The sequence below is a fragment of the Citrifermentans bremense genome (genome assembly GCF_014218275.1).
GTDB lineage: Bacteria > Desulfobacterota > Desulfuromonadia > Geobacterales > Geobacteraceae > Geomonas > Geomonas pelophila.
This window is the reverse complement of sequence record NZ_AP023213.1, coordinates 2,686,611-2,744,281: the sequence shown is the minus strand read 5'-3', so window position 1 is coordinate 2,744,281 and position 57,671 is coordinate 2,686,611. Positions and strand designations below refer to the sequence as shown.

At 60.7% G+C, this 57,671-nt stretch carries 45 protein-coding genes, 1 tRNA gene, 1 pseudogene and 3 riboswitches (2 of these 50 cut by a window edge); of the genes and pseudogenes, 27 read left to right on the top strand and 20 right to left on the bottom strand.

Translation table 11 applies throughout. The features are described 5' to 3' along the window. A protein-coding gene (locus GEOBRER4_RS20090; protein WP_226377773.1) for an Ig-like domain-containing protein crosses the window boundary here: on the top strand, nt 1-1,229 show its 3' portion. Its footprint begins 265 nt before the window's first position; the window shows 1,229 of its 1,494 coding nt (coding positions 266-1,494); the start codon falls outside the window, past its left edge; the stop codon is at nt 1,227-1,229. 802 nt (nt 1,230-2,031) lie between these two features. After that, a riboswitch (cyclic di-GMP riboswitch) is annotated at nt 2,032-2,107 on the top strand. 9 nt (nt 2,108-2,116) lie between these two features. After that, on the top strand, nt 2,117-5,122 hold the full coding sequence (locus GEOBRER4_RS12055) for an Ig-like domain-containing protein (protein WP_318842557.1): 3,006 nt from the start codon (nt 2,117-2,119) through the stop codon (nt 5,120-5,122). A 200-nt stretch (nt 5,123-5,322) separates the two neighbouring features. On the opposite strand, the gene GEOBRER4_RS12050 is transcribed toward GEOBRER4_RS12055, so the two are convergent. Then, nucleotides 5,323-5,976: a choice-of-anchor C family PEP-CTERM protein gene (locus tag GEOBRER4_RS12050; protein WP_185242496.1), complete on the bottom strand. Its 654-nt coding sequence runs from the start codon at nt 5,974-5,976 to the stop codon at nt 5,323-5,325. A 764-nt stretch (nt 5,977-6,740) separates the two neighbouring features. Here GEOBRER4_RS12050 and GEOBRER4_RS12045 point away from each other — a divergent pair. Genes GEOBRER4_RS12045 through GEOBRER4_RS12030 form a run of 4 tightly spaced genes read left to right on the top strand, consistent with a single transcriptional unit; the run spans nt 6,741 to nt 11,284 of the window. Then, nucleotides 6,741-8,366, top strand: coding sequence for an AMP-binding protein (locus GEOBRER4_RS12045; RefSeq protein WP_226377772.1), 1,626 nt, complete (start codon nt 6,741-6,743; stop codon nt 8,364-8,366). A gap of 1 nt (nt 8,367) precedes the next feature. Continuing rightward, a complete protein-coding gene (locus GEOBRER4_RS12040; RefSeq protein WP_185242495.1) occupies nt 8,368-8,601 on the top strand; it encodes an acyl carrier protein in 234 nt (77 codons plus the stop codon). 38 nt (nt 8,602-8,639) lie between these two features. Then, nucleotides 8,640-9,791: an SGNH/GDSL hydrolase family protein gene (locus GEOBRER4_RS12035; RefSeq protein WP_185242494.1), complete on the top strand. Its 1,152-nt coding sequence runs from the start codon at nt 8,640-8,642 to the stop codon at nt 9,789-9,791. Further along, complete coding sequence (locus GEOBRER4_RS12030; RefSeq protein ID WP_185242493.1) at nt 9,788-11,284, top strand: MBOAT family O-acyltransferase; 1,497 nt, start codon at nt 9,788-9,790, stop codon at nt 11,282-11,284. Before GEOBRER4_RS12035 ends, GEOBRER4_RS12030 begins: the two co-directional genes overlap by 4 nt. A 9-nt stretch (nt 11,285-11,293) precedes the next feature. On the opposite strand, the gene GEOBRER4_RS12025 is transcribed toward GEOBRER4_RS12030, so the two are convergent. Then, on the bottom strand, nt 11,294-12,496 hold the full coding sequence (locus GEOBRER4_RS12025; protein ID WP_185242492.1) for a VanZ family protein: 1,203 nt from the start codon (nt 12,494-12,496) through the stop codon (nt 11,294-11,296). Between the two features lie 29 nt (nt 12,497-12,525). Next, nucleotides 12,526-13,242 carry a Crp/Fnr family transcriptional regulator gene (locus GEOBRER4_RS12020; RefSeq protein WP_185242491.1) on the bottom strand — a complete coding sequence of 239 codons (717 nt, stop codon included), beginning with the start codon at nt 13,240-13,242 and terminating at the stop codon, nt 12,526-12,528. 302 nt (nt 13,243-13,544) lie between these two features. Between GEOBRER4_RS12020 and xrtA the strand changes: the two genes are divergently transcribed. The 11 genes from xrtA to GEOBRER4_RS20440 all read left to right on the top strand — a co-directional run bounded on the left by xrtA (nt 13,545) and on the right by GEOBRER4_RS20440 (nt 24,993). After that, nucleotides 13,545-14,390 carry an exosortase A gene (gene xrtA / locus GEOBRER4_RS12015; protein WP_185242490.1) on the top strand — a complete coding sequence of 282 codons (846 nt, stop codon included), beginning with the start codon at nt 13,545-13,547 and terminating at the stop codon, nt 14,388-14,390. Beyond that, nucleotides 14,387-15,013 carry an exosortase C-terminal domain/associated protein EpsI gene (locus GEOBRER4_RS12010; protein WP_185242489.1) on the top strand — a complete coding sequence of 209 codons (627 nt, stop codon included), beginning with the start codon at nt 14,387-14,389 and terminating at the stop codon, nt 15,011-15,013. The genes xrtA and GEOBRER4_RS12010 overlap by 4 nt, the downstream gene beginning before the upstream one ends. 108 nt (nt 15,014-15,121) lie before the next feature. Further along, complete coding sequence (locus GEOBRER4_RS12005; RefSeq protein WP_185242488.1) at nt 15,122-16,408, top strand: nucleotide sugar dehydrogenase; 1,287 nt, start codon at nt 15,122-15,124, stop codon at nt 16,406-16,408. Between the two features lie 22 nt (nt 16,409-16,430). Further along, nucleotides 16,431-18,503 carry an XrtA/PEP-CTERM system histidine kinase PrsK gene (prsK, locus tag GEOBRER4_RS12000; protein ID WP_185242487.1) on the top strand — a complete coding sequence of 691 codons (2,073 nt, stop codon included), beginning with the start codon at nt 16,431-16,433 and terminating at the stop codon, nt 18,501-18,503. Nucleotides 18,504-18,513: 10 nt separating this feature from the next. Further along, a complete protein-coding gene (gene prsR, locus GEOBRER4_RS11995; RefSeq protein ID WP_185242486.1) occupies nt 18,514-19,878 on the top strand; it encodes a PEP-CTERM-box response regulator transcription factor in 1,365 nt (454 codons plus the stop codon). A gap of 19 nt (nt 19,879-19,897) precedes the next feature. Beyond that, entirely contained in the window at nt 19,898-21,040 is a 1,143-nt protein-coding gene (locus tag GEOBRER4_RS20085; RefSeq protein WP_226377771.1) for a hypothetical protein, read from the top strand. 144 nt (nt 21,041-21,184) lie between these two features. After that, nucleotides 21,185-21,331, top strand: coding sequence for a PEP-CTERM sorting domain-containing protein (locus GEOBRER4_RS11980; protein WP_226377770.1), 147 nt, complete (start codon nt 21,185-21,187; stop codon nt 21,329-21,331). Between the two features lie 171 nt (nt 21,332-21,502). Beyond that, nucleotides 21,503-22,609: a metabolite traffic protein EboE gene (eboE, locus tag GEOBRER4_RS11975; RefSeq protein ID WP_185242485.1), complete on the top strand. Its 1,107-nt coding sequence runs from the start codon at nt 21,503-21,505 to the stop codon at nt 22,607-22,609. Further along, on the top strand, nt 22,587-22,799 hold the full coding sequence (locus tag GEOBRER4_RS20385) for an alkaline phosphatase family protein (protein ID WP_404813840.1): 213 nt from the start codon (nt 22,587-22,589) through the stop codon (nt 22,797-22,799). The genes eboE and GEOBRER4_RS20385 overlap by 23 nt, the downstream gene beginning before the upstream one ends. 57 nt (nt 22,800-22,856) lie before the next feature. Next, the gene (locus GEOBRER4_RS11970; protein WP_185242484.1) at nt 22,857-23,648 is read left to right on the top strand and encodes a sulfite exporter TauE/SafE family protein; all 792 of its coding nucleotides are present in this window, start codon (nt 22,857-22,859) and stop codon (nt 23,646-23,648) included. Nucleotides 23,649-23,673: 25 nt separating this feature from the next. Beyond that, nucleotides 23,674-24,993 carry a tetratricopeptide repeat protein gene (locus GEOBRER4_RS20440; protein WP_185242483.1) on the top strand — a complete coding sequence of 440 codons (1,320 nt, stop codon included), beginning with the start codon at nt 23,674-23,676 and terminating at the stop codon, nt 24,991-24,993. Between the two features lie 126 nt (nt 24,994-25,119). Here GEOBRER4_RS20440 and GEOBRER4_RS11960 read toward each other — a convergent pair whose 3' ends face one another. From GEOBRER4_RS11960 to GEOBRER4_RS11955, 3 genes and pseudogenes are all read right to left on the bottom strand, one after another. After that, nucleotides 25,120-27,336 carry a methyl-accepting chemotaxis protein gene (locus tag GEOBRER4_RS11960; protein WP_449727635.1) on the bottom strand — a complete coding sequence of 739 codons (2,217 nt, stop codon included), beginning with the start codon at nt 27,334-27,336 and terminating at the stop codon, nt 25,120-25,122. A gap of 543 nt (nt 27,337-27,879) precedes the next feature. Further along, nucleotides 27,880-28,050 (bottom strand): annotated as a pseudogene (locus GEOBRER4_RS20435) (hypothetical protein); the annotation flags it as partial. A gap of 516 nt (nt 28,051-28,566) precedes the next feature. Beyond that, nucleotides 28,567-29,229, bottom strand: a complete 663-nt coding sequence (locus GEOBRER4_RS11955; protein WP_185242481.1) for a sugar O-acetyltransferase — start codon at nt 29,227-29,229, stop codon at nt 28,567-28,569. A 265-nt stretch (nt 29,230-29,494) separates the two neighbouring features. On the opposite strand from GEOBRER4_RS11955, the gene GEOBRER4_RS11950 reads away from it, so the two are divergent. Further along, entirely contained in the window at nt 29,495-31,759 is a 2,265-nt protein-coding gene (locus tag GEOBRER4_RS11950) for an alpha-amylase family glycosyl hydrolase (protein WP_185242480.1), read from the top strand. A 54-nt stretch (nt 31,760-31,813) separates the two neighbouring features. On the opposite strand, the gene GEOBRER4_RS11945 is transcribed toward GEOBRER4_RS11950, so the two are convergent. From GEOBRER4_RS11945 to GEOBRER4_RS11930, 4 genes are all read right to left on the bottom strand, one after another. Further along, nucleotides 31,814-32,347, bottom strand: coding sequence for a C-GCAxxG-C-C family protein (locus GEOBRER4_RS11945; protein WP_185242479.1), 534 nt, complete (start codon nt 32,345-32,347; stop codon nt 31,814-31,816). 207 nt (nt 32,348-32,554) lie between these two features. Further along, nucleotides 32,555-32,629: transfer RNA gene (locus GEOBRER4_RS11940), tRNA-Cys, on the bottom strand. Nucleotides 32,630-32,689: 60 nt separating this feature from the next. After that, nucleotides 32,690-33,283, bottom strand: a complete 594-nt coding sequence (pgsA, locus tag GEOBRER4_RS11935; RefSeq protein WP_185242478.1) for a CDP-diacylglycerol--glycerol-3-phosphate 3-phosphatidyltransferase — start codon at nt 33,281-33,283, stop codon at nt 32,690-32,692. Nucleotides 33,284-33,299: 16 nt separating this feature from the next. After that, entirely contained in the window at nt 33,300-33,914 is a 615-nt protein-coding gene (locus tag GEOBRER4_RS11930; protein WP_085812398.1) for a lytic transglycosylase domain-containing protein, read from the bottom strand. Between the two features lie 188 nt (nt 33,915-34,102). On the opposite strand from GEOBRER4_RS11930, the gene nadB reads away from it, so the two are divergent. From nadB to GEOBRER4_RS11895, 7 genes are all read left to right on the top strand, one after another. After that, entirely contained in the window at nt 34,103-35,704 is a 1,602-nt protein-coding gene (gene nadB / locus GEOBRER4_RS11925; RefSeq protein WP_185242477.1) for an L-aspartate oxidase, read from the top strand. A gap of 7 nt (nt 35,705-35,711) precedes the next feature. Continuing rightward, a complete protein-coding gene (locus GEOBRER4_RS11920; RefSeq protein WP_185242476.1) occupies nt 35,712-35,987 on the top strand; it encodes a chorismate mutase in 276 nt (91 codons plus the stop codon). A 21-nt stretch (nt 35,988-36,008) separates the two neighbouring features. Further along, entirely contained in the window at nt 36,009-36,218 is a 210-nt protein-coding gene (locus tag GEOBRER4_RS11915; protein WP_185242475.1) for a hypothetical protein, read from the top strand. Further along, complete coding sequence (glnD, locus tag GEOBRER4_RS11910) at nt 36,218-38,902, top strand: [protein-PII] uridylyltransferase (RefSeq protein WP_185242474.1); 2,685 nt, start codon at nt 36,218-36,220, stop codon at nt 38,900-38,902. The genes GEOBRER4_RS11915 and glnD overlap by 1 nt, the downstream gene beginning before the upstream one ends. After that, nucleotides 38,902-39,780 (top strand): site-specific tyrosine recombinase XerD, encoded by an 879-nt coding sequence (gene xerD, locus GEOBRER4_RS11905; protein WP_185242473.1) that lies wholly within the window; start codon nt 38,902-38,904, stop codon nt 39,778-39,780. Before glnD ends, xerD begins: the two co-directional genes overlap by 1 nt. Nucleotides 39,781-39,889: 109 nt before the next feature. After that, nucleotides 39,890-41,089: a cofactor-independent phosphoglycerate mutase gene (locus tag GEOBRER4_RS11900; RefSeq protein ID WP_185242472.1), complete on the top strand. Its 1,200-nt coding sequence runs from the start codon at nt 39,890-39,892 to the stop codon at nt 41,087-41,089. A gap of 191 nt (nt 41,090-41,280) precedes the next feature. Then, the gene (locus tag GEOBRER4_RS11895; RefSeq protein ID WP_085812404.1) at nt 41,281-42,585 is read left to right on the top strand and encodes an aminotransferase class I/II-fold pyridoxal phosphate-dependent enzyme; all 1,305 of its coding nucleotides are present in this window, start codon (nt 41,281-41,283) and stop codon (nt 42,583-42,585) included. A gap of 249 nt (nt 42,586-42,834) precedes the next feature. Here the strand turns inward: GEOBRER4_RS11895 and GEOBRER4_RS11890 are convergent, their stop codons facing one another. The 4 genes from GEOBRER4_RS11890 to GEOBRER4_RS11875 all read right to left on the bottom strand — a co-directional run bounded on the left by GEOBRER4_RS11890 (nt 42,835) and on the right by GEOBRER4_RS11875 (nt 49,939). Next, nucleotides 42,835-44,916: a fibronectin type III domain-containing protein gene (locus GEOBRER4_RS11890; protein WP_185242471.1), complete on the bottom strand. Its 2,082-nt coding sequence runs from the start codon at nt 44,914-44,916 to the stop codon at nt 42,835-42,837. A gap of 87 nt (nt 44,917-45,003) precedes the next feature. Beyond that, nucleotides 45,004-45,079: riboswitch (cyclic di-GMP riboswitch) on the bottom strand. A 109-nt stretch (nt 45,080-45,188) separates the two neighbouring features. After that, nucleotides 45,189-45,265: riboswitch (cyclic di-GMP riboswitch) on the bottom strand. 299 nt (nt 45,266-45,564) lie between these two features. Next, nucleotides 45,565-46,242 carry a signal peptidase I gene (gene lepB, locus GEOBRER4_RS11885; protein WP_185242470.1) on the bottom strand — a complete coding sequence of 226 codons (678 nt, stop codon included), beginning with the start codon at nt 46,240-46,242 and terminating at the stop codon, nt 45,565-45,567. A 53-nt stretch (nt 46,243-46,295) separates the two neighbouring features. Beyond that, a complete protein-coding gene (gene lepA / locus GEOBRER4_RS11880; RefSeq protein ID WP_185245322.1) occupies nt 46,296-48,095 on the bottom strand; it encodes a translation elongation factor 4 in 1,800 nt (599 codons plus the stop codon). 200 nt (nt 48,096-48,295) lie between these two features. Further along, complete coding sequence (locus tag GEOBRER4_RS11875) at nt 48,296-49,939, bottom strand: methyl-accepting chemotaxis protein (protein WP_185242469.1); 1,644 nt, start codon at nt 49,937-49,939, stop codon at nt 48,296-48,298. Between the two features lie 209 nt (nt 49,940-50,148). On the opposite strand from GEOBRER4_RS11875, the gene GEOBRER4_RS11870 reads away from it, so the two are divergent. Continuing rightward, nucleotides 50,149-51,258 carry an ornithine cyclodeaminase family domain gene (locus tag GEOBRER4_RS11870; protein WP_185242468.1) on the top strand — a complete coding sequence of 370 codons (1,110 nt, stop codon included), beginning with the start codon at nt 50,149-50,151 and terminating at the stop codon, nt 51,256-51,258. A gap of 21 nt (nt 51,259-51,279) precedes the next feature. Continuing rightward, complete coding sequence (gene rocF, locus GEOBRER4_RS11865; protein WP_185242467.1) at nt 51,280-52,170, top strand: arginase; 891 nt, start codon at nt 51,280-51,282, stop codon at nt 52,168-52,170. 7 nt (nt 52,171-52,177) lie between these two features. On the opposite strand, the gene GEOBRER4_RS11860 is transcribed toward rocF, so the two are convergent. From GEOBRER4_RS11860 to coaD, 6 genes are all read right to left on the bottom strand, one after another. Beyond that, a complete protein-coding gene (locus GEOBRER4_RS11860; RefSeq protein WP_185242466.1) occupies nt 52,178-52,564 on the bottom strand; it encodes a hypothetical protein in 387 nt (128 codons plus the stop codon). Nucleotides 52,565-53,091: 527 nt separating this feature from the next. Beyond that, entirely contained in the window at nt 53,092-53,634 is a 543-nt protein-coding gene (locus GEOBRER4_RS11855; protein ID WP_185242465.1) for a beta-class carbonic anhydrase, read from the bottom strand. A gap of 123 nt (nt 53,635-53,757) precedes the next feature. After that, complete coding sequence (locus tag GEOBRER4_RS11850; RefSeq protein ID WP_185242464.1) at nt 53,758-56,007, bottom strand: NADP-dependent malic enzyme; 2,250 nt, start codon at nt 56,005-56,007, stop codon at nt 53,758-53,760. A 69-nt stretch (nt 56,008-56,076) separates the two neighbouring features. Next, nucleotides 56,077-56,643 carry a helix-turn-helix domain-containing protein gene (locus GEOBRER4_RS11845; RefSeq protein ID WP_015837601.1) on the bottom strand — a complete coding sequence of 189 codons (567 nt, stop codon included), beginning with the start codon at nt 56,641-56,643 and terminating at the stop codon, nt 56,077-56,079. A gap of 386 nt (nt 56,644-57,029) precedes the next feature. Beyond that, nucleotides 57,030-57,224 carry a DUF1858 domain-containing protein gene (locus GEOBRER4_RS11840; protein ID WP_226377769.1) on the bottom strand — a complete coding sequence of 65 codons (195 nt, stop codon included), beginning with the start codon at nt 57,222-57,224 and terminating at the stop codon, nt 57,030-57,032. A 39-nt stretch (nt 57,225-57,263) separates the two neighbouring features. Then, nucleotides 57,264-57,671, bottom strand: partial view of a pantetheine-phosphate adenylyltransferase gene (gene coaD / locus GEOBRER4_RS11835; protein WP_085812415.1) — the 3' portion only. It continues 78 nt past the right edge of the window; 408 of the gene's 486 nt are visible here — the last part of the coding sequence; its start codon lies off the right edge, out of view — the gene reads right to left on this strand; it ends in the stop codon at nt 57,264-57,266.

Here is a 57,671-nt window from a genome sequence, read left to right as displayed (position 1 = left end):
GCTACGACAGCAACGACAACGAAGGGATGCTCTCGGTAACGGCAAGCGCGACCACCGTTTCGGGCACTACCACCACGACCACTGCAGATGCCGTCGCTCCGGTAGCTTCCATCTCTTCGCCGGCCACAGGCTCCACCGTGAGCGGCAACGTCACTATCAACGTCGCAGCCAGCGACAACGTCGCTGTCAGCAAGGTGGAGATGTACCTGAACGGCTCCATCTTCGGCGTGGTGGGCTCTGCACCCTACACCCTCACCTGGAATACGGCCAACAGCCCCAACGCCACCTACACTCTGACCGCGAAGGCCTATGACGCAGCCGGTAACGTCGGACAGGCGTCGAGCTCGGTGACCGTGAAAAACGCAGTCGCAGTCACCGACGCTACGGCCCCGGTGATCAGCTCCTTCTCCATGCCGGCTTCCGCCACTGCGCTGACCGTACCGGTCACCGCCTTTGCGGCGGCCGACGACGTCGGCGTCACCGGCTACCAGATCACCGAGAGCGGGACCGCTCCCGCGGCGGGCGCCACCACCTGGAAAACCAGCGCGCCGACCAGCTTCACTTTTGCAGCGACCGGTTCTCGCACCGCCTACGCCTGGAGCAAGGACGCCTCCGGCAAGGTATCGACAGCAAAAACTGCCCTGGTCAACATCACCACCGCCACCACCACCACCACGACTGGCGACACGACCGCCCCGGTGGTCTCCATCGCCAAGCCCGTGGCCGGTTCCACGGTCAGCGGGATAGCGACGATATCCGCCAACGCCACCGATAACGTCGGCGTGAAAAAAGTCGAGTACTACGTGAATGGGGTCCTGAGGATCACCTCCACAACCGCGCCCTGGACTATCACCTGGGGCACCACCAACTACCCCAACGGCCCCAACACCGTGATGGTGAAGGCCTATGATGCCGCCGGCAATGTCGGCCAATCCAGCGTCACTGTTAACGTCATGAATGACAAGACTGCCCCGACCATCAACGTGGCATCTCCGGTCAGCTACTACATGAACAGCGGCACGCTCTACCTGAAGGCATCGGCGGCAGATAACGTGGCAGTGACCAAACTGCAGGTATACGTGGACAACGTTCTCGTCCTTTCCACCAGCAGCTCTTCAATCAACACCAGCAAATACGTAACGATCGGGCGGCACGCGGTGACCTTCAAGGCGTACGACGCCGCCAACAACGTCACCGTGGTGAACAAGTCGGTTAACCGCTTGAAATAGCAAATATGTCTGGCAGCCAGCCGGAAAACAGCAGTAAAAAACAAGGGAGCTCATCGGGCTCCCTTGTTTTTTCCCAGTCTCTTTGCCAATAATGGGAAACTTTCTCTGCATTTTTACTGCCAAGGGATTGGGAGCCCTCATGTCGTGATTTCGCTGCTCAGCACTTTGACAGTTGTTCAGTAGCTCTAAATAAATTCTGTTCTTGTTTACATCAAGCAACATTGTGGGTGCGGACAAAGCAGAGGGCAAAAGAATCACAACTTGTGCCCTTTTGCCTATATCGATCAGCATTCGGAATTGACCCCCGCCGGTTGTCAATATCGCTCAAAGCAGCTAGTCGTCTGCTGTAGTTCTTGCCCCGATGATTTCGCAGCGATTCTCTCTATTCCAAACCAATCAAAGTATAGCCGCTCTGATCCGTTAACTGGATGCTGTTGAGATAGAGTGGAGGGGGGGATTTTTCATCATCTCAATACCTCGAACACGTTATGTCTGCTTTGTGCTCAGCCTTTGAACAACCTGTTCAATGGAGCACTTACAAGTTGTAAATGCAGGGAGCGCCTGAGAGGAGCTAAGGATTGAATGGATTGTGTGTTCACCTTTTACTCATCTAACGGTTATCCTTCTTCCTAGCTCAAACTGTAAAGTTCAATGATAACAATAGTTTGTGCAAGTATACTGGTTTGGCACTGGTGTTGCGATAACAAGGGCAATTGACTTGATGAAAAAAGTGGTTGAGGAGATTGCGATGCGCAACAAAATCCGAACTGGCTGAGTCTGTAGCACACTCAATTGAATAGATGAACGACAATACTAAACCATCCGCGAGGATGGGACGGAAAGCCCAAGGGTCTTACTGAGACAGCCGGGTCGCCGAAACAATTTTGATGGCATTGCCATTAAGAGACAGGCGACCCGGTTTTTTTGTGTCAAGTGAGACAAAGGAGAAAAAAATGCAAGGAATTAAGGTAATGCTGGCCGCAGTAGCTCTAGGAGCACTTTTGTCTGCAAACGCTTCGTCTGCAGCGGTTTTGTTCAGTGACAATTTCGATGGACACGCAGACTGGAGTCCGCGTCAATCCACGACGGGTGCGACCACGACCTGCGTGCAGGGAGCTGACTGCACAACGCCCGTCCCCACAGGCTTTTATGATTATCGAGTTGCTGCTACCGTGGCATGCAGCAATCTTGATGGCTTGCACAATACGCTCAACATCAATGGTGATTATCCTCGCGGTGGCAGCGGCAAAAGCTTTCGTTTCTGGAACGAGCCCTGCTACAGCAGCAGCGGCAGCTGGGGTTCCGACGGCTTGCTGGGAATCGCTTTTGCCCCTCAGCAAGAAGTATATGTCAGAGCTTGGGCCCTCTTCCCGAAGGACTGGAAGTGGAATACTACCTCCTCCCCAATGCAGAAGTTTATTCACCTTTCTCACTACGATGCTACTAATACTGCATCTGTTTGGGACTTTTTTAGCGGCACTCAAAACAAACCACGCTACGTAGGCGGTTATGCCAAATACGGATCGGGAACCTACAGGACGCAGTTGTATATGATGCCGTCTCCCCTGACGGCAACACGTGACAATTCAGCCTCTACTACGACGAACGATTACCTCGGGGCATCTCCCTTGGACTGGTACAATACCGGGGCTCCTGGCGATGGCGAATGGCATTCAATGGAATGGTATGTGAAACTGAATAGTGCTGGCGGCATTGCTGACGGCAAAGCACGTTTCTGGTTGGACGGACGTTTAGTACATGATCAGTCCAATGTTGTGTGGGTACCCGCAGGGGATAACCCGAGTTCATGGCAGTGGAATCACGTGTGGCTCGGAGGGAATAACGCTAATACTTATACCCCAGCTACAGAGCAGTGGTACGCAGTTGATGACTTAGTTGTCAGCACTACCTACAGTGGCCCGCCTGCCAATCCGGTCAACGTAACTGCTCAGGTCAATAGCGAAAATACTGCGCGGATTAGTTGGGCTGCAGGTGTTAACGGTGCGGATTACCAAGTGGACGGTTATAGGATTTACTATGGAACTGACGCCGCGAATCTGAACGAGTCAATAACCACCGATAATGTTAGGGTCGCAGATATCCCTGCTCTAAAATCCGGGCAGACCTACTACTTTGCTGTGACAGCGTGGAATAAGCTCGGTCAAGATAGCAACGAAAGCGAGAGCAAAAAATCCAATATTGCCTCAGTTTTGATTCCGACTGTACAAGCCGTCGTGGACACTACCCCCCCGGTGGCTTCCATTTCTTCACCCACAAGTGGTTCAAGCGTTAACGGTACCGTCACTGTAAATATAGGTGCCTCTGACAATTTGGCAGTCTCAAAAATCGAGCTTTATATTGACGGCGCGACCTACGGCATCATTGGCTCGGCTCCTTACGCTCTGACCTGGAACACAAAGGGCAGCGCGAATGGCTCTCACAGCCTTTTGGCTAGAGCCTACGACGCCGCAGGGAATGTCGGCCAGTCGGCCAATGTGACAGTCAATGTTTCCAACGATACCACAGCACCGTCGGTAGCTATTACCTCCCCGATATCCGGCTCTACTGCGAGCGGCACGGTGTCGGTATCAGCAAATGCAAGCGACAACGTGGCGGTCAGCAAGGTTGAATTCTATGTGAACGGAACCCTCAAGGCTACTTCCACGGGCGCGCCCTACAGTTACAACTGGAATACACTGACTCTCGCAAGTGGTTCATATACCCTCTCCGCGAAAGCTTATGACGCATCAGGCAATGTTGGTCAGTCCAGCGTCACGGTCATCGTCGCCAACGATACGATCGCCCCGTCGGTCTCCATCGCCTCTCCGGTGGCCGGTTCCACTATCGGCGGCACGGTACCGGTATCGGCAAGTGCCAGCGACAACGTGGCGGTAGAAAAAGTGGAGCTCTACCTGAACGGCGCCCTTGTAGCGACCTCCACCGCGGCTCCATATGGCTTCAACTGGAACACCACGAATGCAGCAAACGGCTCCTACACGCTCAGCGTTAAGGCTTACGACGCAGCAGGCAACGTCGGACAGTCGAGCGTCACGGTCAATGTCGCCAACGACGCGATCGCCCCTGTAGTCTCCATCGCCTCTCCGGTCGCAGGCTCAACCATCGGCGGCACGGTAACGGTATCGGCAAGCGCAAGCGACAACCTGGCGGTACAAAAAGTTGAGCTTTACCTGAACGGCGCCCTGGCGGCGACCTCGACCGCGGTCCCCTACAGCTTCAGCTGGAACACCGCGAACGCAGCCAACGGCTCCTACACGGTCAGCGCCAAGGCTTACGACGCAGCCGGCAACATCGGCCAGGCCTCAGCCACGGTCACCGTATTCAACGACACCGCCGCACCGTCGGTGGCCATCGCCTCCCCTGTGGTGGGCGCCACGCTGCAAGGTACCGTCAGCCTGAACGCCAGCGCCAGCGACAACGTAGCGGTGACCAAGGTCGAGTTCTACCTGGACGGCGTCCTGCAGGCCAGCTCCGCCACGGCCCCTTATGCCTACAACTGGAACACCTTGACCGCAGCCAACGGGACCCACATCGTGAGCGCCAAAGCCTACGACCAGGCTGGTAACGTCGGTCAGTCCGCCAGCGTAAGCGTCAACGTCCTGAACGACACCGTAGCCCCGGTGATCAGCGTCAGCGCCCCGACCAAGGACTACGTGACCTCCAGCAAGCTCACCATCTCCGCCTCGGCGAAGGACAACGTCGCAGTCGTCAAGATGGAGGCTTACGTGGACAACGCACTGGTTCTTTCCACCAGCAACTCCTCCTTCAGCGTCAACACCGGCGTCGCGAAGGGGGTCCACACCGTAACCATCAAGGCCTACGACGCCTCCAACAACGTCGCGGTCTTCACCAAGACGGTCAACCGGTTCTTCTAATTCCGCTTCACCGGAACGATAACCGAGGGGGTAGCTCACGGCTCCCCCTAGCAAAGAATCCCCGCGGCCTGCGGGGATTCTTTTTTTTCTCTCGCAAGCTTGTCCCAGTCCGCTGCCGTCATGAAGACACGAAAAAACCCCGGTTCCGAGAAACCGGGGTCTGTTAAGAAGCAAAGGCAAAGATCAGGTAGGTGTGTGCCCTAGGCTTTACGGCGCCGGAAGCAGATGGCGGCCAATCCTGCGCCAAGAAGCAAGACGGTTGAAGGTTCCGGTACGGGGTCGACCCTGACGTTATCGAGTGCCGCCCCCCAGGCCTCGTTGGGGTTCAACTCGTTGGTGATGTCGCCGAAGAAGAGCTCGGCGCTGTCGCTGGTCGCCACGAAGTCGAACCACTGCGTCACCCATCCCATGTTCTGGCGGGTGTTCCCTGCCTGCTCGAAGGTGAAGTCATGGGTGGTGAAAATATCCCCTGTCGAGATGCTGACCAGGGATTTGTTGTAGGGCCTGTCCGGGTTTCCGGCCATGTCGAACTGCACGCGGTAGGTCTGCCCCACCACCGTGTCGAAAGCGGTCCCCACGATCAAGCCGTGCTGGTAGTTGCCGGCGAGATCGATGCTCTTGGTCCCGTCGCTTGCCTGCCAATAGGTGTTGATCCAGTCGATCGAGCCATCGACCACAGTCCAGCCGTCGATGATGCTGGAACCAGGGCCAACCGTGACATATGGCGTCGTACCGGGATAAAGACCGTCCTCGAAGCTGCCGTTAGTGATCAAGTTCGCGTGGGCTGTGCCGACACTTGCCAAAAGCACGAAAGACACGGCTGCTGACTTGACTGCCTTCCTCAAAGTTTTCATAGCAGGCTCTCCTTTTTCTAGGATGGTAAGAACTCATCAATCTAGCAGTAATGGTGCCATTACTTTAAGTAGTTGTTTTTGCGTGCCTGGCTCTCGGGGTGCTGCTCTGTCTGTAAACTTTACCGACAGCTATGCACCGTTACTACTGGCAGCGCGATGCCTTTTTCCATTTCAAAAACCTGCACTTGCCCTATGAATAGAGATTTCTAGCATGATGTAAAAAATATCGACAATAATGCCGTGCCGGATAAGCTCTGGAAGCGGAGCCTGCCCTTGCGCCTTTTGTGGCACTGTGGGGATAAATCGCCTGCGCGAGCCAGCGGCAAGGGAGGAAACATATGGGTGTTTCTGGCGTTAGTGCGAGCGGTGCCGGCGAGACCATCATTCCCGGTTGTAGTTCACCCCGCCTGTTGGGTGCCACAAGAAACGGATCGCGCAAGTTGCGGTATCTCCGTGAGAAAGTATCATTCCCCCACATTAATTACTCCCTTGACAAACAAGTTTGATCTGGTGTACCAGTTAGGTTCTCCTTATGACCGTTTTTTAAACTACACCTGAATCGCAGGTTCCGATTGTCAGGCCATAGAGACTGCGGTGAAGGATTACGTTTCAGTGGTTTCTTTTTATCGTGGTTCTACTACTTTTCCCTTAGTAGATTCCAGAGCCATACTGCGCAGGCCTTAAGCTGTCCCTCCTTTGGCACCCGTTGTTAGCGTTAAGTCAACCTGGGTACAACTTTTCGTAATAAACTGAAAGGTGGCTTTATGATATTCGACTGTATAGAAAACGGGCAGTACAACATAGGGCACATCTGCAGCACGCTGCAGTGCTCCAGGGGATTGGCCGGCAAGACGGCGATGCGCTGGATCGACACCGCCGGGAACAGCCGGGACTACAGCTTCGCCGACCTGGACCGCGAAAGCAACAAGTTCGCCAATGTCCTCAAGAGGCTGGGGATCCAGCAAGGGGACGTCTTCTTCACCTTCCTCCCAAAGGCGCCGGAGCAGTTCTTCGCCTTCCTGGGGACCCTCAAGACCCAGGCAATCTGCGGGACCCTTTTCTCCAACTTCGGCGACGAGGCACTCATGGACCGCCTGGGGGATTCCCGGGCCAAGGGAGTGGTCACCAAGAAGAGCCTCTACAAGAAGATTGCCAGGGTTAGGCCGAGGCTTCCGGAGTTGCGCTTCGTGATACTGGTGGACGATGAGCCGTCTGCGGACGGGGTCTTTTCGTGGAATACGCTGATGGCACAGGCCCCGGATGAGTTCCTGTCTCCGCACACGCCTGCGGACGCCCCGTCCGTGCTGCACTACACCTCAGGCTCCACAGGAAAACCCAAGGGGGTGCTGCACCGGCACGGGAGCATCCTGAGCCAGACCATGACCGCCAGGGAAGTGCTGGGGCTCAAGCCTGAAGACACCTTCTGGTGCACGGCGGACCAGGGGTGGGTCACCGGCACCTCCTACGGCATCATCGGCCCCTGGAGCCTTGGCGTGACGCAACTCCACTACGGCGGCGCCTACGACGCCCAGAAATGGATGGAGCTTTTAGGCGAGGAGAAAATCACCGTCTGGTATTCGGCTCCCACGGCCTTGAGGATGCTGATGCGCGAGGACGAGCAGATCTTCAAAAGCGCCAACCTCTCAGCCCTGCGCCACATCTTCAGCGTCGGAGAACCTCTCAATCCGGAGGTGATCCACTGGGCCCGCCGCCTTCTGAACCGTGACATCTACGATACCTGGTTCCAGACCGAGACCGGCGCCATCATGATCAGCAACTGCCCCGGGGTAGAGGTCCGTCCTGGCTCCATGGGCAAACCGGTGCCCGGGATAGAGCCGGTGATCCTTTCCGACGATGGGGCCGAACTGCCGCCCGGAAAGCAGGGGAATCTCTGCCTCAAGCCCGGCTGGCCCTCAATGTTCGTGACCTACCTGAACAACGAGACGGTGTACCGGCAGAAGTTCAGGCACGGCTATTACCACACCGGCGACACTGCCAGGCGCGACGAGGACGGTCACTTCTGGTTCATGGGGAGAAGCGACGACGTAATCAACACCGCTGGGCACTTGGTAAGCCCCTTTGAGGTGGAGAGTGCGCTACTTGAGGTCGAGGAGGTGGCCGAGTCCGGGGTTATTGGGGCACCAGACGAGCTCCTCTTCGAAAAGGTGGTCGCCTACGTGCAACTGCACGAACGCTACAAACCGACGAGAGACCTGGAACTGAAGATCCGGCTGCACGTGTCGAACCGGGCCTCGAGCGTGGCCACGCCGCAGGAGATCGTCTTCTGCGACTCCATTCCCAAGAACAAGAGCGGCAAGATCATGCGCAGGGTCCTCAAGGCCCTCTACCTCGGGGATGACCCCGGAGACACTTCAACTTTGGAGATTTGAAATGACGACGATGGAGACGCTTAACGGGATTTTTCAGATGGTTTTTGATGACGACGACATCAGGATCGAGAGGAAAATGACTGCCAATGATATCGAGGGGTGGGATTCGCTGTCGCACGTGAACCTGATTACTGCGGTCGAGTCCAAGTTCAAGATCCGCTTCACCCAGAAGGAGCTTTTGACCTTGAAGAACGTAGGGGATCTGCTAGACCATATCGAGCGGAAGATTGCCTGATGGCGAGAGCCAATGGTGCACAGGTAGGATTTCCTCGATTGGTCATCCTGATGTCGAAGGCCGTCTTCTTCCTGATTCTCTTGACGTTTACCCTGGAGGTCTGTGCACGACTCGACGATTGGTTGCGGTATGACGCACCCCTTTTGCAGAAGTATTCCAGCGAGCGTCTGAGGGGACGGGATACAAGTGGCAAGTTCTCTTATAACCTTCCTCATGCCAGATTCGAGAAATGGCAGCACAACAGCCTCGGTTTCCGCAGTTCTGAACTCGAGGTGGAGAAGAGGCAGGGGATTACCCGCATAGTCTGCGTCGGTTCCTCGGAATCATACGGGCTCTATGAGAGCGCAGGGAAGGAGTGGCCCGCCCAGTTGCAGGCGCTGGTTCCTCCCTCGCGCTACCAGGTTGTCAACGCATCGGTGGTCGGCCTAAGCTTAACTTCCTTTCGCTCCTATCTGCAAAAACACGTCTTCCCGCTGCACCCGGACATCGTCGTCCTGGTGGTGAACCCTATCTTCTATGTCACCGGCCAGAGCAGGGCCGAGCTCAGTAAAAGCACTCCGGTGCAGGCTGCGGCAACGGCGCCGCGGGCGCCGTCAGTGAAGGAGAGGGCGCTCACCCAGCTGCGGATACTCCCAAAGCTGAAGCAGGTGGTCAAGCAGGCTGTCAGCACTGCATGGCCGGAAGCGTTCAAGGGGTACCAACTCAAAAGCACCCTGAAACAGGTGCAGGAACTGGAGCGTTCCCTTTCGGGAAGAAAACCGATGGAGGCGGTCCCGCCGGCGTACCTCAAGAGTTTCGAGGAGGAGCTCACCCGGACGGTCGAGTTGATACGATCGCATCAGGCGCGGGTAATACTCACCTCCTACCCGGCGCTCATCAGCCCTGACAACCTTTCCCTTTATCCAGAGATCTTTCTGGACAACAGGCGGTTTTGCATCGAGCTGTCCCAGGCCGGGCTGCTCGACACCTTTACCAGCTTCAATGCGGCCACCGAACGTATTTCGCGCGAACTCGGGGTCACCTTTGTCGACACGCATCTTGCCTTGCCGAAGTCGACGGAATTCTTCGGGGATAACGTCCACTACACCGACAAGGGAGCCAGGATCTTTGCCGAGCAGGTCCTGAGGGGGGTAGACCCCTCCATGCTTTACCCTGGACGCGACGCTGCGCGGCTGCCGGAGTCCCGATGAGCTTTGCCTCCCTCCCGTTCATACTGTTTTGCGCGGCCTGTGTCGCCGTTTTCTGCGTCACGCCCGCGAAGTGGCGCTGGCTCTTCCTGTTGGCCACAAGTTACAGCTTCTACGCCACCTTCAAGGTTCCATACCTACTGCTGGTCCTTTTGATGGTGACGCTCATCTGCTACGGCTGCGGGTTGCTGCTGCAGCAAACTGCAGACCCGAAGCGCAGGCTCCTCTTGCTCTGGGGGGGGATCGCCGGGAACCTTTCCCTGCTCCTCTGGATGAGGTACCTTCCCTTTGTCAGTGACAACCTCAACGGGGCGCTCGGGCTCTTCTCCCTCGATTGGCGTTTGCCGTCGGCGCCACAGCTTGTCGCCCTCGGGGTCTCCTACTACGTCTTCCAGGGGATCTCATACCTGGTCGACGTTTATCTGGAAGTCATCGAGCCGGAGCGGCACTTGGGTTACTACGCCCTGTCGCTTTGTTTTTTCCCGAAGCTTGTGCAGGGGCCGATCGAGCGAAGCGGCAACCTCCTTTGGCAACTGCACGAGTTGGGGAGGCCTTCTCTTGAGATGTTGCGATCCGGAGTGAACCTCTTCATCTGGGGCGCGCTCAAGAAGGTGGTGGTGGCCGATCGTCTGGCTGCCTACGTCGACCCGGTCTACGGCAACGTGCACGGCTATCACGGCCTCGCGCTGCTGTTCGCGACCTATCTCTTCGCCCTGCAGATCTACTTCGATTTCTCCGGATACACGGACATGGCGCTCGGGGTAGGGCGGCTTTTCGGTGTACGTCTCACCCAGAATTTCAATGCCCCATACCTGGCAACTTCCACCGCCGATTTCTGGAGGCGCTGGCACATTTCGTTTTCCAGCTGGATCCTGGATTACATTTTCAAGCCGCTGCAGTTTTCCCTGCGGGACTGGCCGCGCTGGGGCGTGCCGGTTGCGCTCCTGACAACCTTCCTAATCTCCGGGCTCTGGCACGGCCCCAGTTGGTGCTTCATCACCTGGGGCGGCATCCACGGTGTGTACCTGGCCGCCGGGGTTCTTTCAAAAAAAAGAAGAGGCGCTTGGAGCAAACGGTTCGGGATTGGAAAGAGCCCGTGGCTTACCTGGTGGCAACGGCTGGTGACCTTCAACATGGTCTGTTTCTCCTGGGTCTTCTTTCGCGCCACCACCATTGACGACGCCCTATATGTTGCCTATAGCGCAGTGGCAGATCTACCGCAAAGCCTTAGACCCGTGTTGCTTCCTCATCAGCTGCAACAGCTGTCTCTGGGGAAGCCAGCCGGGGAACTTCTCTTCACCCTGGTATTGACGGCTGTCGTCGGTTTCCTTGGCTACTGGGACCTGGAACGAAGGAAAAAGGATCCGGAAGCGGAGGAGCTTGGTTTTCTGCAGAGTCTTCCCTTGTGGGGGCAGGGGGGGGCGTACGGGGTCATCTTATATCTGATCACCATCTGCGGGGTCTCCGCCAAGGGGTTCATCTACCAGCAGTTTTAAAGCCTCAGCTCAGGCGCCCGCCCGGGGGGGCGCACCGCGCAGGTAGAAGGCCGGCGCGAGCCAACCGGCGAGCGCCAGGAGCGCCTGGGTCAGGTCGGGGGTGCGGCCCGGGATCTCTAGCTGCAGCCACTCCAGCGCTAACACGAAGGCAAAGACAGCTGCTGCTCCCGGCCAGGCTCCCCCCCGCGTTTCTCCCCCGACCGACGCGATTAAAATCCACAGGGCGGCGAAAGGCCACACCCCTTCCAGAATGCTCCCGAAACCGGTCAACTCGTGGGCCAGCTGCCCCTGAAAAGGTACCCAGCCAAACCCTCCCGCCAAGCCCCCCGCTCCAGGTTTCAGCTCGTAGAGCGCGAAGCCCGTGACAAGCAGCAGACACCCGATTAAACGTCTCGACTTCTCCCCTAAAAGCCCCGCCACGGCCAGAAGCGGAACAGCCGCAAAAAGCCCCGCCAGCGCCTCAAGGGAAAGCTGGCGGCCCAGGATGAAGATCTTGCCGCAGAGAACCAGCGCGGCGAAAAGGGAGAAAAGGGGGAGGGCAAGGGCGCGCCGCCTTAAGGTCTCCTGCGCCAGCACGCCTAGCGCGGCGAGATAGCAGAAGTAGGTGGCACCCTGCATCAGGTCCAGGCGCGACAGGTCGTTGGCCGTGTACCAAAGTGGCTTGAGCCCGTTCTTGATCCCTCCCCAGTCCAGCGAAGGGACGAATGGGGCCCACTGGGAGCAAAGCCAGAGAAGGAGCACGGCAAGGCCGAGATCCCCCTCTCTCCCGGGGGCGAGGAAACTTGCCCGCCAGCGAGAAAGCGCTCCTTGCGGCATGGCGGCGCGCTGCCAGATAAGGGCGAGGAGCGCGCCGGCGCAGGCCCCCAAGGTATTGGCGCCGAGGTCTACGGTGGAAGGGGTGCGGCCGGGAAGGGCAGTCTGGGTGAGCTCCATGGCGAAGCTGAGCGCGCTCCCGGTGACGAGCGCGCAGGCAAGCGCAATGACTGCGGGCCGTTTATCGACGCGGAACAGGCGGAAGAGCAGGTACCCCAGGGGGACGTAGGCGATGACGTTGACCAGGAGGTCGCTTTTCGAGACGTGGCCTGGAAGCTTGAGCGTGCACCAGGCGAAGAATCCGGAGCCGGGGAGACGCCAGCCGCTTAAGGGGAACAGGGAGGCGTAGGCGATCAAAAGGACGCAGATGAGAGTCGCAAGCAGCGCTTTCCGGTTCAAGTGCCCCCCCTTTTGGTCGTAGCGCTCCCCTAGTGCCTGGCGCGCTGCTGGTGGAAGGGGTGGTTCAGGAGGATGGCCTTGTTCTGGAGCACCGAGATCATGCCGGACTTCTCAAGGCTCCTCAGCACCCGGCTCATGGTCTCGCGCGTCACAGAGGCGTAGCTGGCCATCTGCTGGTGTGTCATCTTCACGTCGATGATGATGCCGCGGTCGTCCCGCACGCCGTAGAGCTCCCCCAGGCGGTCAAGGAGCGAGATGACGCGGTCCTGCGCGTTTTCTGCGTTGAAGGAGAGTATCCTGATCATCTCCCAGGAGTCCCTGAGCCTGCCGCAGAGCAGTTCGATCACCTTGCGGCGGATACCTTCGTTGCTCATCAGGTGCTGCTCGAAGTCGTCCTTGTGCAGGAGGCCTATCACAGACTCCTCGTGGGCGATGATGGTGGCGGGGGAGGTCTTGCCGTCCAGAAGCGACATCTCCCCGAAGAAGTCGTTCTTCTTGTGGATGGTGATGATCTGCTCCTTGCCGTCCTCGTTCATCTTGACCACGCGCACCTTCCCGGAATAGATCAGGTACATGTAGTTGCTGGTGTCCTCCTCGTATAGGACTATCTGTTCTTTCTCGTAGTTCTGCTTACGGAAAAGCCTTTCCACCTTTTCGATTTCGTCGGCCTTCAGGGTGGAGAAAAACGGGATGCTGCTGATGATGTGCGCCTCTGCTTTTTGTTTTTGCCCTGCTTGATGAGTCATCCGGGGCCTCCTCGTTTACATAAGATCTTTGTGCCGGCTTAGCAGAGTGAACCCGGATTTGCAACGGCACTTCATTGGCATGGATGGCGGTCACTTCCACACTTTGGCGGTCAGCGCTGCTGGGTTGCTGGCACTTTCCGGAGCGGCACTGACTGTTCCTGAAATTGCTCAGTGTGTAACGCCAGAATCCGGTTTAACATAATGAATTAATGCTTGTCAATTTGTCTGTCGCACTGTAAAGTGTAGCATCCCAAATCGACGCTGGCATTCGCCCACCTGCTGCGGATTCGAGGTTTTCTCCAATGACAGTCGCCGAGTCTTTGAAACACCACAGGATGCAGTTTCTTCTGGCGCTTATGATACTGACCGGCGTCTACTGGAGCATCCTGCCGGATATGGTGCAGCAGTGGTACGAGGACGCGAACTATTCCCACGGATTCGTCGTCCCCCTCATCGCCGGGTACTTCGCTTACGAAAGGCGCAAGGAGCTGGCAGAGGTGCTGGCCGAACCCTGGTGGCCGGGGCTTTTGCTGGTCGTAGCCGGGCTTTTGCAACTGGTGGTGGGTTGGCTTGGGAGCGAATTTTTCACCATGCGCAGTTCCATCGTGGTCACCCTTTGCGGGATGACCCTTTTTTTATTGGGGAAGAGGCTTTTCCGGCTTATGCTCTTGCCGCTTGCCTACCTCCTTTTCATGGTGCCGCTCCCCTACATCATCTACGACATGATCGCCTTTCCCCTGAAGCTCTTCGTTACGCGGGTCTCGATAGCGTCGCTGAAGCTCATGGGGGTGGTGGTGCTCAGGGAGGGGAACATCATCATGCTCCCCTTCACCACGCTCGAGGTCGCCGACGCCTGCAGCGGCATCAGGTCTCTCATCTCGCTGCTGGCGCTTTCCGTCGCCTACGCCTTCTTCCTGGAGATGGGGGCGCTGCGCCGGGGCCTTTTGATCCTCTCGGCGATTCCCATCGCCATCTCGGCCAACGCGCTGAGGGTCATCGGAACCGGGCTCCTCGCCCAGTACTGGGGCGCCAAGGCAGCGGAGGGCTTCTTCCACGAGTTCGCCGGGCTCGCCGTCTTCGTGGTCGCCATAGCCCTCATGATCAGGCTCGGTTCCCTGCTCTCCAAGGGTGAAGGGGGTGCGGAATGAAGGGACATTTCCTGGCGCTCTACCTGCTCCTTTTCGCGGCCGGGCTCTACCTCAACCTGCACAGCGACCTGAGCGTCCCGATGAACCGGCCGTTGCAGCAGTTCCCGACCACCGTGAACAGCTGGCGCATGACCGAGGAGGGGCGGCTTTCCGGCGACGTCCAGAACGTGCTCAAGGCGAGCGACGTCCTGATCCGCCAGTACCAGGGGGCGCAGGGTGAGAAGGTGCAGCTCTACATCGGCTACCACGGCGGCGGCAAGGGGGGAGGGGAGATCCACTCTCCCAAGCACTGCCTTCCCGGCAGCGGCTGGCTGGAGCACTCCAGTAACCGTTACACCATAAAGGCAGGCAAAGACGAGTTGAACCTGGTCCAGGCGGTGTATCAAAAGGGTGAAAGCAGCGAGCTCTTCCTCTACTGGTACCAGGTGCGCGGCAAGAGCCTCTCCGAGGAGTTCTCGCTCAAAGGGGAGCAGATCCTGAACTCCGTGTTGCACCGGCGCCGCGACGCCTCCTTCATCAGGGTCTCGATGCCGTTCCAGGGTGATGAGCGGCAGGCGCTGGCCGTGGGAGAGCGTTTCATCAAGGAGTTCCTGCCCGCGATAAGGAGTTTCCTCCCCAGCTGAGGCGCCCTTTTTGACGGCGCCGGGGCTTCCGTGGCGACCGCAGTGCACCCGGCAGCATGACGGATTGAATTTCAGGCGGCACCTCTTGCCGCGTTTCAGGAGGAAGTTTTGACGGTAGAGCGTATTGTCTCAGTGGTAGGGCTTGGGTACGTGGGGCTGCCGGTGGCGGTTGCTTTCGGCAAGGTGCGCCGCACCATAGGCTTCGACATCAACCGCACCAGGATCAAGGAGCTGCGCGAGGGGCACGACCGAACCGCGGAAGTCGCGGTGGGGGACCTGGCGCAGGCGGACATCCTCTTCACCGACCGGATCGAAGACCTGAGGCAGGCGAATTTCCACATCGTCGCGGTCCCCACCCCGATCGACGAGGCGAACCAGCCGGACCTAAGCCTCGTCTGCCTTGCCAGCGAAACCGTGGGGAAGGCGCTCAAGCCTGGAGACATCGTGGTCTACGAGTCGACCGTCTACCCGGGGGTCACCGAGGACGAGTGCATCCCCGTCCTGGAGCGGGTCTCCGGACTCAAGGGGGGGATCGACTTCAAGGTGGGCTACAGCCCGGAGCGGATCAACCCGGGCGACAAGGAGCACACCTTCACCAAGATCAAGAAGGTGGTCTCCGGCCAGGACCGGGAGACCCTGGAGGTGGTGGCGGAGGTCTATAGCTCGGTGGTGACGGCGGGGGTGTTCCGCGCCTCCTCCATCAAGGTGGCCGAGGCCGCCAAGGTGATCGAGAACACCCAGCGCGACCTGAACATCGCCCTCATGAACGAACTTGCGCTCATCTTCGACCGCCTGGAGATCGACACCGCCGAGGTGCTGGCGGCGGCGGGGAGCAAGTGGAACTTCCTCAGGTTCTCGCCAGGTCTCGTCGGCGGGCACTGCATCGGCGTCGACCCCTACTACCTGACCCACAAGGCCGAGAAGCTGGGCTACATCCCGCAGGTGATCCTCGCCGGTCGGCGCATCAACGACGGCATGGGGAAATTCGTGGCGCAGCGCGCCGTGAAGGAGATCATCAGGGCCGGTCATCCGGTGCTGGATGCCGTGGTCACGGTGCTCGGGATCACCTTCAAGGAAAACTGCCCCGACATCCGGAACTCCAAGGTCATCGACATCATCAAGGAGCTGAAGGATTACGGGATGCAGGTCCAGGTCTGCGACCCTCTGGCCGATCCGGAAGAAACGCTCCACGAGTACGGGGTCGAGCTTACCCCCCGGTCGCAGCTGAAGCCCGCGGTGGCCGTTGTAGCGGCCGTGGCGCATGCGGAATTCGCCTCGCTCACCGGGGCCGAACTCTTGGCGCTCATGGGGCCCAACCCGGTGCTGGTCGACGTGAAAAGCATGTTCGACCGCGAGCGGTTGAACGGCTCCGGCATCAAGGTCTGGTCCTTGTAACGGGCAAGCCCCAGGGGTGAAAATGGCGCTCTCGCTGTTAGCGGTCATCTTGCTTTTGTTTGCCATGCTGAGGATAGTCCGCCTCGAACGCAAGAGCGCCTGCCGCACTTTTTTAGCCCTCCCTTTCTGCGCCGCCGCGCTCCTGGAGTTCTTCGACCTGGCGGCTTTGCGCGGGTTGTTTCCCTACGTCGCCTGGAAGAGGCTGTCGCTTGGAGTCGAGGCGCTGTTCCCGGCGCTTTGGCTGCTGGTTAGCCTCACCTACGCGCGGGACCTGGCCGAGCGCGGCCTTTCACGCTCGACCCGCCTGATGCTCGCCAGCTCACTGGCGCTGGTTCTCGTCCCCGTCTTGATGCCGGAGGCGTCCCTTTACTACGCCCCCGACTTCCCGCTCGAGCAGATGCTCTTTCTCACCGACGCCGGTTACTACTTCTACGTCGTGATGCTGGTCCTTTTGGTGGTCGCGCTCACCAACTTCGAATCCACCCTGGTGAACGCCTCCTCCGAGGCGCTTTGGCGGGTGAAGCTCGACATCGTGGCGCTTGGCTCCATGCTCGCCGTCCTGGTCTTCTACTACACCAACGCGCTTTTGTACCGCTCGCTGAACATGGAGCTGGTTCCGCTGCGCTCGCTGGTTTTCATCCTCGCCTCGCTGATGATCGTCTACTCGCGCACCCACTGGAGGGGGACGGCGCGGGTGAAGGTCTCGCAGGCGGTCCTTTTGAAGTCGGTGGTCCTGACCGTGATCGCCGGGTACCTTCTGCTTCTGGGCTCGATAGGCGAGGCGATGAAGTACTTCGGTTCGCTCTTCCCCCGGGTGCTAGCCCTGTCGCTTGGGTTCATAGCCGGGATGCTCCTGCTCCTTTTGCTCCTCTCTGAGCGCGCCAAGAGGGAGCTCAAGGTCCTTCTGCACAAGCACTTCTACCAGAGCAAGTACGATTACCGGGCCCAGTGGCTGAGCCTCACCGAACGGCTCGCCAGCTTTCAAAGCGGTGAGGAGCTTTTGAACCTGGTGCTGTCGGCCTACTGCGACATCTTCGGGGTGAGGGGGGGAGCGCTCTATCTGCACCAGGAGGGGTGCGGCTGGTTCTGCGCCACGGGGATCCTTGAGCTCGAAGAGGTCAAGTCCACCATGGCCGACGACAATCCCCTGGTCGCCTACCTGCGCGACCGGCGCTGGGTCTTTTGCAGTCGGGACAACAACCCCGAGATCCTCGAGGCCAACCGGCAGTGGCTGCAGGAGCTGAAGGTGAGCTTCGTCATCCCGCTTTTCGAGGGGGGTAAGGTCACCGGCTTCATCGTCCTGGGGGAGCAGGTGGTTCCGGACGAGGAGTACCGCTACGAGGATTACGACCTGATGAAAGCGATCGCGCGCCAGGCCTCGGTCGCCATCCAGCACCAGCGCCTCTCCCAGCAGTTGACCCAGGCAAAAGCTATGGAGGCGGTGGGGAACCTCGCGACCTTCGTGGTGCACGACCTGAAAAACCTGGCGGCCACTGTGTCGCTGGTGGTGGAGAACGCACGCGAGCACCTGGACAACCCCGAGTTCCAAAAGGACATGCTCTCAAGCCTCGGCAACACCACGAAGAAGATGCACGCGCTCATCGGGCGCCTGCGAAACCTGGGCGAGAGCGAGCTTTTGCACATGCGCCAGGTCGACCTCCTGGCGCTCGCCCGGCACTCGGCGCGCCTGGTGCAGGGGAGGACGGTCACGGTGCTGGGGACCCCGGAGAAGGTTCTGGGGGACGAGGAGGAACTGCAGAAGGTGCTTTTGAACCTCCTTCTGAACGCGGTGGAGGCTTCCGAGCCCGGAACCCCGATCGTCGCCGAGGTGGGATGCGCGGAATCCCCCTTCCTCAAGGTATCGGACAGCGGCTGCGGCATGTCGCCGCTTTTCATTCGCAACGAGCTCTTTGCGCCTTTCAAGACCACGAAGCAGACGGGGCTCGGCATCGGGCTCTACCAGTGCCGGCAGATCGTCGCGGCGCACGGCGGCAGGATCGAGGTATGCAGCGCGCAGGGGGAGGGGACCGTGTTCACGGTCTGGTTCCCGTCCTCTGCGGCCGGGACTGGGCAACTCATCACCAAGCCAGCATGAGGGGGGGGCAGTGAAGAAACTGTTGATTGTCGACGACAACGACGATATCAGGCAGCAGTTGAAGTGGGGCCTGAACCAGGAATTCCAGGTGCTTCTGGCGGCTGACGGCAGGGAGGCGCTGCAGCAGTTCAAGACTGAGAGGCCAAACGTGGTGGTGCTCGACCTGGGGCTTCCCCCCTACGCCGACAGCTCGGTGGAGGGGTTCCGCTGCCTGGACGAGATGCTGGGGCTGAACCCGGCGGCGAAGATCATCATGCTCACCGGGAACAACGAGCGGGAGAACGCGCTGAAGGCGATGCGCATGGGGGCATTCGACTTCTACGCGAAGCCCCCGGTTCTAAACGAGCTTAAGGTGATCATCACCCGGGCCTTCCACCTGGCCAACATCGACGAGCAGAACCTGAGGCAGGTTTCGGCCGAGAGCGAGGACGGCGGACAGTGGGGGATGGTCGGCTCCTGCCCCGAGATGCAGGCCGTCTTCCACACCATCCGCAAGGTGGCCGCCTCCAATGCCCCCATCCTGATCACCGGCGAAAGCGGCACCGGCAAGGAGCTTGTGGCCGGCGCCATCCACGAGGCGAGCTCGCGGCACAGCGGGCCGCTGGTGGCGATCAACTGCGGCGCCATCCCCGAGAACCTCCTGGAGAGCGAGCTCTTCGGCCACGAGAAGGGGGCCTTCACCGGCGCCCACGCGGCGGTCAGGGGAAAGCTCCAGTACGCCCACAAGGGAACCCTCTTTCTCGACGAGATCGGGGAGCTCCCGGTGAACCTCCAGGTGAAGCTGTTGCGCTTTCTGCAGGAGGGGACCATCCAGCGGGTGGGCGGCAGGGAGGAAATCGCCATCGACGCCCGCACCACCTGCGCCACCAACGTCGACATCGCCAAGGCGATCGAGGAGGGGCGCTTCCGGGAGGACCTCTACTACCGCATCGGGGTGATCAACATCACGCTCCCACCCTTGCGCGAGCGGGGCGACGACATCCTCCTCATCGCCGAGAACTTCCTCAGGCTCTACTGCAAGGAGAACAAGAAGAAGGCGGTGCGCTTCTCCTCCGCGGCCACCGCTTTTCTCAAGCGCCACAACTGGCCGGGCAACGTCCGGGAGCTGAAGAACCGGGTGCAGCGGGCGGTGATCATGTGCGACGGCACGAGCATAGGCCCCCTGGACCTTGGCTGCGACGTGGAGCCTGCGGCGATGCCGATCCCCTCCAGCGACGGGCTGTCGCTCAAGATGGCGCGGGAGCGGATGGAGCGCGAGATGATACAGCAGGCGATCGAGCGCCAGCAGGGGAACATCATGAAGGCTGCCGAGGAGCTGGGGGTTAGCCGCCCGACGCTCTACGACCTGATGAAGAAGCTTTCCATCCACCCCTAGGGAAACGAAAGGGAAACGCATGGGCAGCGTCAATGGGAACCTCGCCGAGCGCGTGCAGCAGGGGGTTGCAGCGCTCGCTGCCGTGCCGCTCCCGGCCGTGCTTGCCCCCCTGAGGGGTCCCCTCCCGGCGCCGGCGGCGCCCCCTTTTATTCTCACCCTCCTTTACCTGACCCTCTGCGCCTTGAGCTTCATCGCCTGGCGCCGGCGCGGCAGGACCGGCTCAGTCGGCACCGGGGCTCTTCCTGCCGGTGCCACCCAGACGTTGCCGCTTCTTGAGGAGATCGCGGCGCGATTCGAGGCGGGTCAGTTTTCCCCCGAGGAGCTCTGTCCCGTCCTGGCCTCCCTGGCCCGGGTCCGGCTGGCGCAGCGCACCGGCCTTCCCGCCAGCCGCCTGACCAGCTCTCAACTGCTGGAGCAGGCGGAAGCGTCCGGGCTTCTAACCCCTTTGGAACTCGAGCAGGCGGCGGAGCTTTTCCAGCTCTGCGACCGGGTGAGGTCCGCGGCCCGGATCCCCGATGGGGAGCGCGCGCGGCGCTCGCTGGAACTTGCGTGGACCCTCTTTCCACCTCCGGGGGGGAGGCGTGAGGTACCACGACCCGCGGTTGGCCCAGCGGGAGCGCTTCCGGGTCCCGCCCGCACTGGCACTCCCGCTTTTGTCCGTCGGGCCTCTCCTTTGCTTCCGGGGGAGGCCGTGAACCGCCCCCTTTCCGCCGCCGTTCTTTTACTCCTGTTACTGTTCGGGCTCTACCCGGTGCTGCGCCATGACCTCTTCCACTTCGCCTGGCGGCAAGGGAGAGAGGCGCTCTCCCGCGGCGACCATGAGAGGGGAGTAGCTGCCTTCGATTGGGCCGAGAGGATGAGGGGGGGCGACCGCCTTCTCGCCTACGACGTCGGAGTCGCCCTCTACCTGGGGGGGGATTACGGGCATGCCCTGGCGCGCTTTTCCCTGGCGAGCGCCGCCAGCGATCCAGGCCTGAAGGAAGCTGCCCTGTACAACGCGGGGAACGCCGCATTCAAGGAGGCGGAAAGAAAAGGGGACGATGCCGCGGGCGCTGCGGCGCTGTTGTCCCTGGCGGCGACGAATTACCGCCAGGCGTTGGAGCTGAACCCGCGCGCCGTAGACGCGAAACGCAACATGGAACTGGTTCGTGCGCGACGGTGAACTCCCGGGAGTATGCCGGACGGCTGCTCGCCGAGGAGCGCTGATGCGAGCTACAACATGCTGGCCTTCATCCGACCTGTACCTCAAGCTCGCCGGCTTCTACCCTGAAATCGCGGAGCCCAGCCAGACCAGCACCTGCTCGAGTTGCCTGAGAGTGTCGTCTACCAGGTAAGCTATCTGGGGATTGAAGACCCAGGCACAAATCCCGTTCCCGAGCCGTCGACGTTCTTACTGTTCGGATCGGCACTGGCAACTTTCGGATTCTATGTCAGGAGGCGCCGCAATATATAAAGTACCTGCAGTTGCTGTTTGTTCATAACATGCTATTATTTGGTTGAATATCAATGGCGGGATTCATCTTCCCGCCTTTTTTTACTTCTTTGACAGTAAAGCATTTTTATTAAATACTGTTTAACTGATAGCGGTGCACTCTGCCTCTCCACTTAGCAAGGAGGGTTCGACGTGAAGTCAAGGATCACCTACTGCAGCAACATCCATCCAGCCGACTCCTGGGACGAGACCTTCAGGGCCTTGCGGGAACACGTGCCGAAGGTGAAACAGGCGGTCTCCTCCGATGCGCGCTTTCCCATAGGGCTGTGCCTGTCCGCCCGCGCCGCGAGAGAACTCCTGGCCGCTGGGCGGGCTTCATTCGCAAGCTGGCTGCGCGAGGAGGGGTGCTATGTCCCCACCATCAACGGCTTTGTCTACGGCGCCTTCCACGGCGAGGCGGTGAAGCAGAAGGTCTACCTGCCTGATTGGCACAGCCGTGAGCGTGCCGAGTACACGAACCTTCTTGCCGACCTCCTGGCCGATTGGCTTCCTGCCGGGACGGCCGGCTCCATCTCCACGGTCCCGATAGGCTTCAAGGCTAACCTCTCGCCGGTAGAGTACCGCAAGCGTGTGCTGCAGGTCCTCACGCACCTGGAACTGCTGAAGGAGGAGAGAGGGGTCGACATCGTGCTCGCCCTGGAGCCCGGGCCCGCCTGCGTGCTGGAGACCACCTCCGACCTCGTTCGTTTCCTGAAGGAGATGGACCTCTCCGGGCGCCTTAGGGCGCGGATCGGGATCTGCCTGGATTGCTGCCATCTGGCGCAGCAGTTCGAGGAGCCGGAGCAGGTCCTGTCGCTTCTGGCCGACAGCGGCGTGCGGGTGGCCAAGGTGCAGGTCTCTTCGGCGCTCGCCTGTGGGCACGGCGAGCGTGCGGCTCTCTCCGCCTTCGACGAGCCTTGCTATCTGCACCAGGTGGTTATCCGCGGCAAGGACGGTTCCTTGAGCCGCTACCACGACCTTCCGGACGCCCTGGCCCAGCACCTGGGGGAGGAAGGGGACGAGTGGCGCTGCCATTTCCATGTGCCGCTCTTCCTCGAGAAGGCCGGGACCCTCGGCACCACCCGCGGCTTTGCCGAAAAGCTTTTGCCGCTTCTGGACCGGGAGGTGCTGCTTGAAGTCGAGACCTATTCCTGGAGGGTGCTGCCGCCGCAGCTGCGGTTGGAGCATCTTTCCTCGTCCATAATCCGGGAGATCCGGTGGCTGCAGGGGAGAGTGGATGCAACGGACCGTGGTCCTTAACCTGGTCGGCTTGACCCGCGCGCTCATTGGGGACAGCACCCCGCGCTTGCGGGAACTTTCAGCTGCAAGCGCCGATATAACGAGCATAACCCCCGCAGTAACCTGCTCGATGCAGTCCACTTACCTGACCGGAAAGCGCAGCCATTGTTTCCGGTCTTTTTTATTCCCGCCTCGTCAATTTGCTGTTTGAAAAACCGCGCAGTCCCGCGTATGATGCCTGCCAAAACTGGTACCGCGGGAATTGCTAATGACTTTCTGGCTTTTGTATGTTGCCCTGGGGGCTTTTGCCGGGGTCCTTGCCGGTCTGCTCGGAGTGGGGGGCGGCCTGGTGATCGTACCGGTCCTCACCTTCATCTTCACTGCGCAGCACATGCCCGAGGCGCACATCCTTCACCTGGCCCTCGGGACCTCGCTCGCCAGCATCATGTTCACCTCCGTCTCCAGCCTGCGGGCCCACCATCGCCGCGGCGCCGTCGAGTGGACGGTGGTGCGGCGCATCAGCGCCGGCATCCTGGTCGGCACCTTCGCCGGTTCCTGGGTCGCCTCCCAGCTTTCCACCGGTTTCCTCAAGGGCTTCTTCGTCGTCTTCCTCTACTACGTCGCCCTCCAGATGCTGCTCAACATCAAGCCAAAACCGCACCGCCAGCTCCCGGGGCTTGCCGCCATGTCCGGCGTCGGCGGCGTCATCGGTGGCGTTTCCAGCCTGGTCGGGATCGGCGGTGGGACCATGACCGTTCCTTTCCTGGTCTGGTGCAACGTGGCCATCCAGCGGGCCATCGGCACCTCGTCCGCTGTAGGTTTTCCCATCGCCCTGGCAGGTGCCGCAGGATACCTGGTCAACGGCCTTTCGGCGGAGCTCCCTCAATACAGCCTCGGTTTCGTATATCTCCCCGCTTTGGCCGGGATCTCCGCGACCAGCATGATGACCGCCCCCTTGGGGGCGAAGCTGGCGCACACCCTTCCCATCGACCTGCTGAAGAAGATCTTCGCGCTGCTCCTGGTCGTCATGGGAACGAAGATGCTGCTGAGCCTGTTCTGATTTATGTGGTGAAAAGACCAGCACTGTGATTGCAACGGACAAGGATGGGCTTTTTCAACAAGTTTTTCGGCGGCAAGGAGAAAGGGGAGACGGAGGGCGCGCAAGGGACCGGGCGCAAGGGACCGGGCGCAAGGGTGACTACACCTCTCTTTCCCAGGGCTCCGACTTCGTGGCCGCGCTGTCGCTGCTGCATGACGATCTGGACGGGGCTTTCGCAGCGTACGTGAAGCTTGCCGAGGAGGCCCCGCAGGACAACCTCTCGACCTTCTTCGCCTCCAGCATCATGGCGGGGAAGGGGGGCGTCTCTGAGGCGGCGAGCAACCTGCGCTCCATAAGCCAGCGCATCTCCTCCTCGGGGGAAAGCATCTCCCGGGTCATTTCCACCGAGCTTTTCGAGGCGGTGCTGGATCACCCCGCGGTGCGCATTCCCGCCGTGACCGATCTGGTGCTGGCCTTCGCAGAGGCGCTCAAGCGCGGGGGATTCCTGCAGGAAAGCGCCGTCTGCTTCGAGATCGCCGCCTCGCTGGTGCCGGGCAACGCCCACGTGCTTCACAAGTTCGGCGACGTGCTGCACGATCTGCGCATGTACGATTACGCCGAAGAGGTGCTGAAGGGAGCGCTGAGGCTCGCCTCCCACCACTGGGGCGCGCTTTACACCTACGCGGTCCTGCTCCACGACCTGGGGCGCAACGAGGAGGCGCTGGCCTATTACGAGAGGGCGGTAAAGGTCGACCCGAACCACGCGAACTGCCGCAACAATTACGGCTCCGCCCTCATGTCCCTGGGGCGCTTCGACGACGCGCTGGAGAAGTGCAACCTGGCGGCTGAGCTGGCACCAGAGGCGCCGCTGCTCAAGGTGAACCTCGGCAACGTACACCTGATGAAGCAGAACTACGACGAGGCTCGAGCCTGTTTCGAGGCGGCCGCCTCGCTCGACGCCAACCTGGCGCAGGCGCATTTCGGCCTTGGGGCGGTGGAGGCAGAAACTTGGCGGGGACAACAAGCGGGTCCGGGAGCATTTCCAGAAGGCGATCGAGCTTTCTCCCGCCATCCCCCAGTTCCACCATGCGCTGGCGAAGCTTCTGGCCGGCGAGGGGGACCAGGAGGCGCTCACGCATTTCGCCGCGGCGGAAAAGCTGGACCAGGCCTTGCGCGACCTGCAGCGGGATTTCGGCAGCGCCTGCCTTGGCTTTGGCCGGTGGGAGGAGGGGCTGAAGCACCTGGAGACGGCGCTCGAGCAAAACCCCGAGGACGCCTTGGCGCGCGAGATCCTCGCCATGGCGCAAAAGCAGGCTCCGGCTTAGACGGAGTGTCTGGCGCCAGCCTGACCGGGATGGCAACATGAATGAAGGCCGCTTCAGCCCTTGTGACGGGGGCAGAGGCGGCCTTTTTTGCGCCGGTGCACGTTGGTTGGAAAATAGATGCGGCCGCCTCCACCTTTTACCGGTAGGGGGCGGCCTTTTTTTGAGGATTAGAAGCGCTCGAAGGCGTCGTGGTCGAGCTGGATCGCTATCCCGTTGTCGGCTGCCGCCCGCTTGAGCCCCCTTTTGGCGGTCGCCTTGGCCGCGGACCCGGAGTAGGTCAAGGACGCTCCGCCGTGGGGGGCGGCGCTGTGCTTGCTGCTCCACTGACCTTCCTGAGCTGCGCCGTTCACCCGGAAGAAGGAGATGGTCCCCTGCAACTGCCCCGCCTGCGAGGAGAGCTGCTCGGCGGTAGAGGCCATCTCCTCGGCAACCGCCGCGTTCTTCTGGATCACCTGGTCCAGCTGCTGGATCGCCTGGTTGATCTGCTGCGCGCCGCCGTCCTGCTCCCTGCTCGCGGCGCTGATCTCCTGGACCAGTTCCGCCGTCCGCTGGATGTTGGGGAGGATCTCCCCCAAGAGGTTCCCGGCCTTCTCGGCGATCTCGACGCTGGAGGTGGAAAGGGTCGAGATCTCGCCCGCCGCCTTCTGGCTCCTTTCGGCAAGCTTTCTCACCTCGGCCGCGACCACCGCGAACCCCTTGCCGTGCTCGCCCGCGCGCGCCGCCTCTATCGCCGCGTTAAGGGCCAGCATGTTGGTCTGCCGCGCGATCTCCTCGACGATGGAGATCTTTCCTGCGATCTCCTTCATGGCCGCGAGCGTCTCGGCGACAGCTTTGCCCCCTTCCTGCGCGTCGGCGGCGGACTTCACCGCGATCTTCTCGGTCTGCGAGGCGTTGTCGGAGGTCTGCCTGATGTTGGCGCTCATCTCCTCCATGGAGCTCGAGGCCTGCTCCGCCGAAGCCGCCTGCTCCGTCGCCCCCTGCGAGGTGTTCTCCGCGTTTTCCGCCAGTTCCTTGCTCCCGAGGGTGACGTTGTCCGCCGCGAGCTTCACCTCAAGCACCACCTCGGAAAGTTTACCCACCATGCCCGCCAGGTCCTTCAAGAGTTCGTCCTTCTCAGAACGCGGCGTCACCTCGACGGTAAGGTTGCCGTCGGCTATCTCCTTGGTTATGGAAATGATGTGGTCCATGGCCTGCTTGACGCTCTTCAGGCTGTCGTCGATGCGCAGGAAGTCGGCGTGCGACTCCTTGGTGTGCTGGTCGGGCTGCCCGATGGCGAAGTTCAGGTCCAGGTCCCCCTGGGCCAACAGCTGCAGGTTGACCGCCATGCGCTCGATCTCGCTCTTGGTGTAGTCGCGGTTCCTGATGATGGCGGTCAGGTCCTGGACCACTTCGACGTAGCCGATCTTCTCTCCCTTGCGGTTCAACAGATACGAGGTGTCCTGCTTGCAACCCGAGCCGCACCAGTCGAAGTAGCTCTCCGGCACCCCCCGGTGCAGCTGCTTTATGCCGCACCCTTCCGAGTTGCAGATGTTGGCGGCGGCGTTGCTGCAGGGAAGCCCGAGCGCGGTGACCCTGTCCCTGATGCGCCCTTCCTTCACCAGCAGCGCCTCGAAGGGTTTGTTGAGGAAGGTCCAGTTCATGTCGTTGTCGGTCACGTGGATGGGGAAGGGGACCGCGTCGATGATCGCCTCGTACCAGTCGTTCTTGTCCACCACCATGTCGAGGGTTTTGTTCACCCCGTCCACGATGGCGCGGTACTCGCCGCGATGCCTGGAGGCGTCGGTCCGGGTCTGGAACTGTCCGGCAAGCGCTGCGGATACCAGCTTCTCCGTGTCCTCGATCATGGCGCCCACCGCGTCCTTCACGCTGGAGAGGCTGTCGTTGATCTTCTGGAAGTCCTCGCGGGCCTGCACCGTGTGCTCGTCGCCCTCCGCCACCTTGAGGTCGAGGTCCAGGTTCCCCAGTGCCAGCTTGGTGAGGTTGCCGGCCATCCGTTCCACCTCGGCCTTGCTGTAGTCGCGGTTCCTGATCATGGCGGTCAGGTCGGTCACCACCTCGACGTAGCCGATCTTCTCCCCCTTGCGGTTCACGAGGTAGGAGGTGTCCTGCTTGCAACCCGAACCGCACCAGTCGAAGTAGCTCTCCGCCACACCCTTGTGCAGCTGCTTGATGCCGCATCCTTCCGAGTTGCAGATGTTGGCGGCGGCGTTGCTGCAGGCAAGGCCCACGGCGCTGACGCGGTCCTTGATGCGCCCTTCGCGGACCAGGAGCTTCTCGAACGGCTTGTTCATGAAGGTCCAGTTCATGTCGTTGTCGGTTACGTGGATGGGGAAGGGGACGGCGTCGATGATCGCCTCGTACCAGTCGTTTTTGTCCACCACCATGTCCAGGGTCCGGTTCACCCCGTCGACGATGGAGCGGTAGTCCCCCTGGTGCCGGGAGGCGTCCACGCGGGTCTGGAAGCGCCCTGCGAGCGCAGCGCCCACCAAGGTTTCCGTGTCCTCGATCATGGCGCCGACCGCCTCTTTCACCCTGGCGAGGCTCTCGTTGATCTTGACGAAGTTTTCCCGCGCCTGGCCGGTATGCTCGTCGGCCTCTCCCACCTGGAGGTTCAGGTCGAGGCTCCCAAGTGCCAGCTTGGTAAGGTTGTCCGCCATCCGCTCCACCTCGGCCTGGGTGTAGTCGCGGTTCCTGATCATGGCGGTAAGGTCGGTGACCACCTCGACGTAGCCGATCCTCTCCCCCTTGCTGTTGACAAGATAGGAGGTGTCCTGCTTGCACTCGGAGCCGCACCAGGTGAAGAAGCTCTCGTTTTTGCCCCGGTGCAGCTGCTTGATGCCACAGCCATCGTTGTTGCAGATGTTGGCGGCGGCATTGCTGCAGGCAAGGCCGACGGCGGATTCACGGTCCCTGATGCGCCCCTCGCGGACCAAAAGCTCTTCGAACGGCTTGTTCATGAAGGTCCAGTTCATGTCGTTGTCGGTCACGTGGACCGGGAAGGGGACCGCATCGATGATGGCGCGGAACCAGTCGTTTCTTTCGGTCAACCGGTCCACCTCCTGTTGCGCCTCGGAAGCCTGCTGCGCGAGCGACGCCATCTCGCCTGCGGCGCCGCGCGAAAGGTACGCCCCCAGCGCGAGGATGGCCAGAAGGGCCGCGGCACAGGCGCCCGCCGCTACGGCGGCCGAACCCTGCAGCGACGCGTAGCACCCCAGGCAACAAAGCACCGCCGCGACAGTGAAGCCGAACATGATTCTCTTACCCACGTCTAAATTTTTCATACACTCCCTATCCTTTGATTGTTTGATTGAATATCGGTTGACCCGAGGAAATTTGATGCAACGATTTACTGTCTATAGTGCTGCTGTTCCTGTATTTGTATTACAATTTATAGCTTTGCTATGTTTGGCTAACGTTGTTTTAAACGGCTCATCGGTATGGTTGAAATAAAATGTAGACAAATATGCTTATAAATTTGCAATTCGCAATTATTCATGGTCAATAACTTTAAAACACCTCAACAGTTAGTCAGAAATTGTAATACAAAACGAAAAATTACAGTACAGACTATGGCCCATACAGTATTAAATGCCAAATATAGCGAGATAAAATTGTCATACATTTTTGCAGCATCGTTTCTTGGTTCTTCGGAGTGTTAGAACATCTAAAGGGAGCGTCCGGCGACAGGACTTTTTGTGTTCAGATGGGGAGGGGGTAGGTGAAGGGAGAATCTCTTTGACGACGCGGGCTGGGTTCCCGGCAACGATCACTTCTGGAGGCACATCGCGAGTAACTACGCTTCCTGCACCGATAACCGCTCCATCTCCAATGGTGACTCCGGGGCAGATGATCGCACCGCCTCCGATCCAGATGTCCGAACCGATAGTGACCGGTTTGGCTGATATAAGACCCGTTCTGCGCTCGGCTGCGCCGATAGGGTGTGTTGCTGTGTAGATCTGCACCGATGGCACGATGAGGACGTTGTCGCCGATGGTCACCTGGGCGCAGTCGAGTACCACGCAGTTGAAGTTGAAAAATACCTTGGAGCCAAAAGAGATGTTCCTGCCGTAATCGCAGAAAAAGGGGGGCTGAATCCAGACATCGCTTTTCCTGCCAAAGAGTTCGGCAAGCAGGCGATACCGTTGCTCCTTCTGATCCTCCCTAGTCGAGTTGAGCAGCAGGCACAGGTCGCGGCAACGGTCCCGCTCCTGGCAGAGCAGCGTATCCAGCGGATCGTAAAGCTCGCCTGCCAGCATCTTCTCTTTTTCCGTTTTCACAAGCCCTCCCTTTGCTGGACGCGGGAAAGTAAAAGGATACTGGACACCGGGGAAAAGGACAGCCGGGAGCCGGGAGCAGGGGAACAGCGTGAGAGAGGGACGGCGACCCGAGGCATTGAGTTGGGCTCGGGCACCGTAGGCAAAATTGTAACAGCTCATATCTTGTCACATAGAACAGTTGACTTGGCGGAGCGCTGCCATATAGTTCTCCCCGGAACTTCAAGGTGTTAGGAGGGAATCAAGCAAAGGGAGCAAAGGAGGATGTATGGGTACGCACGTCAGCATCCACTACGACAATTCAGCAGGCTTCTCTGATCCTTACCTCTGGGTCTGGTACACAGGGTCGGCTGTCACGGATGACTTGAAAGCCACCGGAACCGACGGCTTTGGTTCCGTCTTCGAGGTAGACCTCAAGCGCTCAGACTTTTCTTTCAAATTCAAGGACGGTCCCGGCACCTCGGGCGCATGGGAAGGCCCAGGTCTGGACCGTCGGTTCAGGCCCCTCAAGGGTTCGCCGGACGCCCTGGTGATGACGGAGATCTGGTGCCGCGCAGACAAGGCCTTTGTCTATCCCACCTTGCCTGCGGCTGCGCAAGTCGATACGGCTGCGAACTTCCTGAGGATACTGACCCCCGCTGACGGGGTCTACCTGCCGGATACGGGTGCTCTTTCCGGACTGGGCGCCACTCCCCTTAAAGGGGGCGGGGTGCTCTTCGGGCTCTACCACCCGAACGCCGGCCGCGTCTTCGTCTTCGGCAGCTTCAATAGCTGGCAAAGACCCGGCCACGACACCACTCAACCCGGCAAGTTCCGCGAGCTGAAGCTATACCGCGGGTACTTCGGCATCCCCAATACCTGGCTTTTGGTGGTGCCTGAGGCTAAACCCGGTGACGAGTACAAGTTCTGCGTCCAAGGGGGCGTGGCAAGCGACGACAAGGGGCGCTTCCAGCAGTACTTCACCGACCCGTATGCCAGGGAACTTGGCCCCGACTACGGCCTGAACAACAGCAAGGTCGTCGACCCGGGGGCCTTCGCCTGGACCGATCAGCATTGGCAGACGCCGGATCGCTCCAAACTCATCCTTTACGAGATGAGCGTGTACGGCTTCACCGAGGGGGACAAGGGGATCGTCAATCCCGGAAAGTTCGCCGGGATCACCGAAAGGATCGACGCGGGCTACTTCAACGATCTCGGCGTGACCGCGCTGGCGCTGATGCCTTTGTCGGAATATCCCGGTCCGCAGGGCTCCACGGTCCTAGGCTACAGCACCTCCCTTTTCTGCGCAGTCGAGCGCGATTTCGGCTCCTGCGACGACCTGAGGCACCTGGTCGATAGCGCCCACGGGAAGGGGCTCGCCGTAATCCTCGACCAAGTCTTCAACCACACGAGCAACGATTTCAATCCGCTGTACAAGATGATCCTTGAGCACCCGGGCGAGGAGTTCAATCCGGAGGAGGGGGGGCTTTACTTCAGCGGCAAGACGCGTTGGGGTAACAGGGTCGCGACCGAGAAGGAGGACGTGCAGAATCTCCTGATCGACGCCTGCAAGCTGATGCTGGTCGAATACCACGTCGACGGGTTCCGGTTCGACGCGACCCATACCGACTGGATGGACCATGGCTTCGTGCTGCGCCTGGCGCGGGAGCTTTCCGCTTTCCGCCCGTCCGTGATACTCATCGCCGAGAACCTCCCGAACCAGCAGGACCTGAACCGCTCGGGGTACGACGGCTTCTCGCAGTGGTCCGACCCCTTCCACGACAAGATGAAGGCGCTGTTGCGAGAGGCGGTATTCGATAACAGCAACTTCTACAACGCCGACAAGCTCGCCGACATCTTCTATTTCAGCAAGTCCCTCTACGCGGCGCACACAAACAACGCGGTCAACTACGTCGAAAGCCACGACGAAAGCAGCGTGAGCTACGAGGTTAAAACCAACCCTGTGCTGGACCAACCGGCGACCAAGGAGCGCAAGGCGAGGCTGGGGCTGTTCTGCACCATGGTGGCGCTGGGGACTCCGATGCTTTACATGGGGGGGGAGTTCAATGTGGAGCGGGACAGGAACATCGTGAGCTTCGACTGGCCCGATCAAGGGCCCGGCAGCAACGGGTTCTACCGCTGGGCCAGCCGGCTGATCAGGTTGCGCAGGCGTTACCCGGCGCTCCAGGTCTCCGGGTACAGCCCGGCCGATACCGGCCAATTCGCCTGGATACTGGGACCCTGGATGGATCAGCGTCACGGCGGGGGGAATCTGGTCCTCGGCTGGCGCTTGTGGCCGACCCAGTTCGCCCACGACGCCATGGTGGTGCTGCTCAACTTCGAGAACAGGACGGTAAACGTGGACCTGGAGCTGGGGGCGCGGGGTACCTGGCTCAAGCTGGCCGATGCCGACAACGCGAACGACATAGCGCCCGAAGGAAATAATTCGGTGAACGACGCAGCCGCCCTCAAGAGTTCCGACGGGCGCTTCGGGGGCTTCGACCTCCCCAGTTCGAGCTGCTTCATTTACAAGTGGGAAAGGGGCGAGTGGTAAACGATGAGGCAGACCCGCCCTGGCGGGTCTGCTGATGGCGGGCTGTTTTGCGGTTTAGGCCAGCATCTTTTCCAGAATTTCGCCGGCCGTCTTTACGTATCCGGGACAGCGGCTGGTAAATAACCCTCTTTTCTGCGCCTGCTTTATTCCTTCCTTGGTTCCCATATCTGTCCCAAGCAACTGTGAGCATCCCAGCTCCCGATGGAGGGCTTTGAAATCCTTGTTGAACGCCTCGATCTTCGCAAACACTTTTCTCTCTTTCGGGCCATAGGAGAGTCCAAGGATCATGTATGCGGCTGTAATGGCGCCACACTCATGCCCCATTCCCATCCCTCCTGCAAAACCTGTAGCCAGCTTCTTAGCCAGCTCTGGCTTAATGCCGAAAGAGGGGGCATACGTCTCCAGGATTGCCTGGGAACAGTTCATGGATTTCAGAAAGTGGGCCTTGGCGGCTTCGGGTCTGTTTGCCGGCTTCTCAATGGTAACGGCAAGGGCCTCATCCAAAGTGCCACTCACCGCCAATGTCAAACCGACGGCAAGAGATGTTTTCAGAACTTCGCGACGGCTGACTTCCTTTCCGTTTTGCACGCGGTACCTCCGATAATCTTCAATTCTGTGTTGGCAAACTTCGCATAAGATGCCACTGGATCAGGCAAATCTTTCGTGGGAATTCTGGTAGTTAATGAACCGGGGAGTATGGGGCAGATTGTCGGGCTGCCATACGATCGATTAAGAACCGTACAAGGCTGGAAATGAAAAAGGCTCACAGCAATGAACTGTGAGCCTTTTTCTATTTGGAGGCGGCAATCGGATTTGAACCGATGAGTGAAGGATTTGCAGTCCTTTGCCTTACCACTTGGCCATGCCGCCTTGTGCATCGAAGGAGCCCGTTTATAACCTGAAACCTTCTCTGTGTCAACGGTAATTTTTCTACTTCGCTATCACTCTGACGAACTTGTTGAGATAGTCGACGCCGGACCAGATAGTTATCACCGTGGCAATCCAGAGATAGAACATGCCGACGTTGTGCATGTTCACCACCAAGAGGGGGTGGTCGATGGAAAAGAACCAGCGGTAGTCGTAGTGGAGCAACAGGCCGATGATGGCGACCAGCTGGAAGATGGTCTTGAACTTCCCCAGGTTGCTCGCCGGTATCACGATCCCCTCGGTGGAGGCGATGCCGCGCAGGCCGGTGATGATCATCTCGCGCCCGAGGATCACCAGCACCATCCAGGCCGGAACCCGGTCGAATGGGAGGATCATGATCAGTGCGGCCATGACGATCAACTTATCGGCGATCGGGTCCAAAAACTTCCCGAACACAGTGACGATCCCCATGCGTCGGGCCAGGTAGCCGTCAAGCCAGTCGGTCACCGACGCCGCGGCGAAAAGGGCCGCGGCCCAGAAGCAGGGCTCGCGCTCCGGCGACAGGAGCAGGATGCACAGAATCGGTATCGCCGCTATCCGCACCATGGTGAGGATGTTGGGGATGTTCATTATCTTCGCTGGGGGGGGGGAGGACATGCTGTCAGCCTTTTCGCTATTTGTAATTGTTGCGGTAACTCAAAACCTTCGCCACGTAACTCTGGGTTTCCTTGAAGGGGGGGATGCCGCCGTACTTGGCGACGGAGCCCATCCCCGAGTTGTAGGCGGCCAGGGCCAGCGACTCGTCCCCCTTGAAGGTGTCCAGGAGGAACCTCAGGTAGCGCACCCCGCCGCGGATGTTGTCGGAGGGGTTGAAGCAGTCCGAGACCTTGAGCCCCTGGGCGGTCTTGGGCATCAGCTGCATCAGCCCCTGGGCCCCCTTGGCGGAGACGGCGGAGGGGTTGTACCCCGATTCGGCGTGGATCACGGCTTTTACCAGCGAGCTGTCGACGCCGAACTCGCGGGAGCAGGAGTTGATTATGGGCTCGAATTCTGCGGGGTTCCTGGCGTAGCCGGGGAGCTTGAAGGCGGTCCTTAGCTTCTTGTCCTTCTTTATGTCCCTCATGAACACCTTGAACCGCTTGTCGGTAGGTGCATCGGTGAAGTGCAGGGTCCCGTCGGGAGCCTCGTAACGGTATATGTCGGCACGGGCCGGGGCGAGGGGGGCGCATGAGAGCGCCAGCACCGTCGCCAACCCCGCAAAAAGCAGTTGCTTTGAACTACAGGGCATGACCTTCCTTTTCTAATGGGTGAGAGAATTCAGCCACCGGAAATATAGACCAATAAGCATGATAATTCAAGGTCTAATGTGAAGCCCGGCGCCGATAACCTGTCAAAAGTCTTGACAAAAATGGCGCGGAGATCAATAATTTGCGGGTTTTCCAATGAAACGGCCGGATCCCGGCTAGTGGGGGAGTTATGAAGGTGCAAAGTGATTTTCTGGTCATTGGCAGCGGCATCGCGGGGCTTTCCTTCGCGCTGCAGGCGGCGGCTCACGGTACGGTCGCCCTGCTCGCCAAACGGGATATAGCGGAGACCGCTACTAACTATGCCCAGGGGGGGATCGCGTCGGTTTCCTCCAACGAGGACTCCTTCGACGCCCACGTGCAGGACACCCTGGTAGCGGGCGCCGGCATCTGCCACGAAGACGTGGTGCGCCTCGTGGTCGAGGAGGGGCCGCAGGTGATCGCGAACCTCATCGAATGGGGGGTCAAGTTCACCAAGAGCACCAGCGGCGAGGCCTACGACCTCACCCGCGAGGGGGGGCACAGCCAGCGGCGCATCCTGCACGCAGCCGACATCACCGGCCGCGAGATCCAGCGCGCGCTGGTCGAGGCGGCCCACGCCCACGACAACATCACCATCTACGAGAACCATGCTGCCATCGACCTGATCACCGAGTCGAAGGTGCTCAAGAAGAAGGTCGACCAGGACCGCTGCCTGGGTGCCCACGTCCTCGACGTGAAGGCAGGGGTCGTGAAGACCTTCACCTCCCGCATCACCCTTTTGGCCTCGGGAGGGGCGGGCAAGGTCTACCTTTATACCTGCAACCCCGACATCGCCAGCGGCGACGGGGTCGCCATGGCCTACCGCGCCGGCGCCACCATCGCCAACATGGAGTTCATGCAGTTTCACCCGACCACGCTATTCCACCCCAACGCGCGTTCCTTCCTGATCTCTGAGGCGGTGCGCGGCGAGGGGGCGATCCTCAAGCGCCGCGACGGCACCGCCTTCATGGAGCGCTACCACCACCTCAAAGACCTCGCCCCCCGCGACATCGTGGCCCGCGCCATCGACAACGAGATGAAGACCCACGGCGACGACTGTGTCTACCTCGACATCAGGCACCGCGGCGCCGAGTACATCACCTCCCGCTTCCCCAACATCTACCAGACCTGCCTCGACTACGGCATCGACATGACCAAGGAGATGATCCCGGTGGTCCCCGCGGCGCATTATCTGTGCGGCGGGGTGGCCGTCGACAAGAACGCCGAGACCGACGTGAAGCACCTCTACGCCATAGGCGAGGTCGCCTTCACCGGCCTGCACGGCGCCAACCGGCTCGCCAGCAACTCCCTTCTGGAGGCTGCGGTCTACGCCGGGCGCGCCTTCCACCACGCGGTCGAGGTCCTGAAGGGTGGGGACTTTCACTCCTACCCCATCCCCGAGTGGGACAGCGGCACCGCCACGAATTCCGACGAGATGGTCGTGGTCTCCCAGAACTGGGACGAGATCAGGCGCTTCATGTCGAACTACGTGGGGATCGTGAGAAGCGACAAGAGGCTTGCGCGCGCCATGCACCGCATCGAGCTTATCCAGGACGAGATCGAGGAATACTACTGGAACTTCATCGTCACCTCGGACCTGATCGAACTCAGGAACATCGCCACCGTGGCCCAGCTCATCGTCACCTGCGCCCAGATGAGGAAGGAGTCCCGCGGGCTCAACTACAACATCGACCATCCGGACGTGGACGACGTGAACTGGAAGCGCGACACCTTCGTGAAGAAGCAGTTCTGAGGCAGACATGACCATAGACGAGATCAGGGAAGAGATAGACCGGCTGGACAGCGAGCTGCTGCGCATCTTCAACGAGCGGGCGTCGCTGGCCCTGAAAATCGGGGAAATCAAGAAGGGGCTCGATCTGCCGGTCTACGACCCTGCGCGGGAAAAGCGCATCTTCACCAGGATGAGCGCTGAAAACACCGGTCCCCTGGACGACCAGGCCATCGTGCGTCTCTTCGAGAGGGTGGTCGACGAGTCGCGCCGCCTGGAGCGCATCAAGACCGTTGGGGATCACTGAGGCAACAGGGAGGGGTTCAAGGTGCTGATAGTAATGCGCAAGACGGCCGACGAAGGGGCCCAGGATACCATCAAGGCGTACCTTATCGACCGAGGTTTCGATATACATCAATCCACCGGCGCCAACCGCGTCATCATCGGCGTGATCGGCGACACGGAGAGCATACCGGAGGCGAAGATAGCGGCTTTCCCGGGGGTGTTGCAGGTGGTCCGGATCGCCAAGGAAGAGTGATGCGGCTCAACATCAACGCATACCTCTCCGAGTCGCACAAAGGCGACGGCAAGGGCTTCGAGGAGAAGCGCGGAGCCTACTTCGCCGCGGCCAGGGAATTCCTCGAGCACTTCCGGGAGGAGGCCAAGCGCGGGCACCGCGAAGGGGAGGACGGCATCTCGGTGGTGCAGTCGATCACGGCGATGACCGACGCCCTGGTGATCCGGCTCTTCTCGGCGCTCTCCGACGACCTGCAGATGCACAAGTCCGGTCAGCTTGCCCTGGTGGCGGTCGGTGGGTACGGGCGGCGCGAGCTGAACCCTTACTCGGACCTCGACCTGATGTTTCTCTACAGCGGCAAGGAGTCGAAGGTGGTGGAGGAGGCGGCCAACCGCCTGCTCTACTTCCTCTGGGACCTGCGCCTGGACGTCGGGTACTCGGTGCGCACGCTATCAGACTGCGTCGAGATGGCGGGGGGGGATCTCACCGTGAAGACGGCGCTTCTGGACGCGCGCCTTCTTACCGGCAGCGCGCAACTCTTCAGCGACCTGAAGAAGCTGATGGTGACCCAGGTTCTCTCCAAGAGGAGCGACTCCTTCATCGCGGCGAAGCTCGATGAGCTGAAGAAGCGGCGCGAGAAGTACGGCTCCAGCGTCTACATCCTCGAACCCAACATAAAGGAGGGGGAGGGGTGCCTGCGCGACCTGCACACGGCCATGTGGGTGGCGAAGATCAAGTACAAGGTGGACGATCCGCGCGAGCTGGTGATCAAGGGGATCCTCTCCGAGGATGAGCTGGGGCTCTACTACAGCTCGCTCAACTACCTCTGGCGCATCAGGAACGAGCTCCACTACCTGGCCGGAAGAAAGAACGACCAGCTAACCTTCGACGCGCAGATCTCCATGGCGCGTTTCTTCGGCTACGAGGACCGCGGCAAGACGCTGGCGGTCGAGCAGTTCATGCAGGACTTCTACCTGCACGCCAACCGGGTAGAACACTTCTCCTCCCTGCTCATCACCAAGTGCATCCAGCGCGACGACGGCAAGCGCAAGATCCTCGGGTACTTCACCCGCAGGCCGGTGGGGGACGGCTTTTACGTGGTGAAGGGGGAGCTGGTGGTCCCCGACGAGAGCGTGATCGCCAAGGAGCCGGTCCGTCTGATCCGGATCTTCGAGCATGCCCAGAAACAGGGGGTGGTGCTGGCCCTTGGCACCAAGCGCCTGATCAGGGACAAGCTCGACCTCGTCAACGACAAGTTCCGCCGCTCCAAAGAGGCCGGGGCCTCCTTCATCAACATCCTTCAGTCCGAGAAGGGGCTCGCCGAGACCCTGCAGCAGATGCACCACCTGGGATTTTTGAACCGGTTCATCCCCGAATTCGAGCGCATCTACTGCAAGGTGCAGCACGACGCCTACCACATCTACACGGTCGACACCCATACCCTCTTCGCCGTGGAGGAGATAGTGAAGCTCTGGCGCGGCGAGCACGAGGAAACCCTCCCGCTTTTGACCCAGCTCGCCCGGGAAGTCGACAAGCGCTGGCTCCTGATACTGGCGGTGATGCTGCACGATATCGGCAAGGGGGGTGGGGGCGGTCACGCCGAGGTAGGCGCCGAGCTTTCCAAGACCATCGCCAGGAGGCTCGGGCTCACCCGCGAGGACAGCGAGAGGCTGGAGTTCCTGGTGCGGCACCACCTGCTCCTGGCCCACATAGCCCAGCGGCGCGACCTGCACGACGAGCGGATGATCATCCAGTTCGCCCGCCAGATGGAGAAGAGCGAGAACCTGAAGATGCTCTACCTCCTCACCTACGCGGACATCAAGGCGGTGGGGCCCGAGGTCTGGACCGAGTGGAAGGCGCTTTTGCTGCAGGAGCTCTACGAGAAGGCGTTCCGGGTCCTGGAGCGGGGCGACTTCAAGCTGGAGGCGTCGGGAGACCGGGTGCGGCGGGTGAAAAAGACCGTGTTCGAGCTTCTGGCTGACGACTACCCGGGGCAGCTGGTCAAGGACGAACTGCAGGCTCTCTCCACCAGACACCTTCTTTCCTACCCCGCGGAAGTGATCGCCGGGCACGTCAGGACGCTTTTGAGGCTTCCCAAGGAGCAACTCGTGGTCCAACTTGCCCACGAGGTGGACAAGGGGTACACGAACTGCACCGTCTGCACCTATGACGTTCCCGGCCTCTTCTCCATGATCACCGGGGTGGTCGCCGCCAACGGTATGAACATCCTGGGGGCACAGATCCACACCAACACCAACGAGAAGGTGCTGGACATCCTCCAGGTCGGCTCCCCGCAGGGGTTCGTCATCATCGAGGAGAGCCGCTGGAAACGCTTTCAGGATGATCTGAGGCAGGTGCTGGAGGGGAAGGTGAAGGTGAGCGCCCTGGTGGCGAAAAGGCACCGCCCGAGCATCCTTTCCGAGAAGGCCAAGCCTACTGTCCCGGCGCGGGTGGAAATCGACAACGAGGTTTCTTCCGACTACACGGTCATCGACATATACGCCCACGACAAGATCGGCCTTCTCTACGCCATCACCAGCACCCTGACCCGGTTGGGTCTCTATATCGGCGTCTCCAAGATCTCCACCAAGGTGGACCAGGTGGCCGACGTCTTCTACGTGAAGGACATCTTCGGGGCGAAGGTCGTGAATCCTGGGAAGCTGGAGGAGATCCGCAAGGAGCTCCTTGCGGCCGTTGACGGTTAGTGGACCGCTACCTCGATCTTTTCCTGAACTACCTCCTGGTCGAGAAGGGGGCGGCGGCGAACACGGTGGCCGCCTACAGCCGCGACCTGAACCGATACCTCCTCTTTCTGGGCGAGCGGGAGCCCGGCGATATCCGTGCGAGCGACGTCACCGGTTTTCTGGCGAAGCTCAAGGGGGAAGGGATCTCCCCCAGAAGTCGGGCCCGGGCCCTTTCGGCGATGCGGATGCTGCACCGCTTCCTGCTCCGCGAGGGGTACTGCGAGCTGAACCCGACGGCCATCGTCGAGGCCCCCAAGGGGGTGTGCAAGCTGCCGGCGGTCCTCTCCGGGCGCGAGGTGGAGGCTCTTTTGAACAGCACGCTCGACACCGGTGTTCAGGAACTGCGGGACAAGGCGATGCTGGAGCTTTTGTACGCCACCGGGCTTCGCGTCTCGGAACTGGTGGGGTTGAAGCTTGGAGAGGTGAACCTCTCCGCCGGTTACCTGATGACCATCGGCAAGGGTGACAAGGAGAGGCTGGTTCCGATGGGGGAAAGCGCCTGCCGGGCGACCGAGCTCTACCTGCAGAAGGCGCGGGGCGAGCTCTTGAAGGAGAAGTCGAGCCCGCTTCTTTTTTTGAGCCGGCTGGGCTGTGGCATGAGCCGCCAGGCCTTCTGGAACATAATAAAGAAGAGGGCGCTGCAGGCGGGGGTGAGGACCAGCATTTCGCCGCACACCCTGCGTCACTCCTTCGCCACGCACCTTTTGGAGAACGGCGCCGACCTGAGGAGCGTGCAGATCATGCTGGGTCATGCCGACCTCTCCTCCACGCAGATCTACACCCACGTGACCCGCGAGCGGATGAAGAAGCTGCACGCCGAGTTCCACCCGAGGGGTTAGGCTAAAAAGAGGTTCACAGGGTCCATCGGGTCCATCGGGTCCATGAAGTCCACAGCAGTAAAAACCGCGAGACCAAACACCAAACCAAAGCAGCAAAAAGGATCGAGATATGAAGTACGTAGTTCTTTTGGGCGACGGGATGTCAGACCAGGCAGTCGCAGCACTTGAAGGCAAGACGCCGCTTCAGGCGGCCAAGACCCCCAACATGGACTTCATGGCCAGGCGCGGCAGGCTGGGGCTCGCCCACACCGTTCCCGAAGGGTACCCCCCAGGAAGCGACGTCGCCAACCTCTCCATGTTCGGCTACGACCCGGTCCAGTGCTACACCGGCCGCTCGCCGCTGGAAGCGGCAAGCATGGGGGTGGAGCTCGGCCCCGACGACGTCGCATTCCGGGTGAACCTGGTGCATCTCGACGCGCGCGGCGGGAAGCTCATCATGGAGGACTACTCCGCCGGCCACATCTCCACCGAGGACGGCCGCGAGCTGATCGAGGAGCTGCAGCGCCAGCTGGGTGACGAGGAATTCTCCTTCCACCCGGGGGTAAGCTACCGGCACCTCATGGTCTGGCACAACGGCAAGAGCCAGATCAAGGCGACCCCGCCGCACGACATCACCGGCCAGGACATCCTCACCCACCTGCCGTCCGGGGAGGGGAGCGACCGCCTCATCTACATCATGAACTCGGCGCAGATGATCTTTCACAACCACCCGCAGATTAAGAGGCGCTCCGCCAAGGGCGAGGCCGCAGCCAACTCCATCTGGCTCTGGGGGCAGGGGAAGGCGCCAGCGATGGAACAGTTCGGTCCCAAGTTCGGCCTCACCGGCGCGGTTATCTCCGCCGTAGACCTGATCAAGGGGATCGGCGTCTATGCCGGGCTCGACATCATCAACGTCCCCGGAGCCACCGGCTACCTCGACACCAATTTCGACGGCAAGGCTAAGGCCGCCATCGAGGCGCTCAAGGATCGGGACTTCGTCTTCGTCCACGTGGAAGCCCCTGACGAGGCGTCGCATTCGGGGAAACTTCAGGACAAGATCCGGGCCATCGAACTCTTCGACGAGAAGGTGGTAGGACCCGTTCTGGAAGGGGTCAAACAGTACGGCGAGTACCGCATCCTCTGCGCGCCGGACCACCCGACGCCGATCGCGCTCATGACCCATACCTCCGATCCAGTCCCCTTCGTCATCTACGCCGGCGAAAAGGACGAGAAGCGGGAAGTGGCAGGCTACGACGAATCCTCCGCCGCCACAACCGGGCTCAGGGTGGAACCGGGCTACAAGCTGATGGAACTCCTCCTGGGGCGGTGACCCAGGCAGGCGCCCCTTAGTCACCGGCTACAGCGCGGTACTGAATACCATAGATATTAGCGTCCCCCCTGCAACCCTCACATTAACCGTTGACAAGAGGGCGCTATAGAGATTTAATGTCGTGTCTATTCCCGCTCCAGACAGCGGAACTGCCCCCGGGCAATATCCATATCAAGCTTCAGGAGGAATTAATGAATCCATTGGCCGCGGAACTTAACGAGTCTCTAGCCCAGCACAGCCCCCATGTTCTGGAGATGCTGTCGGATCTCGGCAAGAATCTCTTCTTCCCCAAAGGTATCCTGACCCAGTCGGCTGAAGCCAAGGAGAAAGCCCACAAGTTCAACGCCACCATCGGCATCGCCACCGAGAACGGCGGCCCGATGTTCCTCTCCTGCATCCAGGACAAGCTCACCGCCTTCGATCCCAAGGACATCTTCCCGTACGCTCCGCCGGCAGGCAAGCCCGAACTCCGTTCCCTTTGGCGCGAGAAGATGCTGCGCGAGAATCCGAGCCAGGTGGGCAAGCACTTCAGCAACCCCATCGTCACCAACGCGCTTACCCACGGCCTCTCCATCGTGGCCGACATGTTCGTAGACAAGGGCGACCACCTGATCCTCCCCGACATGCTCTGGGGCAACTACAACCTCACCTTCGGCACCTGCTCCGGCGCCATCGTGAAGAAGCACCCGACCTTCACCGCGAGCGGAGGCTACGACATCGACGCCTTCAAGGCGGTCCTGAAGAACTCCGCGGAGGAGAAGGGTAAGGTCATCGTGCTCCTCAACTTCCCGAACAACCCGAGCGGTTACACCCCGACCCAGGCCGAGGGCGACGCGCTCGTCGCCGCGATCAAGGAAGTCGCTGATGGTGGCTGCAACGTGGTTGCCATCACCGACGACGCCTACTTCGGTCTCTTCTATGAAGACAGCATGAAGGAGTCCCTGTTCGGCAAGCTCGCGAACCTCCACCCGCGCATCCTCGCCGTCAAGCTGGACGGCGCGACCAAGGAGGAGTTCGTCTGGGGCTTCCGCACCGGCTTCATCACCTTCGCCGATGGCAACGACTACGAAAACGCGCCGGTGATGAACGCACTGGAGAAGAAGGCGATGGGGATCATCCGCGCCCGCATCTCCAACTGCCCGCACCCCTCCCAGACCTTCGTCATCGAGGCGCTGCGCTCCCCCGACTTCCTGAAGCAGAAGGAAGAGAAGTTCCAGATCATGAAGGGGCGCGCGCTCAAGACCAAGGAAGTGCTCAACAGCGGCAAGTACGACAAGGCGTGGGACTACTACCCGTTCAACTCCGGCTACTTCATGTGCCTGAAGCTGAAGCACGTCGACGCCGAGAAGCTCCGCGTGCACCTTCTGGAAAAATACGGCGTCGGAGCCATCTCCACCACCAAGACCGACCTCCGTATCGCCTTCTCCTGCATCGCCGAGAAGGACATCCCCGAGCTCTTCGACATCATCTACAAGGCGGCCCAGGACCTGGCCTAAAGCCGGTTCGGGTATCAACATGAAAAGCCCCTGTCGCGTTTGCGGCAGGGGCTTTTTTTTAGACTTTTAGAACCTCAGACAACTGCATCGCACGCGGATGACGCGGATACAAAGACGATAACTGCAGATACCCCAACCCGTGTAAGCCTTTACGTCTCTACACCATAGACCTCGCAGTTTAAATCACTTGTTTTCGAGATCTATCCGCCGGTATCCGCGTCATCCGCGTCATCCGTGTGCGATGCCTTTCTATAGCCCCCAGGACTTGGTGCCGTGGCAGGAGTTGGCGCAGGTCCGGTTGGTCGCGTTCCAGCCGATATTCGTCGCCAGGTTTTTCACCCCGTTTGCATGCGTCGCGGCGTTCACCGTGGTGGTGCTGTACCCTGTGCCGTGGCAGCTGGCGCAGGTGGCGCGGGTGCGGTGGTAGGTATGCTTCCCTGTAGCCGGGGGGATGGCGTGGCAGCTGCCGCAGGCAGGGGTAGGCGGCGTCACCACGGGCGCCGTGGTGGTCGCAATGGCCGCGACCTGGGCCGCGGTGAGCGTGCTGAGGCTTCCCATCCCTCCTATGTTGGCGTCGATGGCCCCCTGGATGGCTGTTGCCGTTTTACCCTGCTTCGCCGTCCCGTGGCAGCCGTTGCAGTACTGGGTGTAGAGCGCCTGCCCGTCGAGCGTTGTCGGCGGGGGCGTCACCACGGGCGCTGTGGTGGTCGCGATCGCCGCGACCTGGGCCGCGGTGAGGGCGCTCAGGCTCCCCATACCGCCTATGTTGGCGTCGATGGCTCCCTGGATGGCTGTTGCCGTTTTACCCTGCTTCGCCGTCCCGTGGCAGCCGTTGCAGTACTGGGTGTAGAGCGCCTGTCCGTCGAGCGTTGTCGGCGGAGGCGTCACCACGGGCGCTGTGGTGGCAGCAATCGCCGCGACCTGGGCTGCGGTGAGGGCGCTCAGGCTCCCCATCCCGCCTATGTTGGCGTCGATGGCACCCTGGATCGCCAGCGCGGTTTTCCCCTGCTTTGCCGTTCCGTGGCAGCCGTTGCAGTACTGGTTGTAAAGCGCCTGTCCGTCTAGCGGGACGGCCGGGCTCGTTACCGCCGTGACTTCGCTCGAGGCTTGGCTCTCGCCGGCGGCGTTCACCGCGGTGACGACGTAGTAGTAGCTGGTCGCCTCGGTAAGCCCGGCGTGGACGGCGGGGCTCGTGGCGTTGGCAAGTTTGGTCCCGTTGGCGACGGTCACCCCGGCGCTCTTGGACCAGTAGATGTTGTAGGAGGTCGCGCCGGTGACGGCGCTCCAGGTGATGGCGACCTGGTTGGTCCCCCCGGCGGCAGAGACCCCGGTCGGCGCAGCAGGCGCAGAAGGTGAGGTGGTGGACGGGACCATGCCCCGGACCGCCGCGGAAGGAGCCCCCTCCCCGGTGCTGTTCACCGCGGTGACCAGGTAGTAGTAGCTTGCGCCCGCAGCAAGGCCGGTATGGGCGTAGCTGTTGCCGGTGGCGGCGACCCTGGTTCCGGTGGCGGTGGTCATACCTGCAGTGGTCCCGTAGTAGACGTTGTAGGAGGTGGCGTTGGCGACGGCGCTCCAGTTGAGGGTGATCTGCCCCATGCTCCCGGTCGCGGTAACGCCTGCCGGCGCCGCGGGTACGGCGAGGGGAGTCGGGATGTTGGCCACGTTTACGGTGGCCTGGGCCAGGTTGTTCACGCTCACGTTACAGATAACACTCCCGTTTTGCTTGTTGACGATGGTGACCACGCCTGCCGCCAGGGTGACCGTCACCTGGTCGAACATCTGGTCCATGTTCTGGTGGTTTGCCAGGTAAGGCGAGGTGATCGGGTCGGTCCCCGAGACGCCGAACTGGGCCATAAGCGGCTGCAGCTTCGCCAGTACCGTGCCGGTTGCCGCAGCGAGGTTGTCCCCGGCCTGTCTGGTGCGGGCGGGGTCCGGGTCCGCGTAGGCCGTCGCCGGATCGGAGACGCCGGCGGCGCTCGCCACGATCAGGTCGGTGAGGGGGTTGATATTGGCCCTTCCGCTTCCCTTGGCCAGGGTGTGCAGCGTGTGGTTCGTCCCGCCTGCGCTCCCTTTGGCCTGCATGATGAAAGGAGCGGTCATGCCGGAAACGTCGAAGGCGAAGTTGCCGTTCTGGTCGATGGTGGCCGTCTTCTCGCGCGGCTGCGTCGAGGAATCCTTCAGGGTCACCTGGCCTGCCAGGGGTGCGCCGACGGCGGCGACGCCGCTGACCACTTCGGTGGAGAGGGAGCCTCCCCCGCCGCCGCAACCCGCGATGACCGTGATCAGGAACAGGTACAGTACTGCCAGCTTGCTAGTTATCAGTTGCTTCATAGGATCTCCTTTTCGGTTTTGCTGCTGGACCGGTGGACTCGGGGGGACAAAAAAGCCGGGCTTGCGTCATATCTCACTTCGTGATACTTCGGCAACCCGGCTGTCTCGGTGAGACCCTTAGGCTTTCCGCCCCATCCTCGCGGATGGTTTAGCATTTCTCGTCTATCTGGTCGATGTGGGCGCTCGCTTTGCGGCAGTTTCTCTCCGGCCTTTCTTCCCCTTTGCCTGCCCCAGACGCAAAAAAGCCGGGGCAGGAATATCGTGGTTGATATTTCGGCGACCCGGCTGTCTCGTGGAGACCCTTTAGGCTTTCCGTCCCATCCTCGCGGATGGTTTAGTATTGTCGTCTACCAGTATATTGCTTTCTAGATGTGGCGAAACTACCAGAGTCCGACAAAGCTAGTCAACAAAAAAATAGGTTCGCTATGAGCCGAAGCTGACGTGGTGGCTGTGTTGCTCATTAGAAGAAAACCCCCTGGCACAGCGAAATCACTATGACTTTTCCGGGTGCGACTGAGAGCTTTCAGGACGGGAAATTTTTTTTCACAAACAGTCGTTGCGGCTTTTGAGAGGTTGCAGCATGGGCACAAAAAAACCCCCTGGGCGGCGCTGCCGTGCAGGGGGTTTTTGAAAAATAGGGCAGGGGGGCTAGTCGATGAGCTTGCCGATGTTCCCGAAGCGGACCCTGAGCTTGTCCTTGTCCCAGGACCAGTACTTGATGAAGGCGAGCCCCTTGATCTTGTCGCGGGTCACGAATCCCCAGAAGCGGCTGTCGTAGGAGCGGTCCCTGTTGTCGCCCATGACGAAGTAGGAGTTGGCCGGGACGGTGATCGGGTCCTTGTTGTCCCTGGGGTTCATCTCCTTGGGAATGGTGTCCGATTCCTTGTGCACCTCGTGCGGGTTCGCGTAGAGCTTCCCGTTCACGTAGACCCGCTTGTTCTTCACCTCGACCACGTCACCGGGAACGCCGATCACGCGCTTGATGAAGTCCTTGGAGGGGTCTTCCGGGTATTGGAAGACGATCACGTCCCCCTGACGCGGGTCCCTGATGGCGAGTATGCGGCTGTCGGTGAACGGGATCTTCGAGCCGTAGATGAACTTGTTGACCAGCAGGTGGTCTCCGATGGCGAGGGTATCCTCCATGGACCCCGAAGGGATCTTGAAGGCCTGCACGATGAAGGTACGGATCACGAGCGCCAAAAGCACCGCTATGATGATGGATTCGGCGTACTCGCGGACCACGTGCTTCGCCTTGGCCGGTTGGACCGGCTTGGCGGGAGACTGCGTCGGCTTTTGGTCGTCGCAGATGTTCTTGTAATCTTCCATATCCCTTGGTTCCCCTTGTCTTGATGGGAAGGCTTAAGCCGTCCGGGTTGGGGCTACCCCTCTACCTTGAGGATAGCCAGGAACGCCTCTTGCGGGAGCTCCACATTGCCGACGTTCTTCATGCGCTTCTTCCCTTCCTTCTGCTTCTCCAGGAGCTTGCGCTTTCTCGTGATGTCGCCGCCGTAGCACTTGGCGAGGACGTCCTTTCTCATCGCCTTGACCGTCTCGCGGGCGATGACCTTGGTCCCCACCGCGGCCTGGATGGCGATCTCGAACATCTGGCGCGGTATCAGCTCCTTCATCTTGGAGACCAGTTCCCGCCCGCGGTAGTACGCCTTGTCCTTGTGGATGATGAGCGACAGGGCGTCCACCACCTCGCCGTTGATCATGATGTTGAGGCGCACCAGGTCGCTCTGGCGGTAGTCCAGAAGCTCGTAGTCCAGCGAGGCGTACCCCTTGGTGATAGATTTCAGGCGGTCGTAGAAGTCGAGCACCACCTCGTTCAAGGGGAGCTCGTAGACCACCATGACGCGGGTCGGCGTCAGGTACTTGATCTCGCGCTGCACGCCGCGCTTCTCCTCGCAAAGGGCCAGGATGCCGCCGACGAAATCGTTGGGGACGTGGATCGAGGCGAGGATGAACGGCTCCTCCACGTAGGCGATCTCCTGGGTCGGCGGAAGCTGGTTCGCGCTCTGGATCGAGGTGAGGCTCCCGTCGGTGCCGTGCACCCGGTAGACGACGGTGGGGGCCGTGGTGATCAGTTCCAGGTTGAACTCACGCTCCAGGCGCTCCTGGATGATCTCCATGTGCAAGAGCCCGAGGAACCCGCAGCGGAAGCCGAAGCCCAAAGCGAGCGACGTTTCCGGGTCGTAGGAGAACGAGGAGTCGTTCAGTTTCAGCTTGGCCAGCGCGTCGCGCAGCTGCTCGTACTGCGAGGTGTCGATGGGGTAGAGGCCGGAGAAGACCATCGGCTTCACCTCCTTGTACCCGGGGAGCGCCGCGTCGCAGGGGTTGTGCAGGAGCGTCACCGTGTCGCCGACCTTCGCGTCGGCCACCTCGCGGATTCCCGCGATGATGAAGCCGACCTCGCCGGCGGAGAGCATAGGCGTCTCCCGCATCTCGGGGGAGAAGACGCCCGCCTTCAGCACCTCGTAGCTCTTGCGGTTCGACATGAGCTGGATCTTGTCCCCTTTTTTCACCGTCCCGTCGACCAGGCGCACCAGGATGATGACCCCCTGGTACTGGTCGTACCACGAGTCGAAAAGGAGCGCCTTCAGCGGCTTGCCGGCATCCCCCTGGGGAGGGGGGATCTTCTTGACTATCTCTTCCAGGATATCCTTGGTCCCGATCCCTTCCTTGGCGCTGGCAAGGACCGCGTCGTGGGTGTCGAGGCCGATGATCTCCTCGATCTCGGCTTTCACCCGCTCCGGCTCTGCCGCGGGGAGGTCGATCTTGTTCAGCACCACGAACACCTCGAGGTTCGCGTCGAGGGCGAGGTAGACGTTGGCTAAGGTCTGGGCTTCCACACCCTGCGAGGCGTCTACCACGAGGAGTCCTCCCTCGCAGGCGGTGAGCGAGCGGGAGACCTCGTAGGTGAAGTCGACGTGTCCCGGGGTGTCGATCAGGTTGAGGACGTAATCCTTGCCATCGTCGGCCTTGTAGTTGAGCCGGACGGTCTGGGCCTTGATGGTGATGCCGCGTTCACGTTCCAGGTCCATCTTGTCCAGGAACTGGTCCTGCTTTTCACGGGCCGAAACGGTGCCTGTGAACTCGAGTAGGCGGTCTGCCAGGGTGGATTTGCCATGGTCGATGTGGGCGATGATGGAAAAGTTGCGGATGTGCTCGATTACCATATTGTCCTTTATCACGCGGAGGTTAACTCATGAAATATATAGAAGGGGCTGCTAATTGTAAAGGGATTTCTGGGGCTTTAACCTTCTGGGGGAATCGCGCTGTGAGGGGAAGGATGGGGGCAGGGAAAGAGGAAAAGCGAGGCGAAAAAAAACCCCCTCCGTCCGGTTTTCGCGGGACGGAGGGGGCGGGGGGTGCTATGTCAGCGGAGCCTGAACTGCCCGACCAGGCGCTGCAGGTCGTCGGCCAGGCCGGCCAGGTGGCTTGCCGCGGTGGCGCAGGTGTGGGCGCCCCTTGAGGTGTCCTGAACCACGTCGGTTATCTGCATGATGTTGTTGGTGATCTCGCCGGTGGTCGCGGTCTGCTCCTCTGCTGCGGTCGCGATCTGGTTCACCTGCATGGTGACCTCGCTGATCTGCTGCAGGATCTCCTGGAGCGAGTCCCCGGATTTGGCCGCCTCCCTGGTGCCGTTTTCCACCTCGCGCACCCCTTCCTCCATGGCGCCTACCGCGTCCCTCGTCTCCGTCTGGATCGACTTGATCATCTCTCCGATCTCTCTCGTCGCGCGGGTGGTGCGCTCGGCGAGGGCCCGCACCTCGTCGGCGACGACGGCGAAGCCTCGTCCCTGCTCGCCGGCGCGGGCGGCCTCGATGGCGGCGTTCAGTGCCAGGAGGTTCGTCTGGTCGGCGATGTCCTCGATGGTGCCGATGATGGCGCCGATCTGGTCGCTCCTCTCGCCAAGCCCCGCCACGGTCGCAGCCGAGCTCTTCACCTGCTGCGCGATCCGGTTCATCACCAAGACCGTCTGCTCAACCACGGCGGTCCCGCTCTTGGCGCGGTCTGTTGCCTGCGCCCCCCCTTCGGCGGCCATGTGGCAGCTCTGGGCTATCTCGGAAGAGGTGGCCGCCATCTCCTCGCTGGCGGTGGCTACGGTGCCGGTCTGGGCCGCGACCTCCTCGGCCCCGGTCGCTATCTGCTCGGAGGTGCTGTGCAGTTGGTTGGCGGCGGCGGCGACCTCCAGGCTGTTCTGCGCCACGCGGTTCAGGGTCTCGTTGAGCTTGTCCGCCATCACGTTCACCTCGGCGGCCAGCATCCCCATCTCGTCCCTGGTGTCGATCCCGGAGCGCGCGGTCAGGTCGCCGGCGGCCACCTCGGCCAGGGTGTCGAACACCATCCGGAGCGGCTTGCTGATGGAGTTGGCGATCAAGAGGCCGACAAGCGCCATGAACAGGGTGGCAAATCCGGCCAGGACCAGCATAAGCACCACTGCGGAACGGTATAGGGCCGCGTCCCGCTGGTAGGTCTGCTCGGCCGCCTTCTCGTTGAGGGTGACCAGTTCCGTGACGGCATCGGCAGGTTTTTTGTAAAGCGGGGCGACCGCACCGGTGGCGAAGGCCGTGGTCTCGGTGCGGGCCTGCGGGTTCCCCACCGCGGCCAGCGCCATTTCCTGCAGTTTCGTCCCCTGCACCAGGTAGGCCTCGTACCCCTCTTTAAAGCGTCCGATCTGCTCCTTCTCGCTGGGTTGCAGGTCGTACTTCAGGAATTTGTCCAATCCGGCTTGTATCTCCTTCTTGCGCAGGTTGAGGTCATCGACCTTTTCCTGTAGCTTGGCAGCGTCCTCTAGAGAGAGCATGTAGACCAGGTCCAGCCTGATGGCGAGCAGGTCGTTCTTCATGTCGTTCAGAAGGCCCACGTGGGTGACCGATTCGCTCAGGGCTTTTTCATCCTCTGCCATGTGACTCATTTTCAGCAAGCTCGTGCCCGCGATCACTGTCAGAGTGACTACAGCTATGGCTACCAGGCATAGGCACTTCGTCTTGACCTTCAAGTTCATCCACAAGTTCATCGGAGGCTCCTTTTATATCGCTCGACATTGGTTCTGGTCCCGGCAAATATCCGGGGACGACATACTCAACCGTATCGGATTACTGTTGTGGAACTTGAGATGAATATTATTTAACCCTGGTGGCGCGCCTCCTCATGCAGTTGTAAGCTTTACAGGCGATGCTAAAGTTTCACCTGTCGCCCCGGTTGTCACGGGGGAGGGAGGTTTCAATGGGAGATCATTCGGATGTGATACCGGCCTACACTGCGCCGGACTTTCGCCGCCCCAAGCTCGCTGAGGCCCCGCCCGTGCGGACGGCCCCGGCGCCGGGAGACGGGCTTTTGCCGCAAAACTACCACGCCACCTCGAACCATCCCGAGTACGTGCACCTTGGGGGAGGGGAGTGGCTCCTTGCGCCTGAAAGCCGGATGGACTGCGTCATAGTGCTCAAGGGAAGGGAGCTGGAGGTGGTGGAACCACGCCGCGTGCGACGAGGCGACCCTGTAGTGGTGGGGAGGACTGAGAACGGCGAGGAGGGGATCTACCTGCACATCGGCGGTTTTCTCAACCTCTCCGAGCCCTTCGCCGACAAGTTTTCCTTCCGCAGCCGCGGCACCAGGGAAACCCCGTTTTCGCGCTCCTATGATGAACTGTACCAGGTGCTGCGCCACGACCGGGACCGGGGCTACATCGTCTGGGTGCTGGGGCCCGCCGTCGCCTTCGACATGGACTGCCGCAACGCGATGCAGGGGCTCGTCGAGGCTGGTTACTGCCACGCGCTTTTGGCGGGTAACGCGCTGGCCACCCACGACCTGGAGGCGGCGCGCTTTAGAACCGGGCTCGGGCAGAACATCTACACCCAGGCGGTGATGCCGATGGGGCATTACAACCACCTGGACATCATCAACGAGGTGCGCCTCAGGGGGGGGATCCCCCAGGCCATCGACGAGCTGGGACTTTCCGACGGCATCATGTACGCCTGTGCCAGAAAGGGGGTTCCCCTGGTTCTTGCCGGCTCCATTCGCGACGATGGCCCCCTTCCCGAGGTGATCGCCGACGCGTACCAGGCGCAGGACGCCATGAGGGTGCACGCGCGGCGCGCCACCACGGTTTTGGCCGTGGCGACACAGCTGCACTCCATAGCCTTCGGCAACATGGTCCCAAGCTACCGGGTGATGGAGGACAAGACGGTGCGGCCGGTCTACTTTTACGTGGTGGACATGACTGAGTTCTGCGTCGACAAACTGGCCAACCGCGGTTCCGCGCAGGCAGTGGGGCTTTTGACCAACGCGCAGGACTTCGTGGTGAACCTGTGGAACCACCTGAAACAAAAGGGGTGAAGGTAAGTGAGGAGGGCGTAAATGGAAAGCCGTGTCAGGATGATCGGGGTGCCGCTGGACCTGGGCCAGGAGCAGCGAGGGGTCGACCTGGGGCCGGGGGCGCTGCGCTACGCCGGGCTGTCGGCGCGGCTGGCGGGCCTTGGCTATCAGGTTGAAGACATAGGGAACCTGGAGGTGCCGGTGCGGGACGTGCTGACCGCGGAGCGGGATCGGCACTACCTCCCTTCGATAGCGAAGGTGTGCGACACGGTGTACCAGTCGGCGCGCGCGGCGGTGGCGGATGGGGCAATCCCGCTCTTCATGGGGGGGGACCATTCCCTTGCGCTGGGCTCCATCGGAGGCATCACCGACGAGCAGCCGACGGCGGTGATCTGGATCGACGCCCACGGCGACTTCAACACGCCCAAGAGCTCACCCACCGGGAACATCCACGGCATGGTGCTGGCGGCGCTTCTGGGGGAAGGGTTTCCCGAGCTGGTGCACCTGGGGCGGCCGGGGGCGAAGCTTGCCGGTAACGACGTGGTCCTGATCGGCCTTCGGGAGCTGGACCCGCAGGAGAAGGTCCGGCTGCGGGAGAGTTGCATCACCGTCTACACCATGCGCGACATAGACGAGCGCGGCATAGGGGCCATAGCGCGCGAGGCGCTGGGAAAGCTGGCCCACAGGACGCGGCTGCATGTAAGCCTGGATCTAGACGGCCTCGACCCGCTGGAGGTCCCCGGTGTCGGCACCACCTCGCCTGGGGGGATCACCTACCGCGAGGCCCAGCTCCTGATGGAGATCATCGCCGACACGAAGCTCCTTCGCTCCATGGATATCGTGGAGATCAACCCGATCCTGGACCACGGCAACCGCACCGCGAAGATCGCGGTGGAACTGGCCGCCTCGGCTTTCGGGGCGGCGATCCTTTAAACCCTCGTTACTTGAGGTTGTGTTTTTTGACCACCTTCACCTTCTTCGCGTCGAAGGTGTAGCCGTTGGGGTACTTGTGGAAGGCGCCGGTCGCCCTGATTTCGTCCCCTACCGAGGGAACCTGTTCCGCGACCCTTACCGGGATGAAGACCTTCTCGCAGTTGCCGGTTTTGCACTTCAACTCCTGCACGTCCATCAGGCCGACGACGGTCTTGTCGTACGGGGAGATGGCGCCCACGACGCCGGCAAGGGTTATTTCCCCGTTGAACCTGTCGGGCTTGTCGCCGACCTCGCCCACGTTGACCACCTTTGCGTCCCCCTGGCAACCTGCCATCATCAGGGCAACTGCCGCGCCCAAAAAGAGCGCCGCTACCAGGTGCCGGTACTTTTTCATGTCCTTCTCCTCCCAATTGTGTGGCTTTGACCGTTCATTTAGCGCGCCTGGACCTGCCGGGCGGCAAAGGTTTCTTCGGGCGGGAGGCAACTTTGCCAGAGAAGAGGCTGGACCGGTCGACTGCGACCTGTCGCCGATGCGGGATCCGGTTTTTTGCAGCGGGAAAAAAATCGGCCCGTGTAGCAGTCACGGGCCATAACAGACAAAGAGACTTCTTTTACTGCGTTTGTGTCTGTCCCGAACCTCCTCGGTGCTGGACAGCCGGGACCGTTGGTCTCTGCGCCCTTGGCATGAGCGCGGTACCCCCGGCCACGACCAATATTTATTACCCGAACTGCTGTAAGTCAAGGTATCTAATAGCATCGTTACCTAAACGAGGCTTACCCGTTACAGCTTCTTTACGCCAGCGTCTTCGGCTTAAGCGGCAGATGCGCGTCGGAGTTTCGAACGATGCTCCTTAGACGACGAAAGGCCCGCATCTGTCATCAGACGCGGGCCCTTCGTTTTCTTCGATTTCAGTTGTTCGCTCAGTATCCGCGGACGATCACCTCCAGGTGGCCGTCGTTGGGGCAGAAGATGAGGCCGTGCACCGGGACGTCTTTCGGGATCAGCGGGCTGTTGCGGATGATGCTGGTGACCCGTTCCACGTTCTCCTCCGGACAGGCGAAGGCCCCCATCCATTGACCAAGGTCGGGGACGAGGCTGTCGATGGCCGCCGGGTCGACGCCGCGGGCGATCATCTTGGCCTTGAGCTTTTCCGCGTCGACCGTCGACATGCCGCAGTCCTTGTGCCCTATGACGAAGATCTCCTCGACTCCAAGGAGGAAGATCGCGGCCACGAGGCTCCGGATCACGCCTCCGTTTGGGTCCACCAGCGTGTTCCCGGCGTTCTTGATCACCTTGGCGTCGCCCCGCTTGATCCCCATAGCGGGCTCCAGGAAGTCGACGAGCCTCGTGTCCATGCAGGTGAAGATGGCGAGCTGGCGTTTGGGGTCCTTGGGGAGGGGGGGGAACGCCCCCGGCTTCACGAATTTTTCGTTGTTGGTCAGTACCTTGTCAAGCAGTGTCATTTGGCACCATTTGTTGGCATAAGTTAATTTGACTCACTGTGGGAGTGAGTCTTTTAAGCCGAAGCCGCGCATTAGTCAAGCAAAAGTACGCCCTTCCCCGTTTACGGGGGAAGGGCGTACCGTTTACAGGTTCTGTACGTCCACTACCGCGATGGCGGCCATGTTGACGATGTCGTTGACGTCGTCGCCGCGCTGCAGTACGTGCACCGGCTTGTTCATCCCCATGAGGATCGGCCCTATCGCCTCCGCGCCACCCAGGTGGTGCAAGAGTTTGTAGCAGATGTTGCCGGAGTTCAGGTCCGGGAAGATCAGGATGTTGGCCGGGGTCTTGAGTTTCGAGAAGGTGAAGCCGTCCAGAAGTTCAGGCACCACCGCGGTGTCCGCCTGCATCTCACCCTCGACGACCAGGTTGGGAGCGCGCTCCTTGACGATTTCTACGGCGCGCTTGACCTTGAGCGTCTGCGGATGGTCCACCGAGCCGAAGTTCGAGAAGGAGAGCATGGCGACGCGGGGCTCGATGTCCAGCTTGTGCACCATCTCGGCGGCGAGGATGGCCGTTTCGGCCAGCTCTTCCGCGGTCGGGTCTATGGTCACCGTGGTGTCCGCCAAGAAGTAGACGTCCTTCTTGAACACCATCATGTAGAGGCCGTGCACGCTGGAGAGCCCCTCCTGCTTGCCCAGGACCTGCAGCGCGGGGCGGATGGTTTCCGGGTAGTGGGTGTCGATCCCGCCCAAAAGCGCGTCGGCGTGCCCCATGTGCACCATCATGTTGCCGAAATGGGCCCGCGACTTGCGCCGCATGATGCGGCGGCACTCGGAGATGGTGAGACCCTTCCTCTGTCTTATGCGGTAGAGCTCCTCGGCGTACTCCTCGGTGAGCTCGGAATCGGACGGGTCCATGATCGGAACGTCCAGGTCGAGGTTCAGATCTTCCATCTTCTGCTTGATCCTCTTCTGGTCGCCGATCAGGATCGGCTTGGCGATTCCCTCCTCGACCAGCACCTGGGCCGCGCGCAGGATCTTGTCGTCCTCTCCCTCGGAAAAGACCACCTTCTTCGGGTCGCTCTTCGCCTTGTTGATGATCATGCGCATGATCTCTTTGGATTTCCCCTGGGAGGATTCGAGCTGCTCAAGGTACTTGGGCATGTCGGCGATCGGCATGCGCGCAACGCCGGTGTCCATGGCGGCCTGGGCGATCGCCGGGGCTACGTGCAAAAGCACGCGCGGGTCGAAGGGTTTCGGGATGATGTAGCTCGGGCCGAAGCTGAATTTCTCGTTGCCGTAGGCCTTGCTGACGGAATCGGGCACCTCTTCGCGCGCAAGTTTCGCCAGGGCGTGCACCGCGGCCAATTTCATCTCCTCGTTGATGGCGGTGGCGCGCACGTCGAGCGCGCCGCGGAAGATGAAGGGGAAGCCGAGGACGTTGTTCACCTGGTTGGGATAGTCGCTCCTGCCGGTCGCGATGATCACGTCGCCGCGCACCCCGTGCGCTTCCTCCGGGGTGATCTCCGGGTCGGGGTTCGCCATGGCGAAGATGATCGGGTTGGGCGCCATGGAACGGACCATCTCGGGGGTGAAGGCGCCCTTGGCCGAGAGCCCGAAGAGGACATCGGCCCCTTCGGCCGCCTCCTCAAGGGTGCGGAAGTGCGTCTCGGCGGCGAAGAGCTCCTTGTAGGGGTTCATCCCCTCGACCCTGCCCTTGTAGATGACCCCCTTGGTGTCGCACATGATCATGTTGTTGGGCTTCACGCCGAGCGCGATGGCGAGCTTGGCGCAGGAGTTGGCCGAGGCGCCGGCGCCGTTCACGACGATCCTTATGTCCTCGATCTTCTTGTCCACCAGCATCAGGGCGTTCAAAAGGGCCGCCGAGCAGATGATGGCGGTGCCGTGCTGGTCGTCGTGGAAGACCGGGATGTTCATGGTCTTTTTCAGCTGCTCCTCGATGTAGAAGCACTCGGGCGCCTTGATGTCCTCCAGGTTGATGCCGCCGAAGGTCGGCTCCAGGAGCTGGCAGGCCTTGATGATCTCGTCGGGGTTCTCGGTGTTGAGCTCGATGTCGAAGACGTCGATGTCGGCGAAGCGCTTGAAAAGTACCCCTTTCCCCTCCATGACCGGCTTGCCGGCGAGGGCTCCCAGGTTCCCAAGGCCGAGGACCGCGGTCCCGTTGGAGACGACGGCGACCAGGTTCCCCTTGGCGGTGTACTTGTAGGCGTCGTCGGGGTTTTGCTGGATCGCCAGGCAAGGCTCCGCGACTCCGGGAGAGTAAGCGAGGGACAGGTCAGCTGCGGTCTGGCACGGTTTGGTGGCGATGACTTCAATCTTCCCTTTTCTGCCGCTTGAGTGGTAATCAAGGGCACCCAGTTTTTTGCTCATTCGTTTCTCCTTTGACTCATCTGATTCGCGGCTAACCGCCATTGAAAGCAACTGCTGCCGGTGCGGCTGCTACTTGGTGACGACCACCAGCACCCGGACTTCCTTGCCGTCGTGGCTTAGGAGCCGGTGACCGAGGGTCGACTCGAAATACAGGGAATCCCCCTCGTTGAGGGTGATCTTCTGGTCCTCCAGGATGAAATCGGCGGTGCCGTTCATCACGTAGATGAACTCCTCGCCGTCGTGGCTGTAGGTGTTGGCCTCAGGCGCCTTCTCGGTCAGGGTGACCATGAAGGCGTCCATCTTCTTGTTCTGCTTGTAAAAGGAAAGGGATTCGTAGAAGTACCCCTGGCGCGTACCTTCCTTCGAGATCACCCGCGGCACTATGGTGCGCTGGTCGGCGCGCACCACCTCGAATTTGCGGTTGTCCTCGTCCTCGCTGAAAAACTGGGCCAGCTTAACGTCGAAGAACTTGGCGATCTTGGACAGGGTAGCTATAGGGGGGGAGACGTTGTCGTTTTCGATCTGCGAGATCAGCGCCGGCGAGAACCCGGTCTCGTTGGCCACAGCCTGAAGGGTCAGCTTTCTCGCCAGGCGCAGTTTCTTGATCCTCGGACCGATATTGTATTCTGACGACATTGGTTCACTCCTGTTAAGGTGTAATCCAGCGTTTTATTAACGCTAAAATTATTCACTTTTGATAAAAAGTCAATCCATTTGTTATTTCGTAGAAACTTTTAATATGCGGTGCCGAAGTCGTGAAACTGCCGGTAAAGAGCGGATCGGCGCTTGGCGTCGGCCGTGCCGGGCGGCAATGGGCCGTTTTGTGACCGTGGTTTATTTCGGAGTTTACGCCGTACAGCGCCTGCAGGTTGTGGCACGTTCCGGCTCGCTGAAAAGAAGTTCGGCGAGAGCGCCAGAGCGAAACCGCTTCTGTCGGGAGATGGATGGCGCAGGGAAACGGCTGCCGGACCCGGCGGGGGAGCGGCCTTGCCCGTAACGAGCGGACGGGATGCGGGAAAGGGCTAGATTTTGATACTGCCGTTGAGCTCGCGCAGAAGGGACTCGATGTCGATCTTGTGCACCGTGGCCCCGTGCTCGAGCTGCTCGATATCCGCCAGCTGGCAGTCGTAGCAGTCAAGTCGGTGGCGCTCGAACACCGGGAGGGTTTCTGGGTAACGCCTGAGGATTTCGCTGATGGTCATTTCTTTGCTGATCACTGGGGCCTCCGAAAAGGTGCAGCGTGTGGGCGATGCCGGTCAGCCTCTGAACTTCGCGTCCAGCGCGTTTTTCACCAGCGGCGGTACCAGCTTGTCCACCGGGCCGTTCAGGCAGCTTACCTCCTTCACTATCGAAGAGGAGAGGTAGCTGTAGGGGACGGAAGTCATCATGAACAGCGTCTCCACCTCCCTGGTGATGTTGCGGTTCATCTGGGCCAGCTGGAACTCGAACTCGAAGTCGGAGACGGCCCGCAGGCCGCGTATGACGACGGAGGCGCCGACGCGCCGCACGTAGTCCACCAAAAGGCCGTCGAAGGTCTCCACTCTCGCCTCCGGGCGGTCCTTCAGGATCTCGCTTAAGAGTTCGATTCTCTCCTGCACCGTGAAGAGCGCGTTCTTCTCGGAGTTGCGGGCCACGGCCACGATTACGCCGTCGAAGATCTTCAA

Bases quoted from the DNA above. Each gene is read 5' to 3' on its own strand.
- GEOBRER4_RS12055 (WP_318842557.1), top strand. From the start codon at position 2,117: ATGGCATTGCCATTAAGAGACAGGCGACCCGGTTTTTTTGTGTCAAGT.
- GEOBRER4_RS12050 (WP_185242496.1), bottom strand. From the start codon at position 5,976: ATGAAAACTTTGAGGAAGGCAGTCAAGTCAGCAGCCGTGTCTTTCGTG.
- GEOBRER4_RS12045 (WP_226377772.1), top strand. From the start codon at position 6,741: ATGATATTCGACTGTATAGAAAACGGGCAGTACAACATAGGGCACATC.
- GEOBRER4_RS12040 (WP_185242495.1), top strand. From the start codon at position 8,368: ATGACGACGATGGAGACGCTTAACGGGATTTTTCAGATGGTTTTTGAT.
- GEOBRER4_RS12030 (WP_185242493.1), top strand. From the start codon at position 9,788: ATGAGCTTTGCCTCCCTCCCGTTCATACTGTTTTGCGCGGCCTGTGTC.
- GEOBRER4_RS12020 (WP_185242491.1), bottom strand. From the start codon at position 13,242: ATGACTCATCAAGCAGGGCAAAAACAAAAAGCAGAGGCGCACATCATC.
- xrtA (WP_185242490.1), top strand. From the start codon at position 13,545: ATGACAGTCGCCGAGTCTTTGAAACACCACAGGATGCAGTTTCTTCTG.
- GEOBRER4_RS12010 (WP_185242489.1), top strand. From the start codon at position 14,387: ATGAAGGGACATTTCCTGGCGCTCTACCTGCTCCTTTTCGCGGCCGGG.
- prsK (WP_185242487.1), top strand. From the start codon at position 16,431: ATGGCGCTCTCGCTGTTAGCGGTCATCTTGCTTTTGTTTGCCATGCTG.
- GEOBRER4_RS20085 (WP_226377771.1), top strand. From the start codon at position 19,898: ATGGGCAGCGTCAATGGGAACCTCGCCGAGCGCGTGCAGCAGGGGGTT.
- GEOBRER4_RS20385 (WP_404813840.1), top strand. From the start codon at position 22,587: ATGCAACGGACCGTGGTCCTTAACCTGGTCGGCTTGACCCGCGCGCTC.
- GEOBRER4_RS11970 (WP_185242484.1), top strand. From the start codon at position 22,857: ATGACTTTCTGGCTTTTGTATGTTGCCCTGGGGGCTTTTGCCGGGGTC.
- GEOBRER4_RS11960 (WP_449727635.1), bottom strand. From the start codon at position 27,336: ATGGTGGTGGACAAAAACGACTGGTACGAGGCGATCATCGACGCCGTC.
- GEOBRER4_RS11950 (WP_185242480.1), top strand. From the start codon at position 29,495: ATGGGTACGCACGTCAGCATCCACTACGACAATTCAGCAGGCTTCTCT.
- pgsA (WP_185242478.1), bottom strand. From the start codon at position 33,283: ATGTCCTCCCCCCCCCCAGCGAAGATAATGAACATCCCCAACATCCTC.
- GEOBRER4_RS11930 (WP_085812398.1), bottom strand. From the start codon at position 33,914: ATGCCCTGTAGTTCAAAGCAACTGCTTTTTGCGGGGTTGGCGACGGTG.
- nadB (WP_185242477.1), top strand. From the start codon at position 34,103: ATGAAGGTGCAAAGTGATTTTCTGGTCATTGGCAGCGGCATCGCGGGG.
- GEOBRER4_RS11920 (WP_185242476.1), top strand. From the start codon at position 35,712: ATGACCATAGACGAGATCAGGGAAGAGATAGACCGGCTGGACAGCGAG.
- glnD (WP_185242474.1), top strand. From the start codon at position 36,218: ATGCGGCTCAACATCAACGCATACCTCTCCGAGTCGCACAAAGGCGAC.
- GEOBRER4_RS11900 (WP_185242472.1), top strand. From the start codon at position 39,890: ATGAAGTACGTAGTTCTTTTGGGCGACGGGATGTCAGACCAGGCAGTC.
- GEOBRER4_RS11895 (WP_085812404.1), top strand. From the start codon at position 41,281: ATGAATCCATTGGCCGCGGAACTTAACGAGTCTCTAGCCCAGCACAGC.
- GEOBRER4_RS11890 (WP_185242471.1), bottom strand. From the start codon at position 44,916: ATGAAGCAACTGATAACTAGCAAGCTGGCAGTACTGTACCTGTTCCTG.
- lepB (WP_185242470.1), bottom strand. From the start codon at position 46,242: ATGGAAGATTACAAGAACATCTGCGACGACCAAAAGCCGACGCAGTCT.
- lepA (WP_185245322.1), bottom strand. From the start codon at position 48,095: ATGGTAATCGAGCACATCCGCAACTTTTCCATCATCGCCCACATCGAC.
- GEOBRER4_RS11875 (WP_185242469.1), bottom strand. From the start codon at position 49,939: ATGAACTTGTGGATGAACTTGAAGGTCAAGACGAAGTGCCTATGCCTG.
- GEOBRER4_RS11870 (WP_185242468.1), top strand. From the start codon at position 50,149: ATGGGAGATCATTCGGATGTGATACCGGCCTACACTGCGCCGGACTTT.
- rocF (WP_185242467.1), top strand. From the start codon at position 51,280: ATGGAAAGCCGTGTCAGGATGATCGGGGTGCCGCTGGACCTGGGCCAG.
- GEOBRER4_RS11860 (WP_185242466.1), bottom strand. From the start codon at position 52,564: ATGAAAAAGTACCGGCACCTGGTAGCGGCGCTCTTTTTGGGCGCGGCA.
- GEOBRER4_RS11855 (WP_185242465.1), bottom strand. From the start codon at position 53,634: ATGACACTGCTTGACAAGGTACTGACCAACAACGAAAAATTCGTGAAG.
- GEOBRER4_RS11850 (WP_185242464.1), bottom strand. From the start codon at position 56,007: ATGAGCAAAAAACTGGGTGCCCTTGATTACCACTCAAGCGGCAGAAAA.
- GEOBRER4_RS11845 (WP_015837601.1), bottom strand. From the start codon at position 56,643: ATGTCGTCAGAATACAATATCGGTCCGAGGATCAAGAAACTGCGCCTG.